This is a genomic window from Planococcus wigleyi (assembly GCF_014836985.1).
Taxonomy (GTDB): domain Bacteria; phylum Bacillota; class Bacilli; order Bacillales_A; family Planococcaceae; genus Planococcus; species Planococcus notacanthi.
In genome coordinates, this window is sequence record NZ_JACSPU010000009.1 from 1 (window position 1) to 56690 (window position 56690).

Annotated in this window: 68 protein-coding genes and 2 other annotated features (1 of these 70 running past the window's edge); all 68 genes read left to right on the forward strand. The window is 44.6% G+C overall.

What is annotated here, in order from left to right:
* Positions 1-178 precede the first annotated feature (178 nt).
* Positions 179-424: a hypothetical protein gene (locus H9630_RS17815; protein WP_191716843.1), complete on the forward strand. Its 246-nt coding sequence runs from the start codon at positions 179-181 to the stop codon at positions 422-424.
* Between the two features lie 152 nt (positions 425-576).
* Complete coding sequence (locus tag H9630_RS17820) at positions 577-1047, forward strand: CtsR family transcriptional regulator (RefSeq protein WP_191716844.1); 471 nt, start codon at positions 577-579, stop codon at positions 1045-1047.
* A gap of 12 nt (positions 1048-1059) precedes the next feature.
* Positions 1060-1593: a UvrB/UvrC motif-containing protein gene (locus tag H9630_RS17825; RefSeq protein ID WP_191716845.1), complete on the forward strand. Its 534-nt coding sequence runs from the start codon at positions 1060-1062 to the stop codon at positions 1591-1593.
* Entirely contained in the window at positions 1583-2674 is a 1092-nt protein-coding gene (locus tag H9630_RS17830) for a protein arginine kinase (RefSeq protein ID WP_191716846.1), read from the forward strand. The genes H9630_RS17825 and H9630_RS17830 overlap by 11 nt, the downstream gene beginning before the upstream one ends.
* Positions 2671-5133, forward strand: coding sequence for an ATP-dependent Clp protease ATP-binding subunit (locus H9630_RS17835; RefSeq protein WP_191716847.1), 2463 nt, complete (start codon positions 2671-2673; stop codon positions 5131-5133). The genes H9630_RS17830 and H9630_RS17835 overlap by 4 nt, the downstream gene beginning before the upstream one ends.
* 61 nt (positions 5134-5194) lie before the next feature.
* On the forward strand, positions 5195-6571 hold the full coding sequence (radA, locus tag H9630_RS17840; RefSeq protein ID WP_191716848.1) for a DNA repair protein RadA: 1377 nt from the start codon (positions 5195-5197) through the stop codon (positions 6569-6571).
* Between the two features lie 91 nt (positions 6572-6662).
* Positions 6663-7757, forward strand: a complete 1095-nt coding sequence (locus H9630_RS17845; protein WP_191716849.1) for a PIN/TRAM domain-containing protein — start codon at positions 6663-6665, stop codon at positions 7755-7757.
* A gap of 16 nt (positions 7758-7773) precedes the next feature.
* Positions 7774-8469 (forward strand): 2-C-methyl-D-erythritol 4-phosphate cytidylyltransferase, encoded by a 696-nt coding sequence (ispD, locus tag H9630_RS17850; RefSeq protein ID WP_191716850.1) that lies wholly within the window; start codon positions 7774-7776, stop codon positions 8467-8469.
* The gene (ispF, locus tag H9630_RS17855; RefSeq protein ID WP_191716851.1) at positions 8466-8966 is read left to right on the forward strand and encodes a 2-C-methyl-D-erythritol 2,4-cyclodiphosphate synthase; all 501 of its coding nucleotides are present in this window, start codon (positions 8466-8468) and stop codon (positions 8964-8966) included. The genes ispD and ispF overlap by 4 nt, the downstream gene beginning before the upstream one ends.
* Before the next feature lie 39 nt (positions 8967-9005).
* The gene (gene gltX, locus H9630_RS17860; protein WP_191716852.1) at positions 9006-10469 is read left to right on the forward strand and encodes a glutamate--tRNA ligase; all 1464 of its coding nucleotides are present in this window, start codon (positions 9006-9008) and stop codon (positions 10467-10469) included.
* Positions 10470-10512: 43 nt separating this feature from the next.
* Positions 10513-10731, forward strand: a binding site (T-box leader).
* 53 nt (positions 10732-10784) lie between these two features.
* On the forward strand, positions 10785-11447 hold the full coding sequence (gene epsC / locus H9630_RS17865) for a serine O-acetyltransferase EpsC (RefSeq protein WP_191716853.1): 663 nt from the start codon (positions 10785-10787) through the stop codon (positions 11445-11447).
* Complete coding sequence (gene cysS, locus H9630_RS17870) at positions 11444-12844, forward strand: cysteine--tRNA ligase (protein WP_191716854.1); 1401 nt, start codon at positions 11444-11446, stop codon at positions 12842-12844. The genes epsC and cysS overlap by 4 nt, the downstream gene beginning before the upstream one ends.
* Before the next feature lie 5 nt (positions 12845-12849).
* A complete protein-coding gene (locus H9630_RS17875) occupies positions 12850-13269 on the forward strand; it encodes a Mini-ribonuclease 3 (protein ID WP_191716855.1) in 420 nt (139 codons plus the stop codon).
* On the forward strand, positions 13266-14021 hold the full coding sequence (rlmB, locus tag H9630_RS17880) for a 23S rRNA (guanosine(2251)-2'-O)-methyltransferase RlmB (protein ID WP_191716856.1): 756 nt from the start codon (positions 13266-13268) through the stop codon (positions 14019-14021). The genes H9630_RS17875 and rlmB overlap by 4 nt, the downstream gene beginning before the upstream one ends.
* A 4-nt stretch (positions 14022-14025) precedes the next feature.
* Complete coding sequence (locus H9630_RS17885; protein WP_191716857.1) at positions 14026-14535, forward strand: NYN domain-containing protein; 510 nt, start codon at positions 14026-14028, stop codon at positions 14533-14535.
* 71 nt (positions 14536-14606) lie between these two features.
* The gene (gene sigH / locus H9630_RS17890) at positions 14607-15257 is read left to right on the forward strand and encodes an RNA polymerase sporulation sigma factor SigH (RefSeq protein ID WP_191716858.1); all 651 of its coding nucleotides are present in this window, start codon (positions 14607-14609) and stop codon (positions 15255-15257) included.
* A gap of 69 nt (positions 15258-15326) precedes the next feature.
* Positions 15327-15473, forward strand: a complete 147-nt coding sequence (gene rpmG / locus H9630_RS17895; protein ID WP_142830497.1) for a 50S ribosomal protein L33 — start codon at positions 15327-15329, stop codon at positions 15471-15473.
* A 59-nt stretch (positions 15474-15532) separates the two neighbouring features.
* Positions 15533-15718: a preprotein translocase subunit SecE gene (secE, locus tag H9630_RS17900; protein ID WP_191716859.1), complete on the forward strand. Its 186-nt coding sequence runs from the start codon at positions 15533-15535 to the stop codon at positions 15716-15718.
* Positions 15719-15821: 103 nt separating this feature from the next.
* Complete coding sequence (gene nusG, locus H9630_RS17905) at positions 15822-16355, forward strand: transcription termination/antitermination protein NusG (protein ID WP_142830501.1); 534 nt, start codon at positions 15822-15824, stop codon at positions 16353-16355.
* A 164-nt stretch (positions 16356-16519) separates the two neighbouring features.
* Positions 16520-16945: a 50S ribosomal protein L11 gene (gene rplK / locus H9630_RS17910; RefSeq protein ID WP_006828906.1), complete on the forward strand. Its 426-nt coding sequence runs from the start codon at positions 16520-16522 to the stop codon at positions 16943-16945.
* Between the two features lie 105 nt (positions 16946-17050).
* The gene (rplA, locus tag H9630_RS17915) at positions 17051-17749 is read left to right on the forward strand and encodes a 50S ribosomal protein L1 (RefSeq protein ID WP_191716860.1); all 699 of its coding nucleotides are present in this window, start codon (positions 17051-17053) and stop codon (positions 17747-17749) included.
* A 42-nt stretch (positions 17750-17791) separates the two neighbouring features.
* Positions 17792-17940 (forward strand) — a sequence feature (ribosomal protein L10 leader region).
* Positions 17941-17971: 31 nt separating this feature from the next.
* Positions 17972-18472, forward strand: coding sequence for a 50S ribosomal protein L10 (gene rplJ, locus H9630_RS17920; protein WP_191716861.1), 501 nt, complete (start codon positions 17972-17974; stop codon positions 18470-18472).
* Between the two features lie 57 nt (positions 18473-18529).
* Positions 18530-18889 (forward strand): 50S ribosomal protein L7/L12, encoded by a 360-nt coding sequence (rplL, locus tag H9630_RS17925; RefSeq protein WP_191716862.1) that lies wholly within the window; start codon positions 18530-18532, stop codon positions 18887-18889.
* Between the two features lie 126 nt (positions 18890-19015).
* On the forward strand, positions 19016-19618 hold the full coding sequence (locus H9630_RS17930; protein ID WP_191716863.1) for a class I SAM-dependent methyltransferase: 603 nt from the start codon (positions 19016-19018) through the stop codon (positions 19616-19618).
* Positions 19619-19832: 214 nt separating this feature from the next.
* Complete coding sequence (gene rpoB, locus H9630_RS17935; RefSeq protein ID WP_191716864.1) at positions 19833-23387, forward strand: DNA-directed RNA polymerase subunit beta; 3555 nt, start codon at positions 19833-19835, stop codon at positions 23385-23387.
* A gap of 107 nt (positions 23388-23494) precedes the next feature.
* Positions 23495-27100 carry a DNA-directed RNA polymerase subunit beta' gene (gene rpoC / locus H9630_RS17940; RefSeq protein ID WP_191716865.1) on the forward strand — a complete coding sequence of 1202 codons (3606 nt, stop codon included), beginning with the start codon at positions 23495-23497 and terminating at the stop codon, positions 27098-27100.
* A gap of 138 nt (positions 27101-27238) precedes the next feature.
* Positions 27239-27487 carry a ribosomal L7Ae/L30e/S12e/Gadd45 family protein gene (locus H9630_RS17945; protein WP_191716866.1) on the forward strand — a complete coding sequence of 83 codons (249 nt, stop codon included), beginning with the start codon at positions 27239-27241 and terminating at the stop codon, positions 27485-27487.
* 98 nt (positions 27488-27585) lie between these two features.
* Positions 27586-28005: a 30S ribosomal protein S12 gene (gene rpsL / locus H9630_RS17950; protein WP_049694534.1), complete on the forward strand. Its 420-nt coding sequence runs from the start codon at positions 27586-27588 to the stop codon at positions 28003-28005.
* Positions 28006-28049: 44 nt separating this feature from the next.
* Complete coding sequence (rpsG, locus tag H9630_RS17955; RefSeq protein WP_008432480.1) at positions 28050-28520, forward strand: 30S ribosomal protein S7; 471 nt, start codon at positions 28050-28052, stop codon at positions 28518-28520.
* Between the two features lie 50 nt (positions 28521-28570).
* Positions 28571-30649 carry an elongation factor G gene (gene fusA / locus H9630_RS17960; RefSeq protein ID WP_191716867.1) on the forward strand — a complete coding sequence of 693 codons (2079 nt, stop codon included), beginning with the start codon at positions 28571-28573 and terminating at the stop codon, positions 30647-30649.
* A 116-nt stretch (positions 30650-30765) separates the two neighbouring features.
* Entirely contained in the window at positions 30766-31953 is a 1188-nt protein-coding gene (gene tuf / locus H9630_RS17965; protein ID WP_191716868.1) for an elongation factor Tu, read from the forward strand.
* 326 nt (positions 31954-32279) lie between these two features.
* Positions 32280-33179, forward strand: a complete 900-nt coding sequence (gene ilvE, locus H9630_RS17970; protein ID WP_191716869.1) for a branched-chain-amino-acid transaminase — start codon at positions 32280-32282, stop codon at positions 33177-33179.
* A gap of 344 nt (positions 33180-33523) precedes the next feature.
* Positions 33524-35251 (forward strand): biosynthetic-type acetolactate synthase large subunit, encoded by a 1728-nt coding sequence (gene ilvB, locus H9630_RS17975; RefSeq protein ID WP_191716870.1) that lies wholly within the window; start codon positions 33524-33526, stop codon positions 35249-35251.
* A complete protein-coding gene (gene ilvN, locus H9630_RS17980; protein ID WP_191716871.1) occupies positions 35248-35760 on the forward strand; it encodes an acetolactate synthase small subunit in 513 nt (170 codons plus the stop codon). The genes ilvB and ilvN overlap by 4 nt, the downstream gene beginning before the upstream one ends.
* 27 nt (positions 35761-35787) lie before the next feature.
* On the forward strand, positions 35788-36822 hold the full coding sequence (gene ilvC, locus H9630_RS17985; RefSeq protein WP_191716872.1) for a ketol-acid reductoisomerase: 1035 nt from the start codon (positions 35788-35790) through the stop codon (positions 36820-36822).
* The gene (locus tag H9630_RS17990) at positions 36809-38350 is read left to right on the forward strand and encodes a 2-isopropylmalate synthase (RefSeq protein WP_191716873.1); all 1542 of its coding nucleotides are present in this window, start codon (positions 36809-36811) and stop codon (positions 38348-38350) included. Before ilvC ends, H9630_RS17990 begins: the two co-directional genes overlap by 14 nt.
* Before the next feature lie 31 nt (positions 38351-38381).
* The gene (leuB, locus tag H9630_RS17995) at positions 38382-39482 is read left to right on the forward strand and encodes a 3-isopropylmalate dehydrogenase (protein WP_191716874.1); all 1101 of its coding nucleotides are present in this window, start codon (positions 38382-38384) and stop codon (positions 39480-39482) included.
* Positions 39483-39500: 18 nt separating this feature from the next.
* A complete protein-coding gene (gene leuC, locus H9630_RS18000; RefSeq protein ID WP_191716875.1) occupies positions 39501-40919 on the forward strand; it encodes a 3-isopropylmalate dehydratase large subunit in 1419 nt (472 codons plus the stop codon).
* A 25-nt stretch (positions 40920-40944) separates the two neighbouring features.
* Positions 40945-41538 (forward strand): 3-isopropylmalate dehydratase small subunit, encoded by a 594-nt coding sequence (gene leuD, locus H9630_RS18005; RefSeq protein WP_191716876.1) that lies wholly within the window; start codon positions 40945-40947, stop codon positions 41536-41538.
* Positions 41539-41787: 249 nt separating this feature from the next.
* A complete protein-coding gene (locus tag H9630_RS18010; RefSeq protein ID WP_191716877.1) occupies positions 41788-43110 on the forward strand; it encodes a Na+/H+ antiporter family protein in 1323 nt (440 codons plus the stop codon).
* Positions 43111-43364: 254 nt separating this feature from the next.
* Positions 43365-43673 (forward strand): 30S ribosomal protein S10, encoded by a 309-nt coding sequence (gene rpsJ / locus H9630_RS18015; protein WP_042478628.1) that lies wholly within the window; start codon positions 43365-43367, stop codon positions 43671-43673.
* A gap of 49 nt (positions 43674-43722) precedes the next feature.
* Positions 43723-44352, forward strand: coding sequence for a 50S ribosomal protein L3 (rplC, locus tag H9630_RS18020; protein WP_191716878.1), 630 nt, complete (start codon positions 43723-43725; stop codon positions 44350-44352).
* Positions 44353-44381: 29 nt separating this feature from the next.
* Positions 44382-45005: a 50S ribosomal protein L4 gene (gene rplD, locus H9630_RS18025; protein ID WP_191716879.1), complete on the forward strand. Its 624-nt coding sequence runs from the start codon at positions 44382-44384 to the stop codon at positions 45003-45005.
* Positions 45005-45289 carry a 50S ribosomal protein L23 gene (rplW, locus tag H9630_RS18030; RefSeq protein WP_006828930.1) on the forward strand — a complete coding sequence of 95 codons (285 nt, stop codon included), beginning with the start codon at positions 45005-45007 and terminating at the stop codon, positions 45287-45289. Before rplD ends, rplW begins: the two co-directional genes overlap by 1 nt.
* A gap of 45 nt (positions 45290-45334) precedes the next feature.
* A complete protein-coding gene (gene rplB / locus H9630_RS18035) occupies positions 45335-46165 on the forward strand; it encodes a 50S ribosomal protein L2 (protein WP_191716880.1) in 831 nt (276 codons plus the stop codon).
* 60 nt (positions 46166-46225) lie between these two features.
* On the forward strand, positions 46226-46504 hold the full coding sequence (rpsS, locus tag H9630_RS18040; RefSeq protein ID WP_068871362.1) for a 30S ribosomal protein S19: 279 nt from the start codon (positions 46226-46228) through the stop codon (positions 46502-46504).
* A gap of 19 nt (positions 46505-46523) precedes the next feature.
* Entirely contained in the window at positions 46524-46865 is a 342-nt protein-coding gene (gene rplV, locus H9630_RS18045; protein WP_008432509.1) for a 50S ribosomal protein L22, read from the forward strand.
* A gap of 3 nt (positions 46866-46868) precedes the next feature.
* Positions 46869-47525 carry a 30S ribosomal protein S3 gene (rpsC, locus tag H9630_RS18050; RefSeq protein ID WP_006828934.1) on the forward strand — a complete coding sequence of 219 codons (657 nt, stop codon included), beginning with the start codon at positions 46869-46871 and terminating at the stop codon, positions 47523-47525.
* Position 47526: 1 nt separating this feature from the next.
* Entirely contained in the window at positions 47527-47961 is a 435-nt protein-coding gene (gene rplP / locus H9630_RS18055) for a 50S ribosomal protein L16 (RefSeq protein WP_038701916.1), read from the forward strand.
* The gene (gene rpmC / locus H9630_RS18060) at positions 47951-48151 is read left to right on the forward strand and encodes a 50S ribosomal protein L29 (RefSeq protein ID WP_006828936.1); all 201 of its coding nucleotides are present in this window, start codon (positions 47951-47953) and stop codon (positions 48149-48151) included. Before rplP ends, rpmC begins: the two co-directional genes overlap by 11 nt.
* Positions 48152-48175: 24 nt before the next feature.
* The gene (gene rpsQ / locus H9630_RS18065) at positions 48176-48439 is read left to right on the forward strand and encodes a 30S ribosomal protein S17 (protein ID WP_008432511.1); all 264 of its coding nucleotides are present in this window, start codon (positions 48176-48178) and stop codon (positions 48437-48439) included.
* Between the two features lie 47 nt (positions 48440-48486).
* Positions 48487-48855, forward strand: coding sequence for a 50S ribosomal protein L14 (rplN, locus tag H9630_RS18070; RefSeq protein ID WP_006828938.1), 369 nt, complete (start codon positions 48487-48489; stop codon positions 48853-48855).
* Between the two features lie 35 nt (positions 48856-48890).
* Positions 48891-49202 (forward strand): 50S ribosomal protein L24, encoded by a 312-nt coding sequence (rplX, locus tag H9630_RS18075; RefSeq protein WP_058386721.1) that lies wholly within the window; start codon positions 48891-48893, stop codon positions 49200-49202.
* A 27-nt stretch (positions 49203-49229) separates the two neighbouring features.
* Positions 49230-49769: a 50S ribosomal protein L5 gene (gene rplE / locus H9630_RS18080; RefSeq protein ID WP_191716881.1), complete on the forward strand. Its 540-nt coding sequence runs from the start codon at positions 49230-49232 to the stop codon at positions 49767-49769.
* Positions 49770-49788: 19 nt separating this feature from the next.
* Positions 49789-49974: a 30S ribosomal protein S14 gene (gene rpsN / locus H9630_RS18085; RefSeq protein WP_006828941.1), complete on the forward strand. Its 186-nt coding sequence runs from the start codon at positions 49789-49791 to the stop codon at positions 49972-49974.
* A gap of 29 nt (positions 49975-50003) precedes the next feature.
* Positions 50004-50402, forward strand: a complete 399-nt coding sequence (rpsH, locus tag H9630_RS18090) for a 30S ribosomal protein S8 (protein ID WP_006828942.1) — start codon at positions 50004-50006, stop codon at positions 50400-50402.
* 30 nt (positions 50403-50432) lie between these two features.
* Entirely contained in the window at positions 50433-50972 is a 540-nt protein-coding gene (gene rplF / locus H9630_RS18095) for a 50S ribosomal protein L6 (protein WP_191716882.1), read from the forward strand.
* 33 nt (positions 50973-51005) lie between these two features.
* Positions 51006-51368 (forward strand): 50S ribosomal protein L18, encoded by a 363-nt coding sequence (gene rplR / locus H9630_RS18100; RefSeq protein ID WP_191716883.1) that lies wholly within the window; start codon positions 51006-51008, stop codon positions 51366-51368.
* A gap of 20 nt (positions 51369-51388) precedes the next feature.
* Positions 51389-51889 carry a 30S ribosomal protein S5 gene (rpsE, locus tag H9630_RS18105; RefSeq protein ID WP_191716884.1) on the forward strand — a complete coding sequence of 167 codons (501 nt, stop codon included), beginning with the start codon at positions 51389-51391 and terminating at the stop codon, positions 51887-51889.
* Positions 51890-51903: 14 nt separating this feature from the next.
* Positions 51904-52086 (forward strand): 50S ribosomal protein L30, encoded by a 183-nt coding sequence (rpmD, locus tag H9630_RS18110; RefSeq protein ID WP_038701926.1) that lies wholly within the window; start codon positions 51904-51906, stop codon positions 52084-52086.
* A gap of 33 nt (positions 52087-52119) precedes the next feature.
* A complete protein-coding gene (rplO, locus tag H9630_RS18115) occupies positions 52120-52560 on the forward strand; it encodes a 50S ribosomal protein L15 (protein ID WP_038701928.1) in 441 nt (146 codons plus the stop codon).
* Positions 52560-53855 (forward strand): preprotein translocase subunit SecY, encoded by a 1296-nt coding sequence (gene secY / locus H9630_RS18120; RefSeq protein ID WP_191716885.1) that lies wholly within the window; start codon positions 52560-52562, stop codon positions 53853-53855. The genes rplO and secY overlap by 1 nt, the downstream gene beginning before the upstream one ends.
* Before the next feature lie 61 nt (positions 53856-53916).
* A complete protein-coding gene (locus tag H9630_RS18125; RefSeq protein ID WP_191716886.1) occupies positions 53917-54570 on the forward strand; it encodes an adenylate kinase in 654 nt (217 codons plus the stop codon).
* A gap of 399 nt (positions 54571-54969) precedes the next feature.
* Positions 54970-55188, forward strand: a complete 219-nt coding sequence (infA, locus tag H9630_RS18130; RefSeq protein WP_006828950.1) for a translation initiation factor IF-1 — start codon at positions 54970-54972, stop codon at positions 55186-55188.
* A gap of 37 nt (positions 55189-55225) precedes the next feature.
* Complete coding sequence (gene rpmJ, locus H9630_RS18135; protein WP_006828951.1) at positions 55226-55339, forward strand: 50S ribosomal protein L36; 114 nt, start codon at positions 55226-55228, stop codon at positions 55337-55339.
* 23 nt (positions 55340-55362) lie between these two features.
* Positions 55363-55728, forward strand: coding sequence for a 30S ribosomal protein S13 (gene rpsM / locus H9630_RS18140; RefSeq protein WP_006828952.1), 366 nt, complete (start codon positions 55363-55365; stop codon positions 55726-55728).
* A gap of 25 nt (positions 55729-55753) precedes the next feature.
* On the forward strand, positions 55754-56143 hold the full coding sequence (gene rpsK, locus H9630_RS18145; protein WP_006828953.1) for a 30S ribosomal protein S11: 390 nt from the start codon (positions 55754-55756) through the stop codon (positions 56141-56143).
* Positions 56144-56273: 130 nt separating this feature from the next.
* Positions 56274-56690, forward strand: the 5' end (the start) of a protein-coding gene (locus tag H9630_RS18150; RefSeq protein ID WP_191716887.1) for a DNA-directed RNA polymerase subunit alpha. The gene runs 528 nt beyond the window's last position; 417 of the gene's 945 nt are visible here — the first part of the coding sequence; it begins with the start codon at positions 56274-56276; the stop codon falls past the right edge of the window.

A 56690-nucleotide genomic window follows, 5' to 3' on the forward strand; every position in this document is an offset into this window, starting at 1 on the left:
GGTCTCCCCCTGTGAGAGTAAGACGTCGCTGGGCACATGAATGAAAGTCGTTACCGATTCCGGTAACGGCTTTTTTCTTTGGTGAAAAAAACGTTGTTCTATAAAAGTTATTTATAATAATTGAGAATAAGGATTGAAGAGGATGTGAAATGGGAAAAGCAGGAGTGAGGTGAGAATTATGAAACCCGGTATTTATAGAGTCGAAGCTATTGATAAAAGAACAGCATTGTTAAAAACAATTGAAAATGGGGAAGAACAGTATACTTTTCCAATAACAGATTTTACTCATAATGTTTCAGTTGGCGATGTAGTGGAGGTCTGGCAGGAAGGCATTAAGTGGAAGACTAAGTACATGGAAGAAAAAACAGAATCTGTATCCAGCCATGCAAAAGATTTTGTGAAGAGAATATTGGATCAGGAATAAACAGGAAGTCTTGAAGCGAAATTGCTTCGGGACTTTTTTGATTGTAAATTTTGATTCGTACTATTTGATATCCGCAAAAAGCTTGGTGTATAATTAAGTCAAATATAGTCAAAGTCAACTTTGGCATATTATGTATCGAAGAGGTGAAAGCGATGCGGAATATTTCGGATGTAATAGAAGGTTATTTGAAGCAGGTTATCGAATTAAGCGAGAGAGACCATATTGAAATTAAACGCAGTGAAGTAGCTGAAAAGTTTCAATGTGTTCCTTCTCAAATAAACTACGTCATCAATACTCGATTTACAGTTGACCGTGGATATTTGGTAGAAAGTAAGCGCGGTGGTGGCGGGTATATTCGAATTAAAAGAATCAGGCTTCATCAAAAATCAGATGTAATCGCAGATGTGATTCAGCGCTTAGAACATGGTGCCACTCAAGTAATGGCAGAAGATATTGTTTTTAGGTTGCTGGATGAAGAGGTTATTTCTAAAAGAGAAGCAAAGCTGATTCTCAGTGCTGTAGATCGCGCGACGCTGCTTTTGCCTCTTCCGACGCGTGATGAAGTCCGAGCTCGTATTCTTATAGCGATGCTCTTTACAATTAAGTATCAAACCACGATATAAAGGGGTGAAAAGATGATTTGCGATCAGTGCGGAGAACGTTCTGCATCAGTAATAGTTAAACAACAGCAACAAGGACAGATAACGGAGCTTCATTTATGCCATATCTGTGCAGCTGAAAACCATAGCATTAATATTGCTTTTGAACAGGATCCATTGGCTATTCATCAGCTATTATCAAATTGGTTCCCTAATTCGCAGGCATCTGTTAACCCTGTCAGAAAAGAAGCGGTGACCTGTCCATCCTGCGGATTTAGTTTTCCGAAGTTCCTGCAGCTTGGCAAGTTTGGTTGTGCTTCTTGTTATGATGCATTTTCCTCCCAATTGGATGAAATATTTAAAAGGTTTCATAATGGGAATACAGAACACACTGGGAAGATCCCGGCTTCTTATGGCACAACTTTAAAGATAAAAAAAGAAATAGAGGAACTGCGCAAGCAAATGCAGGTTTCTGTGAGTGAAGAGGATTTTGAGGAAGCTGCACGGCTAAGAGATGAAGTAAAAGTTTTGAGTTCCAAGCTTGAGGGAGGTGCTTCCAATGGCAGTTGAACGGTTTCTCCAACCTCGAGCAAGCAGCTGGATGGCGAATGATGGAGAGAATGTTGATATTGCAATGAGTACAAGAATCCGGTTGGCTAGAAATTTAGAGAATTTCAAGTTTCCGTATTCTTTTACTGAAGATGAGGCACTTAAAGTAGATAAAGAGATTTCATCTGTATTACTGGATAAAGGTGGCGATTTGGACTATACTTTCAGCCATATCAGTATTGAAGAACTTGCTAAACTCCAAAAGGAAGTACTGGTGGAAAAACACCTAATCAGTCCTTATCTGGCCAATAGCCAACATTCCGGTTCTGTTTTATTGTCTGATAACGAAGAGCTGAGTATTATGGTAAATGAAGAGGATCATTTGCGGATACAAAGTCTGCAGTCAGGATTCCATCTTCAGAAAGCGTATAAGATAGCGAATGAGTTAGATTCCTTATTGGAAAAGAACTTATCTTATGCCTTTCATGAAAAATACGGCTACTTAACTAGTTGCCCTACGAATGTGGGTACTGGAATGAGGGCTTCGGTCATGCTACATTTGCCGGCATTGACGATGTCCCATCAAATTCAACGGATCATTCCAGCGATTTCAAGGCTTGGCATGGTAGTTCGTGGCATTTATGGTGAAGGCAGTGAAGCATTAGGAAATGTTTATCAAATATCCAATCAATTGACGCTAGGTAAGTCTGAGTACGAAATTCTTCAGGATTTGGAGAATATGACAGAACAGATTATCCAACAGGAACGCAAAGCGCGGGAAGCAATTTTGTTGAATTCGCCGCTGGTGTTGGAAGATCGTGTCTATCGGTCACTTGGAACTCTTACCCATTCGAGACTGCTGACGACGGAAGAAGCTGCCACTTGTTTGTCAGATGTTCGATTGGGTATTGATTTAAAGATGATCCAAGATGTAGACATGTCGATTTTAAATGAATTGATGATTTTTATGCAGCCGGCCTTCCTGCAGCAATATGCAGATAAGCCGCTGCAGCCGAAAGAACGCGATTTTGCCCGGGCGAAGCTGTTCCGGGAGCGATTGAATAAAGAAGGTATAAATAGTGAAGGAGAGGATCTTGCATGATGTTTAATCGATTTACACAACGCGCACAAAAAGTTCTTCAGTTAGCTCAAGAAGAGGCCATTCGCATGAAACATGAATCAATCGGTACAGAGCATATTCTTCTCGGTTTAATTCGCGAAGGCGGCGGTATTGCTGCTAAAGCTCTGGAAGCGATTGAAGTGAATACACAATTGATTGAAGAAGGCGTTAAGGAACTTGTCGGTGTCGGCGAAAAAGATGTGGGCCCGATTGTGCATTATACGCCGAGAGCGAAAAAAGTCATTGAATTGTCAGTAGATGAGTCCCGTAAATTGGGCCATTCTTATATTGGTACAGAACACTTGCTGTTGGCGTTGATTCGCGAAGGTGAAGGCGTTGCAGCGCGTGTATTAGGTAATGCAGGCGTCAGCTTGAACAAAGCACGCCAGCAGGTGTTGCAGCTTCTGGGCAACAATGAACAGGCATCCACAGGCACAAGCCCGAATGCTTCGGCAAATACCCCGACGCTGGATGGCTTGGCACGTGATTTGACTCAGGTGGCCCGTGATGGCGGCTTGGATCCGGTCATCGGCCGCAGTGATGAAATCACACGCGTTATTGAAGTATTGAGCCGCAGAACGAAAAACAATCCTGTATTGATCGGGGAACCAGGTGTCGGTAAAACAGCGATTGCAGAAGGTTTGGCTCAACAGATCGTCAACAATGAAATTCCGGAAACTTTGCGCGACAAGCGCGTTATGGTCTTGGATATGGGTACAGTGGTTGCTGGAACCAAATACCGTGGCGAGTTTGAAGATCGCTTGAAAAAAGTAATGGATGAAATTCGCCAAGCGGGCAATGTCATTCTCTTCATTGATGAGCTTCACACGTTAATCGGAGCAGGTGGGGCAGAAGGTGCGATTGATGCATCCAATATCCTGAAACCTTCCCTATCGCGTGGAGAACTTCAATGTATCGGTGCTACAACTTTGGATGAGTACCGCAAGTACATTGAAAAAGATGCGGCTCTTGAACGCCGTTTCCAACCGATTCAAGTGGATGAGCCTACTGTTGAAGAGTCGATTCAGATTATCCGCGGATTGCGTGATCGCTATGAAGCGCATCACCGTGTGAAAATCACGGATGAAGCAATTGAAGCGGCAGCTAAAATGTCAGACCGCTACATTTCGGATCGTTTCCTTCCGGATAAAGCGATTGACCTGATTGATGAGGCAGGCTCTAAAGTAAGACTTCGCTCTTATACAACTCCACCAGATTTGAAGGAGTTGGAAGCACGTTTGGAAGCTGCACGTTCTGAGAAAAATGAAGCAGTGCAAAGCCAGGAATTTGAGAAAGCGGCTTCGCTCCGTGATGCAGAACAGAAATTGCAGAACCAATTAGATAAAACGAAGAAAGAATGGAAAGAAAAGCAAGGCAAAGAAGAGTCTGAAGTAACAGTGGAGGACATTGCGAAAGTCGTGTCCATGTGGACCGGCATTCCGGTTTCAAAACTGGCTCAAACAGAATCTGATAAATTGCTCAACCTGGAATCGATTCTTCACAACCGCATCATCGGGCAGGAAGAAGCTGTTACATCGATTTCGAAAGCGATCCGTCGTGCTCGTGCTGGATTGAAAGATCCTAAACGTCCAATCGGCTCATTTATTTTCCTTGGACCAACAGGTGTCGGTAAAACGGAATTGGCACGTGCGCTCGCTGAATCTATGTTCGGGGATGAAGATGCAATGATCCGCATTGATATGTCCGAGTATATGGAAAGACATTCGACATCACGTCTGGTCGGTTCACCTCCAGGATATGTCGGCTATGAAGAAGGCGGACAGTTGACTGAAAAAGTTCGCAGAAAACCATATTCAGTGGTCTTGCTTGATGAAATTGAAAAAGCTCACCCTGATGTCTTCAATATCTTACTGCAAGTCCTTGAAGATGGCCGTTTGACGGATTCTAAAGGCCGCAGAGTCGATTTCCGCAACACTGTCATCATCATGACGTCAAACGTTGGTGCAGAAGAGCTGAAATACAATAAATACGTCGGATTCAATTTAGAGGATTCGAAAACAGATTATAAAGACATGAAAGGCAAAATGCTTGCTGAATTGAAGAAAGCATTCCGCCCAGAGTTCTTGAACCGTATTGATGACATGATCGTCTTCCACTCTCTTGAAAAAGAGAACTTGAGAGAGATCGTGAATTTGATGACCAAGCAATTGGTGGAACGCTTGAAAGAGCAGGATATCGATTTGGAGCTGACCGATGCTGCGCTTGAAAAAGTCGCTAAAGAAGGATATGACCCGGAATACGGGGCGCGTCCACTTCGTCGTTCTCTTCAAAAACACGTGGAAGACCGCTTGTCAGAAGAGTTGTTAAAAGGTACAGCCCTCTCAGGCCAACGCATTATCTTCGATGTGGAGGACGATGACTTCATCGTTCGCACAAAAGCAACAGAAGAAGTGAAAGAAGCGGTAGTGGAAAAACAATAAGAACATTCCGCTCGCCGGAGACGCTCTCCGGCGAGCGGTTTTTCTATTTTAGGAGGTACACATGGCTAAGAAAAAGACGAAATTCATCTGTCAGTCTTGTGGCTATGAATCAGCCAGATGGATGGGGAAATGTCCGGGTTGTGCGGCATGGAATACGATGACTGAGGAAGTGGAAGTGGCTGCACCGAAAGGGACACGCGGCGCTTTTCAGCACAGTGCATCGGTTCCTCAGAAAGCGACGCCGATCAATGCCATTGAAACGCAGGATGAACCAAGAGTAGAAACAGAATTGAGTGAATTGAACCGTGTCCTCGGCGGGGGAATTGTGCCGGGCTCGCTGGTGCTGATTGGTGGAGATCCGGGTATCGGTAAATCGACTTTGCTGTTACAGGTATCGGCGATGCTTGCCAATAGCGGAAGCCGGGTATTATACATTTCCGGAGAAGAATCGATCCGCCAGACCAAGTTGCGGGCAGAACGTCTCGATGCTTCGTCTTCAGAGCTGTTCATTTATGCAGAAACGAATCTTGAATTGATTCATCATACCATTGAAGATGTAGCTCCTGATTTTGTCATTGTCGATTCGATTCAGACGGTTCACCACCCTGAAGTGACTTCTGCGCCAGGCAGCGTGACACAGGTTAGGGAAAGTACGGCCGAATTGATGCGGATTGCAAAAACGAAGAATATTGCCATTTTCCTCGTGGGCCACGTAACAAAAGAAGGCCAGATTGCAGGGCCGCGTATCTTGGAGCATATGGTGGATACTGTTCTGTATTTCGAAGGTGAACGCCATCATACGTACCGGATTTTGCGCAGCGTCAAAAACCGTTTTGGCTCGACCAATGAAATCGCTATTTTCGAGATGCTCCAGAGCGGCTTGAAAGAAGTGTTGAACCCATCTGAACTGTTCCTGCAGGAGCGGACGAGTGGTTCAGCCGGTTCGACAGTCGTCGCTTCAATGGAAGGCACACGTCCGATATTGGTTGAAATTCAGGCGTTGGTGACGCCATCGAGTTTCAACTATCCGAAACGCATGGCAACAGGCATCGATGTCAACCGTGTGTCGCTGCTGATGGCTGTGCTGGAAAAACGGGTGGGCATGCTGCTGCAGTCACAGGATGCGTACATCAAAGTGGCAGGCGGCGTGAAGCTGGATGAACCCGCTATCGATTTAGCTGTCCTCGCAAGCATTGTTTCCAGTTTCCGTGACAAGGCTCCAAATGTGTACGATTGCATCATCGGCGAAGTAGGATTGACCGGTGAAGTAAGGCGTGTGTCGCGTATTGAACAGCGCGTGCAGGAAGCAGCTAAGCTCGGCTTTAAACGGGCAATTGTTCCAGCGTCAAATTTAGGCGGTTGGGATTATCCGGAAGGGATTCGCGTAGTCGGTGTAGAAAGTGTTAATGATGCGTTAAAAGAGATTTTTCCACAGTAAGGAGGCTATATGCCTCCTTTTATTTCTAAATAAGGGTCATTAAAGCGTTTCAGATTTAAAATGTGTATAATTAAAAAAGGAGGTGGAGCGCGTGTTAAGACCTATTATTAAAATTATGTTTTTACTTATTGGTGCGACAGTCGGAATCTTATTATTGCCATCTGCATTTGAACTTATTCCCCTTCTCGACAATCCATGGATCAGTAACCCTTACGTAGCAGCAATTGTTGGTGCTCTGGTCTTTTTCCTGTTATCTTTATTATTTGTAGATTCTTTGATAAATTTCATGAAGTGGATGGAAGAGAAACTGCTTCATGCACCGACGCCGGATTTATTGTTCGGTACGGTTGGAATGATTATCGGCCTTGTGGTGGCGTTCCTGATCGGCTTTGCGCTGAGTACCGTTGATATTCCATTGGTGGCCACTGTGGCACCATTAATATTATCTGTAGTGCTTGGTTATTTAGGTTTTCAGGTAGGCTTCCAAAAACGCGAAGAAATGCTGACGATGTTGACGCCGGCGAAGTTTGCCCCGGTGAAAAAGCTGGAGCCGGAAGAACCGGTTGAGAAAGTGTCTTATAAGCTGCTTGATACCAGTGTCATCATTGATGGTCGGATTGCGGACATCTCGGCAACTGGTTTTATGGAAGGCACCTTTGTCGTTCCGCAATTTGTGTTATCTGAGCTTCAGCATATTGCCGATTCTTCGGACACGCTGAAACGGACGCGCGGCAGGAGAGGCTTGGACATTTTGAAACGGCTTCAAAGTGAACGCGTAGATGCGATTATGATTACAGAAGAAAGCTTTGACGAAGTCAGCGAAGTCGATTTAAAATTGATGCGCGCTGCAAAAAAAATGGGCGGCAAAGTGGTCACCAATGATTTTAATCTCAATAAAGTATGTGAACTTCATAATGTACCTGTCTTGAATATCAATGACTTGGCAAACGCTGTGAAACCGGTTGTGATTCCGGGGGAAGATATGCATGTAGTGGTCATCAAAGACGGCAAAGAGCAAAATCAGGGTGTAGCTTATCTGGATGATGGCACGATGATTGTGATTGAAGATGGCAAAGGGTTTATTGGCCAGGCGATCAATGTCACTGTCACCAGCGTTTTACAGACTTCTGCAGGACGGATGATTTTTGCGAAGCCGCGAGACGGCAAACAAACTGCAACAAATTGATAAAGGATGTTATCCAATGAACTATACAGTCGTCCTGCCTGCTGCCGGCAGCGGGAAACGAATGAAAGCAGATAAAAATAAATTATTGCTCGAACTTTTCGGCAAACCGATTTTTCTCTATACGCTGGAAGTGTTTGAGCGGGATCCGAATTGCGAGGCTATTTGGCTGGCGGTAAAAGAGCACGAACGGGAACTGATCGAAGAGTATGTAAAACGCTATGATATTACGAAAGTAAAAGGGTACGCTGCAGGTGGAACGGAGCGGCAGGATAGTGTTAGAGCCTGTCTTGAAGCGATTCCGCCTTGTGGCGTTGTTTTGGTTCATGATGCTGCCCGGCCTTTCATCGATCACGAAGTCATTGCACGCTTGGTAGAGGCAGCGCAGGAATCCGGAGCTGCCGTCGCTGGAGTGCCGGTCAAAGACACTATCAAAAAAGTGGAAAATGGCGTCATTTCTGAAACGGTCGACCGCAATCAATTGTGGATGATCCAGACGCCGCAGGCTTTCCGCTATTCATTGATCTTAAAAGCGGCTCAGGCAGCGCACAATGATGGATTCATGGGAACCGACGAGGCGATGCTTGTTGAACGTATGGACTACCCGGTAGCTATTATTGAAAGTACATACGAAAATATTAAAATGACGACGCCGGATGACTTGATTTATGGACGAGCTATTTTGGAGAGTCGCATACAGGAGGAACAGAAATGATTAGAATTGGACAAGGTTATGACGTGCATCAACTGGCAGAAGGACGCCCATTTATTTTAGGCGGCGTGGAGATTGAACATGATCGAGGGCTTCTTGGCCATTCAGATGCGGATGTCTTGCTGCATACCATTACAGATGCAGCGCTTGGCGCAATTGGCGGAGGGGATATCGGCAAGCATTTCCCGGATACCGATCCTGAATTTAAAGACGCCGATTCCCGAAAATTGCTGACGCATATTTGGGAATATGTAAAAGAGCAAGGCTATGAGCTGGGCAATGTCGATTGCACAGTCATCGCCCAAAAACCGAAGCTGGCTCCTTATATCGAACAAATGCGCGAATCGATTGCGAACTTATTGGAAGCGGATATTTCGCAGGTCAATGTTAAAGCGACGACTTCTGAGCATCTTGGGTTTACTGGCCGTGAAGAAGGAATTGCAGCATTAGCGGTGATCCTATTGAACAAACGTCCGGTTTCGCTTGATGTCCCAGAGTGATAGAATAACAGAAGGATAGATAATTTAGGAGGAACTTACATGACACAAGAAGTACGCGTACGTTATGCGCCAAGTCCGACAGGCCATTTGCACATCGGCGGCGCACGTACAGCATTATTCAATTACTTATTTGCACGCCATAATAACGGGAAATTCATTGTACGCATTGAAGATACCGATACAGCCCGCAATATCGAAACCGGCATTATGTCTCAGCTGGATAACTTGAAATGGCTCGGCATCGAGCACGACGAGTCGATTGATATCGGCGGAGAATACGGTCCTTATCGCCAGATGGAACGGTTGGATACGTACAAAGAGCATTCAGATCAGATGCTTGAAAAAGGCTTGGCTTATAAATGCTTCTGTACACCTGAAGAATTGGAAGCAGAACGCGATGCGCAAAAAGCATCCGGTATCGCAGCGCCTCAATACAGCGGCACTTGCCGCAACTTGACAGCTGAAGAAGTGGCTGAAAAAGAAGCGGAAGGCAAGTCGTTTACGATTCGTGCGAAAGTTCCTGCTTCAGTAACATATGAGTTCAACGATTTAGTGCGTGGTCCGATTTCATTCGAATCAAAAGATGTCGGCGATTGGGTCATGGTGAAAACCAACGGTATCCCAACATATAACTTTGCTGTGGTCATTGATGATCATTTGATGAAAATTTCCCATGTGTTCCGAGGAGAAGAGCATTTATCGAATACACCAAGACAGATGATGATCTATGATGCATTTGGTTGGGAATATCCAAGTTATGGCCACATGACCTTAATCATCAACGAGGACCGCAAAAAATTATCGAAACGCGATGAGTCGATTCTGCAGTTCATTTCGCAGTACAAAGACCTTGGCTATATTCCGGAAGCTTTGTTTAATTTCTTTGCGCTTCTTGGCTGGTCTCCAGAAGGCGAAGAAGAGATTTTCTCGAAAGAAGACTTGATCCGCATCTTCGATGTAGAGCGTCTGTCTAAATCGCCATCGATGTTCGATAAGCAGAAATTAATGTGGATGAACAACCAATACATCAAGCAATTGCCGCTTGAAGAAGTGGTGAAATTGTCTCTTCCGCATTTGCAGAAAGCAGGCAAGCTGCCGGAAGAAATGACGCCGGAGCAAGCGGAATGGGCGAACAAGCTGGTGGCTTTGTACCATGAACAGTTGAGTTATGGAGCAGAAATCACTGAGCTTTCCGAGCAGTTCTTTACAGAAGAATTGTCCTATGGGGAAGCCGAAAAAGAAATTTTGGCTGCTGAACAAGTGCCTGAAGTGATGACGGCATTCAAAGAGCAATTGGCTTCATTGGAAAACTTTGAGCCGGCTGAGATCAAAGCCGCAATCAAGGCGGTCCAAAAAACAACTGGCCATAAAGGCAAAAACCTGTTCATGCCAATCCGTGTCGTAATCACTGGACAAATGCATGGGCCTGAATTGCCGGATGCCATTTCCTTGTTAGGAAAAGACAAAGCCATCGCCCGTGTTTCACAATACGCAAGTGCCTAACGTTGACTTATTGAGCTGACGGTGTAAAATGAATTTACCATTAATAAAAACGTTGACGAGAAGAAGTACATGCAGAAAGCTCTCAAGAGAAGGTCCCCACCGGCTGAAAGGGATCTGGGCCGCTGCTGCATCGAAATGCCTCTCTGAGTGCTGAGTCGAATCAAGTAGACCAGACGTCTTGCCTGCGTTATAGGCCTTCGAGAGAAAAGGGTGCAGTTGCCCTTTTAATCAGAGTGGAACCGCGCAGCTATGCGTCTCTGTCATGTAATGTGACAGGGGCGCTTTTTATTTTGGATACGAAAGGGAGCGATAGAGATGTTTAAATTATTGAAAGATGACGTTGATGTTATTTTCGAGCAGGATCCGGCAGCCCGCAATTATTTGGAAGTCATTTTGACGTATTCCGGTTTGCACGCCATCTGGGCGCATCGGCTGGCACATTTTTTCTTCAAGAATAAACTATTTTTCATTGCCCGTGTCATTTCACAGATCAGCCGCTTTTTCACAGGAATCGAAATCCATCCAGGTGCGGTCATTGGCCGCCGCTTCTTTATTGACCACGGGATGGGCGTGGTCATTGGAGAGACTTGTGAAATCGGCGACAATGTCACCTTGTATCAGGGCGTTACGTTAGGCGGTACCGGAAAAGAACGCGGGAAACGCCATCCGACATTGGAAGACAATGTGCTGGTTGCTACTGGCGCCAAAGTACTTGGATCGATCGTTGTCGGTGCCAATTCCAAAGTTGGAGCGGGATCAGTGGTATTGAAGAACGTACCGATGAATTCGACAGTAGTCGGGATTCCGGGGAAAGTGGTGATTCAGAACGGCGTCAGAATTAAGCCGGATTTGAACCATCAGAATATGCCGGATCCCGTTATGGATAAATGCGAAAGCATGGAAATGAAGATTGCCAGATTACAGCAAGAAGTTGAAGAGTTAAAAAAAGCTAGGCAGGAAGAAGGGGAACGTTTATGACTATCCAGATTTTTAATTCATTGTCACGGCAAAAAGAAGAGTTCGTTCCTTTAGAAGAAGGAAAAGTAAAAATGTATGTCTGCGGACCGACTGTTTATAATTACATCCACATCGGCAACGCGCGTCCGGTAATTGTCTACGATACAGTGCGCCGCCATCTGGAATATCGCGGCTATGATGTGAAATATGTATCGAATTTCACTGACGTCGACGATAAATTGATCAAAGCGGCCAACGAACTCGGCCAGGAAGTACCGGAAATTGCAGAGCGCTTTATCGCCGCTTATTTTGAAGATACGAAAGCCTTGGGCTGCTCAGAAGCGGACGTCCATCCTCGTGTAACCGACCATATGGTGCAGATCATCGATTTTATTGCAGCGTTGATTGAAAAAGGTTATGCCTATGAGTCGCAGGGAGATGTCTATTACCGTACCCGGAAATTTGAAGGCTACGGCAAACTGTCCCATCAGTCAGTCGACGAACTGAAAGTCGGTGCGCGCATTGAAACCGGCGACAAAAAAGAAGATGAATTGGATTTCGTGTTGTGGAAAACAGCGAAGCCGAAAGAGATTTCATGGGACAGCCCATGGGGCAAAGGGCGTCCGGGCTGGCATATTGAATGCTCGGTCATGGCACGTGAGCATTTGGGTGATACCATCGATATCCATGCAGGCGGACAGGATCTGACTTTCCCGCATCATGAAAATGAAATTGCCCAATCGGAAGCTTTAACCGGTAAACCTTTTGCGCGTTATTGGATGCATAATGGGTATATTAATATTGATAACGAAAAAATGTCGAAGTCACTGAACAACTTTGTGCTGGTGAACGATATATTGAAGGAACTTGATCCACAAGTGTTGCGTTTCTTCATGCTGTCGGTTCATTACCGCCACCCGATCAACTACTCGCAGCAATTGGTGGAAGATGCCATTGCCGGATTGGAGCGGCTGCGTACGGCGTATGCCAATTTAAAGCATCGCTTAAGCACATCAGCTGATCTGGGTGACCATTCCGATATTTGGATCGATAAAATCGAAACCATTAAAACAGCTTTCGTTGAAACGATGGATGACGATTTCAATACGGCAAATGCCATTTCAAGTTTATTTGATTTGTCCCGTTTGTCGAATACGTATTTGCTGGAGAAGCAGACATCAACAACGGTTCTGGAAACCTTTATTGCCGTCTTTGATGAATTAGCCGGCGTGTTGGGGGTTCCATTCAGCCAAGAGGAAGAATTGCTGGATGAAGAAGTCGAGGCTTTGATGGCAGAGCGCATCGAAGCGCGCAAAAACCGCGATTTTGCCCGGGCTGATGAAATCCGTGATTTATTTAAAGAGAAAAATATCATTTTGGAAGATACGGCACAAGGTACACGCTGGAAGAGAGGGTAATAAAGTTGAATGTTTTACGAAAAAATGATGTAGACCAACTGAACGCGTTGGCTCTTGCCTACATGGGGGATGCCGTTTATGAGCAGTCCATCCGCGAACATTTATTGCGTTCGGGACGCGTTAAACCAAATATCCTGCACCGCCAGTCGACCACTTTCGTTTCTGCCAAAGCGCAGGCGATGGTCCTGAAGCGGCTGACGGAAGAAGGATTTCTGACAGAAGCGGAATTGGCAGTCATGAGACGGGGGCGCAATGCCAAGTCGGGATCGGTTCCGAAAAACACCGACGTTCAGACTTATAATTTCAGTACGGCTTTTGAAGCGGTGCTGGGCTGGCTATACTTAAAAGAAGAACAAGCGCGTGTGGACGAAATCATTTCCTATGCGATTGAGATTGTCGAAGAGCTGGGAGGCGTGTTGAAATGACGGAAGAAGAATTGGCACCAGAGATAATCGGCGGCAAGAATCCGGTTTTGGAAGCGCTGCGTGCAGACCGGGATATCAATAAAATCTGGATTGCAGAAGGCGTCCAGAAAAAAGGCATCACCGAATTGCTGCAACTGGCAAAAGACAAAGGCGTTATCGTCCAGTCCGTGCCGAAGAAGAAAATCGACGGTTTGACGGACACCAACCACCAAGGCATTGCAGCAGCAGTGGCTGCCTATAATTACGCGAGCCTGGATGATTTGTTCGAGGCAGCTGCTTCAAAAAATGAAGATCCGTTTTTCCTGATTCTAGATGAGTTGGAAGATCCGCATAATTTGGGTTCCATTATGAGAACGGCTGATGCGATCGGCGTGCATGGTTTGATTATTCCGAAGCGCCGCGCTGTCGGCTTGACGGGTGTGGTAGCAAAAGCTTCAACAGGAGCGATTGAACATGTGCCCGTTGTACGCATCAATAATTTGTCGCAGACCGTGGATGAGTTGAAAAAGCGTGGAGTTTGGATTGCTGGTACAGATGCCAAAGAATCGGTGGATTACCGGAGAATGGATGCAGCTCTTCCGTTGGCCGTCATCATCGGCAGTGAAGGAAAAGGAATGAGCCGGATTCTACGCGAAAAATGCGATTTCCTTTACCAATTGCCTATGGTCGGCCATGTAACTTCATTGAATGCTTCAGTAGCAGCAAGCTTATTGATGTACGAAGTTTACAGAAAGCGCAATCCACTGGTTTAATGCCATGAATATTCTGCTGGTTGATGGGTACAATATCATTGGAGACTGGGTGGAACTGCAAGAACTGAAGAAAGACAAATTGGCCAATGCCAGAGACCGGCTCATAGAGCGCATGGCTGAATACCGGAGTTACAAAGGATGGCGTGTCATCATCATTTTTGATGCCCACCTGGTTCCAGGCATTGAAGCCAAGAATCTGCACCACGATGTTGAAGTCATTTTCACAAAAGAAAGCGAAACGGCAGATGAACGGATCGAGAAACTGGCGACCAGTTTAAACAACCGCCGCGACCAGATTTATGTAGCCACGTCGGATCTGACCGAGCAATGGGTCATTTTCGGCAAAGGCGCCTTGCGAATTTCAGCCCGTGAGTTGGAAATCGAAATGATTGAAATTCAGGAGAACATCACTAAAAAAGTAAAAGAAATCCAGGAGCAGCGCGGGATTTCCAAAATACCGCTGTCCGGCGAAGTAGCGGAAATTTTCGAAAAATGGCGAAGAGGCTTGAAATGAACGGTTGACGCTCATTTTTTTCTTCCTGTATACTGAAGATATCGAGGCTCACGCAATCGGAGGGATCACCCGTGGAGATTAATGATCAAGTTCAGCCCCAACGATTCACCGACATGACAGATGAGGAACTTGTCAGTTCAGTCCACAGTGGAAACACGGAAGCATTGGATTTTTTGATTACAAAGTTCCGGCCTTTTGTTCGAATGAAAGCCCGCTCGTATTTTTTGATCGGTGCCGATAAGGAAGACATCATCCAGGAAGGCATGATCGGCCTGTATAAGGCTATCCGTGATTTCCGAAGTGATAAATTATCTTCGTTCCGTGCGTTTGCAGAACTTTGCATCATCCGGCAAATCATCACGGCCATTAAAACGGCCACACGCCAGAAGCACATCCCGTTGAATTCTTATGTATCTTTGGATAAGCCGATTTATGATGAAGAATCTGACCGTACCTTGATGGACGTACTGACTGGAAACGGTGTGGACGACCCGGAAGATTTGATCATCCATAACGAGGAATTTCAGTATATGGAAGAGAAGATGGGAGAAGTACTGAGTGAACTTGAGCGTGAAGTGCTGGCCCTTTATCTGGATGGCCAATCCTACCAGGAAATTTCGGAAAAGCTTGAGCGCCACGTAAAATCAATTGACAACGCGCTGCAGCGGGTCAAGCGAAAACTCGAACGCCACTTGCAGATCAACGAGATGCCGAGCTCTTGACGCGCGGTTGACAGGTCTGTTTGAAGGTGATAACCTTGAAAAAGCTGTAAACTTGAATAAGGTGATAACATGGCTAAAAAAATTGTTTTAAGCTGCTCGAAATGTGCATCCCGCAATTACACGGTTCCTGCGAAAGCGGAATCCAGCACACGTTTGGAACTCAAAAAATTCTGTGCTCATTGCAATGGGCATACCGTGCATAAACAAACGATATGAATTTTAACTGAATGCCGGACGATATAGAGTGATTTTGAAATTCGGAGGTTTTTTAAACAATGGGTAACATTGGCGGTTTCTTTAAAAATGTCGTTTCGGAAATGCGGAAAGTTAGCTGGCCGAAGCGAAAAGAACTAACTCGTTATACGATCGTTGTTCTTTCTACTTGTATTTTCATGGCCCTCTTCTTTGCAGTAATTGATGCAGGCATCTCGGAAATATTCCGTTGGTTCTTAGCACTTTAAGTCATCCGACAAGAATAACGCATAAAAAATAGCCCGTCATTCTATGAGAACGGGTTTTTTCATTTGGTAAAAAAGGAGGGATGGACGTTCAGTCCGCTCGATTATGGAGAAAAATTGGTATGTAGTCCATACGTATTCCGGGTACGAAAACAAAGTTAAAGCTAACCTGGAAAAACGTGTAGAAACAATGGGTATGGAAGATCTGATTTTCCGCGTCATCATTCCGGAAGAACAGGAAACAGATTTTAAAGACGGCAAGAAACGCACAGTCATGCGCAAAACATTCCCTGGGTATGTCCTTGTGGAATTGATCATGACAGATGAATCTTGGTATGTCGTCAGAAATACCCCAGGAGTTACAGGGTTTATCGGGTCATCAGGCGGGGGAGCAAAACCAACGCCATTATTAGACGAAGAAGTTGATTTCATTCTGAAACAAATGGGAATGACTGAACGCAAAGTGGATATTGACTTTGCAGTTGCCGATACAGTTGAAGTAATGGAAGGGCCATTCGCCAACTTCCAAGGGAAAGTGGAAGAAATCGATGATACAAAAGGCAAAGTTAAAGTGTCGATTGATATCTTCGGCCGCGAAACCAAAATGGAACTGGATTTCGAGCAAGTTCAAAAAGTATAAAAGCCCCTTGCTATTCTCAAGTATTAATGGTATTATTTCAGAGGTCAGACTGTCCTAGGATAATCTGTACAATTTAGCTAATTCTATCAACATCGTTGACAGACAGATATTGAGTGGGAGGGGAAACCCTATTACCACATCACGGACTTAAGGAGGTGTGTTTCGTGGCTAAAAAAGTTGTTAAAGTTGTAAAATTGCAGATTCCTGCAGCAAAAGCTAATCCAGCGCCACCAGTTGGTCCAGCATTGGGTCAAGCAGGTGTTAACATCATGGGCTTCTGTAAAGAGTTCAACGCGCGTACGGCAGACCAAGCAGGACTGATCATTCCAGTTGAGATTTCAGTATTTGAAGATCGTTCATTTACATTCATTACGAAAACTCCACCCGCAGCTGTTCTATTAAAAGTAGCAGCCGGTATTGAATCAGGTTCAGGCGAACCGAACCGCAATAAAGTAGCGACTGTGAAACGCGACAAAGTTCGCGAAATCGCAGAAACTAAAATGCCAGATCTAAATGCTGCTTCAGTAGAAGCTGCAATGTTGATGGTTGAAGGTACTGCTCGCAGTATGGGCATTACAATCGAAGACTAATTCTAGCAGTTGTTTTTGGATGGGTTGCGCAGTTCATCATGAACCGCGCAGCCTTTAATCGTGGGAGGTTCATTCCGTTATACCACAACAAGGAGGACGTTTAAAATGGCTAAAACAGGCAAAAAGCTGCAAGAAGCAGCAAAATTGATCGACCGTTCAAAACAATACGAAGCTAAAGAAGCAATCGAACTTGCGAAAAAAGCAAGCACAGTGAACTTTGACGCTACAGTAGAAGTGGCTTTCCGTCTTGGAATCGACACGCGTAAGAACGACCAGCAAATCCGTGGGGCAGTAGTACTTCCAAACGGAACTGGTAAAACTCAAAGCGTATTGGTTTTCGCTAAAGGCGAAAAACTTAAAGAAGCTGAAGCAGCTGGCGCAGATTTCGTAGGCGATGCTGAATATATCCAAAAAATCCAACAAGGATGGTTTGACTTCGACGTGATCGTTGCAACTCCTGACATGATGGGTGAAGTTGGTAAACTTGGACGCGTTTTAGGACCAAAAGGCTTAATGCCAAACCCGAAAACAGGCACAGTTACATTTGATGTAACCAAAGCTGTTCAGGAAATCAAAGCTGGTAAAGTGGAATACCGTGCAGACAAAACAGGTATCATCCACGCGCCAATCGGGAAAGTTTCTTTTGATGACAGCAAACTTGCTGAAAACTTGGAAGCGATCTATGACGTAGTCCTAAAAGCGAAGCCATCTTCTGCTAAAGGTACTTACATCAAATCATTGAATGTTACTACTACAATGGGACCTGCTGTTAAAGTTGACCCAACTAAAGTAGTCGCTAAATAAGATATTGACATTACATTTCCGCTCTGCTATACTAGCGGAGTTGTGAAATACCCATTTGTACCGCAGACAGTAGGGGCGCCAGTCGCTTAATTTATCCCTGCCGAGGACATGATGAATTCAGATAACATCTTTTGGATGCTGATTTTATGCCTCTGTGTCTGTAATGGACCAGAGGCTTTTCTTATGGACGGTATAAATGAAAAATCTATAGGAGGTGCCAAAATGAGCAAAGCAGTTGAAACGAAAAAAGTTGTCGTGCAAACAATCGCTGATAAATTCGGCGCTGCAGCTTCGGTTGTAGTTGTTGATTACCGTGGATTGAACGTTGCACAATTAACAGAACTTCGTAAACAGCTTCGTGAAGAAGGCATTGAGTTTAAAGTTTACAAAAACTCAATGACTCGTCGTGCAACAGAAATGCACGGTCTTGAAGCGATCAACGAACACTTTACAGGACCAAACGCAATTGCATTTTCTAACGAAGATGTAGTAGCGCCAGCAAGAATCATCAACAACTTCGCTAAAGCGAACGAAGCGCTTGAAATTAAAGCAGGTATCATCGAAGGTGCGGTAGCATCTGCTGAAGATGTGAAAGCATTGGCAGAACTTCCATCACGCGAAGGCTTGCTATCTATGCTACTCAGCGTACTACAAGCTCCAGTCCGCAACTTTGCAGCTACTACCAAAGCAGTTGCAGATCAAAAAGAAGAACAAGGCGCTTAATAAAGTTAGCCGGCTAAGCACGAAAAAAATATTACCTATCAATAGGAGGAAACTATAATGACACAAGAACAAATCTTAGACGCAATCAAAGAAATGACAGTTCTTCAATTAAACGACCTAGTAAAAGCAATCGAAGAAGAGTTCGGCGTAACTGCTGCTGCTCCAGTTGCTGCTGCAGCTGCTGGCGGTGCTGCTGCTGAAGAACAAACTGAATTCGACGTAATCCTAGCTTCTGCTGGCGATTCAAAAATCAAAGTAATCAAAGCAGTACGCGAAGTAACTGGTCTTGGTCTTAAAGAAGCGAAAGCTCTTGTAGACGAAGCTCCTAAAGCAATCAAAGAAGGCGTTTCTAAAGAAGATGCTGAAGAAATCAAAGGCAAACTTGAAGAAGTTGGCGCATCAGTAGAAGTTAAGTAATTTTATAAAATATGAAAAAAAGGAGGGGAAGTTCGTCAGGTTATACCGACGGGCTTTTCTTCTTTTTCAATTTATTTGCATCGCGGGCATTTGTCCGTAATATGGTGAATGTAAGGAGGGCTTTAAATGTCCCAACATTATTATTCCAAAAATCCTCAAACAAAAAGCAATCCTCGAGAATGGACAGACGTATTGCGCGGCGAGAAATTCCGGTTCCAGACTGACGCAGGCGTTTTCAGCAAAAGTGAAGTTGATTTTGGTTCGCGTTTATTGATTGAAACATTCCAGGGATCTGAAATAGATGGACCGGTGCTGGATGTGGGCTGTGGTTACGGGCCAATCGGAATGGCGGTCGCCAAAGCATTCCCTCAAAAACAAGTTCATATGGTGGACGTGAATACGCGGGCTATTGAACTGGCAAAAACAAATGTTGAAAAAAATGATATTTCCAATGCCGAGATTTACGAAAGTGATGGGTTGAGTGCTGTGGGGGTTTCCGGGTTTTCTGCTATTCTTACAAACCCGCCAATTCGGGCAGGGAAAGACACCATTTTCCGGTTTTATGAAGAAGCTGCTGAAAAGTTAGCGGATGGTGGATCGTTGTGGGTAGTTATCCAGAAAAAGCAGGGTGCGCCTTCTACGCAGGTGAAACTGGAAGAGCTTTTCGGAGAAGTAAAAGTGGCCGATAAGAAGAAAGGTTACTTTATTTTCGAAGCGAGAAAAGTTTGACTTGACAAAACGCCTGTGTTATTATAATGAAATGCAAAATTTATTATTTTGAGGTCGTTTGCCCTTTTTCGGGCATGGCATGGCGACAGAGCTAGTCACGTGTAAACCGAAAATGAGCTAATTTAGTCTCGTTTTCTTTTTGTCTTTTCGATATCATACACTATTTTGTGGAAATCGCAAAGACCTATAATCGTTTTATTGAGGGGTGAATAAGTTGGTAGGTCAACTAGTTCAGTACGGTCAACATCGTCAACGCAGAAGTTTTTCGAGAATCAGTGAAGTGCTGGATCTTCCGAACTTGATCGAAATTCAATCGTCATCTTACGAATGGTTCCTTGAAGAAGGACTTCGCGAAATGTTCCGGGATATCTCGCCGATTGAAGATTTCACAGGGAATCTATCACTCGAGTTTGTTGATTACAGTCTCGCGGAACCGAAGTATCCAGTCGATGAATCGAAAGAACGTGACGTTACTTACGCAGCGCCGCTGCGTGTCAAAGTGCGTCTACACAACAAAGAAACAGATGAAGTGAAAGAACAGGATGTCTTTATGGGGGATTTCCCATTAATGACAGAAACGGGTACTTTCGTCATCAACGGCGCAGAGCGCGTCATCGTTTCCCAATTGGTTCGTTCGCCAAGTGTTTATTTCCACGACAAGACAGACAAAAATGGTAAAAAAGGCTTTGGAGCAACTGTTATTCCGAACCGTGGAGCATGGTTGGAATATGAAACAGATGCGAAAGATGTCGTGTATGTCAGAATTGACCGCACACGTAAATTGCCGGTAACGGTTCTTTTGAGGGCTCTTGGCTTCGGATCTGACCAGGAAATCATTGATTTACTTGGCGATAACGAATTCCTTCAAAATACGCTTGAAAAAGATAACACAGAGAGCACAGAAAAAGCGCTTCTTGAAATTTACGAACGCTTGCGCCCTGGTGAGCCACCGACGGTTGAAAGTGCGAAGAGCTTATTGTATTCACGCTTTTTCGACCCAAAACGCTATGACTTAGCAAATGTCGGCCGTTATAAAATGAACAAAAAACTTCATATTAAAAACCGTCTTTTCAACCAAACCATTGCTGAAACATTGGTGGACCCTGAAACTGGCGAAATTTTAGTTGAAGCTGGCACATTGATTGACCGTCGTGTACTTGATCGTTTGATCCCGAACTTGGAAAATGGAGTTGGTTTCCATACTGTTTCCCAAGTAGGCGGAGTTCTGGAAGGCGAAGTTACCTTGCAGTCGGTCAAAATCTACGCGCCAAACAGTGAAGACCAGAAAGAAATCACTGTCATCAGTAATGCTTATATAGAAGATAAGATCAAACATGTAACGCCGGCTGATATTATTTCTTCTATCAGTTACTTCTTTAACCTACTTTACGGTGTCGGAAACACGGATGATATCGATCATCTTGGTAACCGCCGTCTTCGTTCAGTAGGGGAATTGCTTCAGAACCAATTCCGTATTGGATTGTCCCGTATGGAGCGCGTTGTGCGCGAACGGATGTCCATTAACGATACACAGGCAATCGTTCCTCAGCAATTGATCAATATCCGTCCGGTTATTGCATCAATTAAAGAGTTCTTCGGCAGCTCGCAGCTTTCACAGTTTATGGATCAAACCAATCCATTGGCTGAATTGACACACAAACGCCGTCTGTCGGCGCTTGGGCCCGGTGGTTTAACGCGTGAACGTGCTGGATTTGAAGTGCGTGACGTTCACTATTCGCATTATGGCCGCATGTGTCCAATTGAAACACCTGAGGGTCCGAACATTGGATTAATCAATACCCTGTCAACATTCGCGAAAGTGAATAAGTTCGGTTTCATCGAAACCCCTTATCGCCGTGTAGACCCTGAGACAGGGCTTGTTACCTCACAAATTGATTACCTGACTGCGGACGAAGAAGATAACTATGTAGTGGCTCAGGCCAACTCGAAGCTGAATGACGATGGTTCATTTGCCGACGATGGTGTTGTGGCACGTTTCCGCGGTGAAAACACCGTTTATAAACGCGGCAGCATCGATTACATGGATGTTTCTCCAAAACAGGTCGTTTCTGTAGCGACAGCTTGTATCCCGTTCCTTGAAAACGATGACTCCAACCGAGCATTGATGGGAGCGAACATGCAGCGTCAGGCAGTTCCGTTATTGAATCCGGAAGCTCCTTTTGTTGGAACCGGTATGGAACACCTGGCAGCTCGTGATTCTGGTGCAGCTGTCGTTGCAAAACATGATGGCATTGTAGAATACGTGGAAGCTAAGGAAATTTCAGTCCGCCGCATCGAAGTTGTGGATGGCAATGAAGTCCGAGGCGACCTGGATACCTACAAATTGCAGAAATTCGTCCGTTCTAACCAAGGGACAAGTTATAACCAACGCCCGATCGTCAAAGTCGGAGACCGTATTTCCAAACGCGACATTCTTGCTGACGGACCTTCAATGGAACGTGGGGAGATGGCATTAGGAAGAAACGTACTGGTTGCCTTCATGACATGGGATGGCTTTAACTACGAAGATGCGATCATCATGAGTGAGCGCTTAGTGAAAGACGATGTTTATACATCTGTCCATATCGAAGAGTACGAATCCGATTCACGTGATACGAAATTGGGGCCGGAAGAAATTACGCGTGATATCCCGAACGTTGGGGAAGACGCATTGCGTAACCTGGATGACCGAGGAATTATCCGTGTCGGAGCTGAAGTGAAAGATGGAGATATTCTAGTTGGTAAAGTAACACCTAAGGGCGTTACGGAATTGACTGCTGAAGAACGTCTTCTTCATGCGATCTTCGGTGAAAAAGCACGTGAAGTGCGCGATACTTCATTGCGGGTGCCTCACGGTGCTGGCGGTATTGTACTGGATGTTAAAATCTTCAACCGTGAAGATGGAGACGAATTGCCACCGGGTGTAAACCAGTTGGTTCGTGCATATATCGTTCAAAAACGTAAAATCTCCGTCGGCGATAAAATGGCTGGACGCCACGGAAACAAAGGTGTTATTTCAAGAATTCTTCCTGAAGAAGATATGCCATTCATGCCAGACGGCACACCGGTCGACATCATGTTGAACCCACTTGGTGTACCATCGCGTATGAATATCGGTCAGGTACTTGAACTGCATCTTGGAATGGCTTCCCGTTCACTTGGAATTCATATGGCTTCATCTGTATTTGATGGAGCGAATGAAGAAGATGTACTGGAAACAATGGAAGAATCAGGTATGCCGCGCGATGGCAAAACAATTCTCTATGATGGCCGTTCTGGTGAAGCATTCGATAACCGTGTGTCTGTAGGGATCATGTATATGATCAAACTTGCCCACATGGTCGATGATAAATTGCACGCCCGTTCAACTGGACCTTACTCATTGGTTACACAACAGCCATTGGGTGGTAAAGCACAATTCGGCGGACAGCGTTTTGGTGAAATGGAAGTATGGGCACTTGAAGCATATGGTGCTGCACATACATTGCAGGAAATCTTAACCGTGAAGTCGGATGACGTCGTAGGCCGCGTGAAAACGTATGAAGCGATCGTCAAAGGTGAAAGTGTACCGGAACCAAGTGTGCCGGAATCATTCAAAGTTTTGATTAAAGAGCTTCAAAGTTTAGGTATGGATGTCAAGATGCTGACGATTGATGATGAAGAAATCGAATTGCGCGACCTGGATGAAGAAGAAGATCTTCAGCCTGCGGATTCATTGAACATCCTTCCGATTGCAGATACAGAAGCACCGGTTGGAACGATTGATTAATGCCCATTGGAATCGAACGGCTTTAAACGGCCGTTCTCCATTTATTCGTTTAGCCATTACCGAGGAAGAGCCGTACAGAAACTCGAGACAAAAGGGAGGTAGGCTCCTTGATAGATGTTAATAATTTTGAGTATATGAAAATCGGATTAGCGTCACCCGATAAAATTCGCTCATGGTCTTATGGAGAAGTCAAAAAGCCAGAAACAATCAATTACCGTACACTGAAACCTGAAAAAGATGGTTTGTTCTGTGAACGTATTTTCGGTCCTACAAAAGACTGGGAATGCCATTGTGGTAAATACAAGCGTGTCCGTTATAAAGGCGTTGTCTGCGATCGCTGCGGCGTTGAAGTAACACGTTCAAAAGTTCGCCGCGAACGCATGGGACATATTGAATTAGCAGCTCCTGTTTCGCATATCTGGTATTTCAAAGGAATTCCAAGCCGCATGGGACTTATCTTGGATATGTCTCCACGTTCACTTGAAGAAGTCATTTACTTTGCTTCTTATGTGGTAATCGATCCTGCGGATACACCGCTTGAAAAGAAACAGCTTCTTTCTGAAAAAGAATACCGCGCTTACCGTGATAAGTTTGGCAAGAAATTCCAAGCTGCCATGGGAGCGGAAGCAATCAAACGTCTATTGCAGGAAATTGACCTTGAACGCGAAACGGATTCTTTGAAAGAAGAGTTGAAAACGGCTCAAGGCCAGCGCCGCACCCGTGCGATCAAACGTCTTGAAGTGGTTGAATCATTCCGTAACTCAGGCAACAACCCTGACTGGATGATTCTAGACGTACTTCCTGTTATTCCACCTGAACTTCGTCCGATGGTTCAATTAGACGGCGGCCGCTTTGCGACTTCCGATTTAAACGACCTTTATCGCCGCGTAATCAACCGGAATAACCGTCTGAAACGTCTTTTGGACCTTGGTGCACCAAGCATCATCGTTCAAAACGAAAAACGTATGTTGCAAGAAGCTGTTGATGCGTTGATCGACAACGGCCGCCGCGGCCGTCCGGTCACAGGACCTGGTAACCGTCCATTGAAATCTCTTTCTCATATGCTGAAAGGGAAACAAGGGCGTTTCCGCCAAAACCTTCTTGGTAAACGAGTTGATTACTCAGGCCGTTCCGTTATCGTAGTTGGACCTAACCTGAAGATGTATCAATGTGGTTTGCCGAAAGGAATGGCAATCGAGTTGTTCAAGCCTTTCGTTATGAAAGAATTGGTTGAACGCGGATTGGCCCATAACATCAAGAGTGCGAAACGCAAAATCGAACGTCTTCACTCTGAAGTTTGGGATGTATTGGAAGATGTCATCAAGGAGCATCCGGTTCTATTGAACCGCGCACCGACTCTTCACAGACTGGGTATTCAGGCATTTGAACCGACATTGGTTGAAGGTAAAGCGATCCGTCTGCATCCGCTTGTATGTACTGCATACAACGCCGATTTCGATGGTGACCAAATGGCTGTCCACGTACCTCTATCATCCGAAGCTCAGGCAGAAGCACGTCTGTTGATGCTTGCAGCTCAGAACATCTTGAACCCGAAAGACGGAAAACCTGTTGTAACACCATCTCAGGATATGGTTCTAGGAAACTATTACTTAACTCTGGAGCGTAAAGGTGCTACAGGCGAAGGCGCTACTTTCTCAGGACCTGAAGAAGTGATGATCGCTTACCAAACAGGCCATGTCCACTTGCATACACGTATTGCAATTCAGGCTGGATCCGTCAACAACCCGACATTCACAGAAGAACAGAACAAAATGCTTTTATTGACTACTGTTGGTAAAATCATTTTCAACGAAATTCTGCCGAAGTCATTCCCGTACATCAACGAACCGACTGATTACAATCTGCAGGTGGAAACACCAGCGAAATACTTTGTCCCTACAACGACAGATATTCGCAAGCATATTGAAGAAGCGGAACTTGTAACTCCATTCAAGAAGAAAATTCTTGGGGAAATCATCGCGGAAGTCTTCAAACGTTTCCACATTACGGAAACTTCGAAGATGCTTGACCGTATGAAGAGCCTTGGATTCAAATATTCGACACAAGCCGGCATCACTGTTGGTGTAGCGGATATCGTAGTTCTTCCTGACAAAGGAGAAATCTTGGTTGATGCACAAGAAAACGTCGATAAAGTAATGAAACAATTCCGTCGCGGATTGATTACAGAAGAAGAGCGATATGCACGTGTCATTTCTTATTGGAGCAACGCAAAAGATATCATCCAGAACAAACTGATGGCATCTCTTGATAACTTGAATCCAATCTTTATGATGAGTGATTCCGGAGCTCGTGGTAACGCATCTAACTTTACGCAGCTTGCGGGTATGCGTGGATTGATGGCCAACCCGGCTGGACGCATTATTGAACTTCCGATTAAATCTTCCTTCCGTGAAGGATTAACAGTACTTGAATATTTCATCTCTACTCACGGTGCTCGTAAAGGTCTTGCCGATACAGCACTGAAAACAGCCGATTCTGGTTACTTGACTCGTCGTTTGGTAGACGTTGCACAAGATGCAATTGTCCGCGAAAATGATTGTGGCACGGACAGAGGCTTGCTGGTAGGGGCGTTGATGGAAGGCACAGAAGTGATTGAAGAGCTTGATGAGCGTATCGTTGGCCGCCATGCTAAGAAAACAATCCGCCATCCGGAAACAAAAGAAGTTATTGTAGCGAAAGATGAATTGATTACACAAGACCTGACTCGCCTTATTATCGAAGCAGGCATTAAAGAAGTAACAATTCGCTCTGCGTTTACATGTAATACAAAACACGGCGTTTGTAAGAAGTGTTACGGCACTAACTTGGCAACTGGAGACGAAGTTGAAGTGGGCGAAGCAGTAGGTATTATTGCAGCTCAATCAATCGGTGAGCCAGGAACTCAGTTGACGATGCGTACATTCCATACAGGCGGGGTAGCAGGAGACGATATTACACAAGGTCTTCCGCGTATCCAGGAAATCTTCGAATCGCGTAATCCGAAAGGCCAGGCAGTTATTTCTGAAATTACAGGTACCGTTACTGAAATTGACGAAATTCGCGAAGGCCAGAAAGAAGTAACGATTCAAGGGGATGTTGAAACCCGTAAATATCTAGCTCCTTATAATGCACGCATTAAAGTTCAAGTGGATGATGCTATTGTTCGAGGCGAAGTATTGACTGACGGTTCAATTGATCCGAAGCAATTGCTTCAAGTAAAAGACGTTCAGGCTGTTCAAGTGTATCTATTGAAGGAAGTTCAAAAAGTATACCGTATGCAAGGGGTAGAAATCGGCGATAAGCACGTAGAAGTTATGGTTCGTCAAATGTTCCGTAAAGTCCGCGTTATTGAAGCCGGTGACACTGAATTGCTGCCAGGTTCACTATTGGATATTCACCAATTCACTGAAGCCAACGTCAAAGCGGTTCTAGAAGGCAATCTGCCAGCGACAAGCCGTCCTGTTATCCTGGGGATCACAAAAGCTTCCCTTGAAACAGAATCCTTCCTATCTGCCGCATCCTTCCAGGAAACGACTCGTGTCCTAACAGATGCAGCGATAAAAGGAAAACGTGATGAACTTCTCGGATTGAAAGAGAACGTCATTATCGGTAAACTTGTTCCGGCTGGAACAGGAATGCAGCGTTACCGCCAGATTAAGATTGCTCAAAGCGAAAAAGCGGAGAAGCAGGAAATTGTCGGCACAGAGTCATAAAAATGAAATAATGGATTCCGGGGAGTTCCTGAATAATCTCCCCGGGATTTTTTAAGAATCCTGTTGACAGCATTGTCATAGAATGATAATATGTTGAGGGTTGATGGTTAACGGTCTGACGCTTTGGAGGATATGAAAATGTCTAATGAAAAAGTAAAACAGGCAAGTCAAATAATCATCGGTACAAAGCAGACAGTAAAAGCATTAAAGAGCGGTATTGTCCAAGAAGTAATAGTGGCAAGAGACGCGGACGATCGAATGACCGAACAGATTATCCTACTAGCCTTAGAAAAAGGTATTCGGATCGAATTTGCAGATTCACGATTGAAGCTTGGCAAAGCATATGGCATTAATGTCGGTGCAGCTGCTGTGGCTATTACTGGATAACAGTTTTTGTGTAAAACACAAAGACTTTGTTTTTTACCCAAAAATGAACCACCTGGATATGTGGTATTAGAACACCTTTTGAGAGGAGGAAAAAATCGATGCCTACAATTAACCAATTAGTTAACAAGCCTCGTAAACCAAAGAGCACGAAATCAGATTCACCAGCGTTAAACAAAGGGTACAACAGCTTTAAAAAGTCTCAGACTAACGTGACATCACCACAGAAACGTGGAGTATGTACTCGTGTTGGTACGATGACACCGAAAAAACCAAACTCCGCATTGCGTAAATATGCGCGTGTACGTTTGACTAACCAAATCGAGGTTAATGCTTACATCCCTGGAGAAGGCCACAACCTTCAAGAGCACAGTGTAGTTCTTCTTCGCGGCGGACGCGTAAAAGATTTACCGGGTGTGCGTTACCATATCGTACGTGGAGCACTTGATACAGCTGGAGTAAACGGCCGTATGCAAAGCCGTTCTAAATACGGAACTAAACGTCCTAAAGTAAAAAAATAATAAGTTAATTTAACGAAGAGAATTCGTTGAAAGGAGGAACATACATGCCTCGTAAAGGTCCTGTAGCTAAACGTGACGTGTTGCCAGATCCAATTTACAATTCGAAATTGGTGACACGCTTAATTAATAAAATGATGGTTGACGGAAAAAGAGGTACTTCACAAAAGATCCTATACGGAGCGTTTGAGTTAGTTAAAGAACGCAGCGGTAAAGATCCGATTGAAGTATACGAACAAGCATTGACTAACGTTATGCCAGTTCTTGAAGTACGCGCTCGCCGTGTTGGTGGAGCTAACTACCAAGTACCGGTTGAAGTTCGTCCTGAACGCCGTACAACTCTAGGTCTTCGCTACCTTGTAAACTATTCACGTCTTCGTGGAGAGAAAACAATGGAAGAGCGTTTGGCTAATGAAATTCTAGACGCTGCTAACAACACTGGTGCAGCTGTTAAGAAACGTGAAGATATTCATAAAATGGCGGAAGCAAACAAAGCATTTGCTCACTATCGCTGGTAATTTCTTTCGAGATGTTTACATCTTAAACCGAAACGGAAGGTGAAAAAAACATGACTAGAGAGTTCCCATTAGACAAGACACGTAATATCGGGATCATGGCACACATCGATGCCGGTAAAACGACTACTACGGAACGTATTTTATACTACACTGGTAAAATCCACAAAATTGGAGAAACGCACGAAGGTGCTTCTCAAATGGACTGGATGGAGCAAGAGCAGGAACGTGGAATTACAATCACGTCTGCTGCAACAACTGCTTCATGGAAAAACCACCGTGTAAACATCATCGATACTCCAGGACACGTAGATTTCACTGTTGAAGTTGAACGTTCATTGCGCGTACTTGATGGCGCTGTTACAGTTCTTGATGCTCAATCAGGTGTTGAGCCTCAAACTGAAACAGTTTGGCGTCAAGCTACAACATACGGAGTTCCTCGTATCGTATTTATCAACAAAATGGATAAAATCGGTGCTGATTTCCTTTACTCTGTAGGCACATTGCATGAACGTCTACAAGCTAATGCTCACCCGATCCAATTGCCAATCGGCGCAGAAGATGACTTTTCAGCAATCATCGATTTAGTTGAAATGAACACTCGCTTCTACGCAAACGATTTGGGAACTGAAATCACAGAAGGTGAAATTCCTGAAGAGTACAAAGAACTTGCTGAAGAATGGCACACTAAATTAGTGGAAGCTGTTGCTGAGCTTGACGAAGACTTGATGGAAAAATACCTTGGCGGGGAAGAAATCACTAAAGAAGAACTTAAAGCGGCTATCCGTAAAGGAACATTAGACGTTGAGTTTTACCCAGTGGTTTGCGGAACTGCTTTCAAAAATAAAGGGGTTCAATTAATGCTTGATGCAGTAATTGATTACCTACCATCACCATTGGATGTACCTCCAATGACTGGTGTTCTTCCTGATTCAGACGAAGAGGTATTGCGTAAACCTAGCGAAGACGAACCATTCTCTGCGTTGGCGTTTAAAGTAATGACAGATCCATACGTTGGGAAATTGACTTTCTTCCGTGTGTATTCTGGATCTCTTAAATCTGGTTCATATGTTCAGAACTCTTCTAAAGGCAAGCGTGAGCGCGTAGGACGTATCCTTCAGATGCACGCAAACTCCCGTGAAGAAATTTCTGAAGTATACTGCGGAGATATCGCTGCTGCTATCGGCCTTAAAGATACATCAACAGGTGATACTTTAAGTGACGAGAAACAACAAGTAATTCTTGAGCGCATGGTCTTCCCAGAACCTGTTATTTCTCTTTCTGTGGAACCTAAGTCTAAAGCCGATCAAGATAAAATGGGTCAAGCCCTTGCGAAATTGCAAGAAGAAGATCCAACTTTCCGTGCGCACACTGACCAGGAAACTGGCCAAACAATCATCGCGGGTATGGGTGAACTTCACCTTGATATCCTTGTTGACCGTATGCGCCGTGAGTTCAACGTAGAAGCTAACGTGGGTGCGCCTCAGGTATCTTACCGTGAGACATTCCGTCAGTCTGCTAAAGTTGAAGGTAAATTCGTACGCCAATCTGGTGGACGTGGACAATTCGGACACGTTTGGATTGAATTCTCTCCAAACGAAGAAGGAGCAGGTTTTGAATTTGAAAATGGTATCGTTGGTGGTGTTGTTCCACGTGAATACATCCCAGCAGTTGAAGCGGGTCTTCGTGACTCACTAGACAACGGTGTTATCGCCGGATATCCATTGATCGACATCAAAGCTCGTTTGTTCGACGGATCTTACCATGATGTTGACTCGAATGAGATGGCATTTAAAGTTGCTGCTTCTATGGCACTTAAAAATGCAATTTCGAAAGTTAATCCGGTTCTTCTTGAGCCAATTATGCGTGTTGAGGTTGTTATTCCTGAGGAATACCTTGGGGATATCATGGGTGACATCACGTCACGCCGCGGCCGTGTAGAAGGTATGGACGCTCGCGGAAACGCGCAAGTAGTTCGTGCTATGGTACCTCTTGCAGAAATGTTCGGTTATGCAACTTCATTGCGTTCAAACACGCAAGGCCGTGGTGTGTTCTCAATGCACTTCGATCACTATGAAGAAGTACCGAAATCAATTTCTGAAGAAATCATCAAAAAAAATAAAGGTCAATAATTGAATTTTGATCTTTAATCAAGTATAAATAATTTGTATGCCTGGAATAATAGGGCCCTATTATTCCGGCGCTTCAAATGAAAACATTCACTTACATTTTGAGGAGGATTTTTCTAATGGGAAAAGCTAAATTTGATCGCTCTAAAACACACGCGAATATTGGTACAATTGGTCACGTTGACCATGGTAAAACAACTTTGACTGCAGCAATCGCTACAGTACTTGCAAAACAATCAGGCGGGGAAGCTCGTTCTTACGCTCAAATCGATAACGCACCTGAAGAAAAAGAGCGCGGTATCACTATCAACACTTCACACGTTGAATATGAAACTGCAACTCGCCACTACGCACACGTTGATTGCCCTGGACACGCCGATTACGTTAAAAACATGATCACTGGTGCTGCTCAAATGGACGGCGGGATCCTAGTAGTATCTGCTGCTGACGGCCCAATGCCACAAACTCGTGAGCACATCCTTCTTTCACGTCAAGTTGGTGTTCCTTACCTAGTTGTATTCATGAACAAATGCGATATGGTAGATGACGAAGAACTTCTTGAACTAGTTGAAATGGAAGTTCGCGACCTTCTTTCTGAATATGACTTCCCTGGCGATGACATTCCTGTTATCAAAGGTTCTGCTCTTAAAGCTCTTGAAGGAGAAGCAGAATGGGAAGAAAAAATCGTTGAATTGATGAACGCGGTTGATGAGTACATTCCTACTCCACCACGTGACACTGACAAACCATTCATGATGCCTGTTGAGGATGTATTCTCAATCACTGGCCGTGGTACGGTTGCTACTGGACGCGTTGAACGCGGACAAATCAAAATCGGTGATAACGTTGATATCATTGGTCTTACTGAAGAACCAAAATCTACAACTGTAACTGGTGTAGAAATGTTCCGTAAATTGCTTGACTATGCTGAAGCTGGCGACAACATTGGTGCACTTCTTCGCGGGGTTTCTCGTGACGACGTACAACGTGGACAAGTATTGGCTAAACCAGGCACAATTACTCCACACACTGAATTCACAGCTGAAGTTTACGTTCTTTCAAAAGAAGAGGGTGGACGTCACACTCCATTCTTCACAAACTACCGTCCGCAGTTCTACTTCCGTACAACTGACGTAACTGGCGTTTGTAACCTTCCTGAAGGTGTAGAAATGGTTATGCCTGGAGACAACATCGAAATGATCGTTTCTCTAATCTCTCCAATCGCACTTGAAGAAGGAACTAAGTTCTCTATCCGTGAGGGTGGACGTACTGTAGGCGCTGGCGTTGTTGCTAAAATCACTAAGTAATAACTGCTGAGTGTTGATTTAAGACCCTGTCTCATTATTATGAGACAGGGTCTTTTTTTTGCGTTTTCCCAACTGGCTTGGGGGAAATTCACTGAAAATACAAGCTGTTCATAAAATATTCAAACTTTTTAAAAAATCTTTAAAAGCCAGCGTTAGCAACAATGAAAACGGATACATAGTTTATGAATATTCAAAATTCATAAAAAAATAACCAGTAGTTGATTGACACGCTTTGAAATAGGCGATATGATAGCAACAATTTACTAGACGCAAACAGAATTCGATATATTGCATATTATAAAACTTTCGAGAAAGAAGTGGACATCATGAGCGAACAAGTAATTTATCTAAACGGCGAATTTGTTAAAAAGGAAGACGCTAAAATTTCAGTCTACGATCACGGGTTTTTATACGGTGATGGAGTGTTTGAAGGAATCCGTTCTTACAACGGAAATGTCTTTCGGCTGGAAGAACATTTAGAGCGGCTTTACGATTCAGCAAAATCGGTAATGCTCGAGATTCCCCACACTTTTGAAGAAATGACGCAAATTGTTGTTAACACATTACGAGAAAATAAATTCAAAGATGCTTATATCCGCCTCATCGTTTCAAGAGGCGTAGGAAACTTAGGATTGGATCCTTACAGTTGTTCGCATCCCAGTGTAATTGTAATCGCCGAACCTTTGTCTCTGTTCCCTAAATCAATGTACGAAACAGGAATCGAGATTGTATCGGTTGCGACACGCAGAAGCCGTTCGGATGTATTGAGTCCGAAAGTGAAATCTTTGAACTACATGAACAATATCCTGGTTAAGCTGGAAGCTCATCTGGCAGGTGTCTCAGAAGCATTGATGTTGAATGATCAAGGGTATGTAGCTGAAGGCTCAGCAGATAACATCTTCATTGTCCGTAAAAACAAATTATTGACTCCTCCTGGTTATGTAGGAGCACTCGAAGGAATTACACGCAATGCAATCATGGATGTAGCTGCAGAAAAAGGCTACGACATCCAAGAAGGTGTTTTCACAAGACACGATGTGTATGTAGCGGATGAGGTGTTCCTGACAGGAACAGCTGCAGAAGTGATCGCGGTAGTGAAAGTGGATGGCCGAGTAATTGGCGAAGGGAAGCCCGGACCGGTTACAAACGACTTGCTTGAATCATTCAGAGAACTAGTTCAGAACGATGGAGTAAAAGTCTATAGCGATCATTTAAACGCAGTATAAAAAAATAGAAGTTCAACTCAATGACGAGGTTAAAGTAGATGGATACTGTATTCACAGAGAGCCGGTACAGGTGGAAGCCGGTAATACAACCATTTGCGACATCCCCTCTGAGTGGATTGCTGAAAAGCTTCGGCTGTTTAGGTAGTCCCGGTGGTTTGCAAGTTAGAAATCATCGTTATCAGCGGATAAGCAATGCTTATCCATGAGGCTGCGGTTGCGCAGTGAAATAGGGTGGTACCATGAAGCTTTTTCATCCCTATGCGAAGAACATGTTTCTTTGTGTAGGGATGAAAAAGCTTTTTTGTTTTCATGCCACCGGAGACTTAGAAAAGGAGGCGGAAGGATTGGGAGTAAACGTACAAGTTAGAGAAGAAGTTAAACAGAAGCTGACAGGCAATGGTGCAGATGTACTGATTCAATCTTTAAAAGGTCAGGGTGTTGAAATGATTTTCGGCTATCCAGGAGGCGCGGTACTGCCAATTTACGATGCCTTGCACAAAAATCCAATACGCCATGTATTGGCTAGACATGAACAAGGTGCCATACACGCCGCAGAAGGCTACGCAAGAGTATCTGGAAAAGCCGGAGTTGTTCTTGCCACATCAGGACCAGGCGCAACAAACTTAGTGACAGGCATAGCGGATGCCATGTTGGACTCCTTGCCGCTGGTCATTTTCACAGGCCAGGTCGCAACTTCAGTAATAGGGACTGATGCTTTCCAGGAAGCAGACATTATCGGCATCACACAACCGATTACAAAGCATAATTACCAAGTGAAAAAAGTATCGGATCTTCCAAGAATCATTAAAGAAGCTTTCTATATTGCTTCTACTGGACGTCCAGGACCGGTCTTGGTCGATATACCGAAAAATATAGCAACTGAGTTGTTCTTATCCAATAAAGAAGAAGAGGCAGTATATCTTCCAGGGTATCAACCAACGACGAACCCGAACTACCTGCAAATCCAAAAAGCGGCTCAATTATTGTCACAGGCGAAAAGACCGTTGATTTTAGCTGGAGCCGGTATCTTGGCGGCAAAGGCAACAGAAGAGTTGAAAGTCTTCTCTGAGCGCCATCAAATTCCGGTTACCAACACATTGTTGGGCTTAGGCAGCATTGCTGGCGAACATGAACTATTCCTCGGAATGGCCGGCATGCACGGCACTTATACAGCGAATACAGCAATATGTGATTGTGATGTCTTGTTGAATATTGGTGCACGATTCGATGACCGGTTGACCGGAAATCTTGCAAGCTTTGCGCCAAATGCACAAGTAATCCATATTGATATCGACCCGGCAGAAATCGGAAAAAATGTTCCGACAGCCGTCCCGATTGTTGCGGATGCCAAAGAGGCGCTGCTTCAATTGCTTAATCAATCATTTAGAAGCCCCGACACTGCAGAATGGCTTGAAATGCTATCCGGGAACCAAGTGGAATACCCGCTTCAATACCATGCAAGAGATCGGAAAGGAATCATGCCTCAACAAGCCGTAGAGTTGATCCATCGACTGACCGGAGGCAATGCAGTTGTCACAACAGATGTGGGGCAGCATCAAATGTGGGCGGCTCAATACTACCGCTTCAATAACCCTCACAACTGGGTGACATCAGGCGGCCTCGGCACAATGGGCTTTGGTTTCCCTGCAGCCATCGGTGCCCAGTTGGCGAAACCGGATGAGCAAGTTATATCTATAGTAGGGGATGCCGGATTCCAAATGACTTTGCAGGAACTGTCCCTACTTCAAGAGCTGCGGCTGCCGGTGAAGGTTGTTATCCTGAACAACCAAAGCTTGGGAATGGTTAGACAATGGCAGGAAACATTTTATGAAGGACGTTATTCACAATCTTTGATTCCCGTTCAACCGGATTTTGTGAAGTTGGCGGCGGCTTATGACATCAAAGGCTATAAAGTCGAAACGATGGAAGAAGCGGAAGCGGTTTTTGCAGAAGCATTTAATTCAAACGAGCCCGTGTTGATCGATTGCCGGGTGGTGCAGATGGAATGTGTTTATCCGATGGTTGCACCAGGCAAAGGCTTGAATGAAATGATCGGAGTGAAAGGCGAATGAAACGAGTCATTACAACAACGGTGATCAACCAAAGCGGGGTGTTGAACCGCGTTACAGGATTATTGATGAAACGGCAGTTCAACATCGAAAGCATTTCGGTCGGTCACACAGAGCAGCCTGGCATGTCGAAAATGACTTTTGTGGTCAATGTAGAAGATAAAGGCAAGCTGGAGCAATTGCTGAAACAGCTGCAGAAACAAATTGATGTCATTAAAGTAAATGACATTACCGATAAGGCGATGGTGATGAGAGAACTGGCACTGGTGAAAGTGGTAGTGCCGCCAGCAGTCAGAAACGAAGTATTGAGCATCGTCGAACCGTTCCGGGCGACAGTCGTCGACATGAGCAAAAATGTAACAACATTCCAAGTAACAGGCGACCCGGAAAAAATTGAAGCATTTATTGATCTGATGAGACCGTATGGTGTGAAAGAACTGACACGAACCGGAGTATCCGCGTTTGTAAGAGAAACACAAAAAGCGCAAACACCGCAATTGAACATCCTATAAAACCCAAACCCGAGGAGGAAATTAAAAATGGCTAAAATGTATTATAACCAAGACGTAAACGAACAGGTACTTAAAGGAAAGACAATCGCGGTGATCGGCTATGGTTCTCAGGGCCATGCACATGCTCAAAACTTGAAAGAATCCGGATTTGATGTAGTAGTTGGAGTGCGCCAGGGTAAATCATTCGATCAAGCTAAAAACGACGGCATGAAAGTGGCTACAGTAAAAGAAGCAGCAGAAGCGGCAGACGTGATCATGATCTTAGTGCCTGATGAAAAACAGACGCAAATCTACAACGCAGAAATCAAACCGGCATTAACAGCTGGGAAATCCCTTGTTTTTGCACACGGCTTCAACGTTCACTTTAACCAAATCGTGCCGCCTGCAGATGTGGATGTATTCTTGGTAGCTCCAAAAGGACCTGGACATCTTGTTCGCCGTACGTATGAAGCAGGTGCTGGAGTTCCTGGATTGATCGCGATCCATCAGGACGTTTCAGGACAAGCTCAGGAAATTGCCCTTGCTTATGCAAAAGGAATCGGAGCTACACGTGCAGGCGTCTTGGAAACGACATTCAAAGAAGAAACGGAAACGGATCTATTTGGAGAACAAGCTGTTCTTTGCGGCGGTGTCACTTCACTTGTAAAAGCTGGATTTGAAACATTGGTTGAAGCGGGCTACCAACCGGAACTTGCCTACTTCGAATGTATGCACGAATTGAAACTCATCGTTGACCTTATGTACGAAGGTGGCTTGTCAGGAATGCGCTACTCAATTTCCGATACAGCGCAGTGGGGAGATTTTGTTTCAGGACCACGCATTGTGGATGCAGATACGAAAGCTCGCATGAAAGATGTGCTTACGGATATCCAAACAGGGAAATTCGCAAAAGGCTGGTTGCTTGAAAACCAATTGAATCGTCCAGAATTTACAGCAATCGAAAAAGCGGAAGAATCTCACCAAATCGAACAAGTGGGCCGCGAATTGCGTGCAATGATGCCTTTCGTTAATGAAGGCAAAAAAGCTAAACAAAAAGAGGTGGTCGCCAATGTCACAAATTGATATTTTCGATACGACATTACGAGACGGGGAACAGTCGGCCGGGATCAACTTGAATACAGCAGAGAAAATCGAAATCGCCCGCCAGCTTGAACGTCTGGGAGTGACGATTATCGAATCAGGATTTCCTGCTTCATCTCCAGGAGATTTTGACGCTGTGCAGCGAATCGCAGGTACAGTGAAGAATTCCATCGTAACGGGCCTTGCCCGCTCGATGCAAAGTGATATTGATCGGACGTGGGAAGCGCTAAAAGGAGCGGAACAGCCGCATATTCATATCTTTTTGGCTACTTCACCTATCCATATGGAAACGAAATTATTCAAAACACCGGAGCAAGTCGTTGAACTTGCTGTAGAGTCGGTAAAATACGCGCGTAAGTTCTTCCCGTTGGTCCAATGGTCAGCGGAAGATGCTTCCCGCTCAGACCCTGAATTTTTGGCTCATATTATCCGCAAAGTGATTGAAGCGGGAGCGACGACGATTAACCTTCCAGATACAGTCGGTTATGCAACGCCTCAAGAATACGGGGCAATGTTCAAGTACATGACCGATCATGTGGCGGGAATCGAAAAAGTGAAGCTGTCAGCCCATTGCCACAATGACTTGGGGATGGCTACTGCCAATACCTTGGCCGCTATCGAAAATGGCGCTACTCAAATCGAGGGAACCATTAATGGCATCGGTGAACGTGCCGGCAACGTAGCGCTTGAAGAGATTGCAGTTGCTTTGCATATCCGCAAGCAGATCTTCAATGTTGAAACAGGGATCAACCTACATGAAATCAAACGCACAAGCCAATTGGTCAGCCAATTGACAGGCAGCTTGATTCAACCGAATAAAGCGGTTGTCGGCAAAAATGCATTTGCCCATGAATCAGGTATCCACCAGGATGGCATGCTGAAGAATCCGTTGACGTATGAAATCATTACGCCGGAACTGATCGGTGATGCAGCGACTGAATTGGTGCTTGGCAAACATTCAGGGCGCCATGCCTTTAAAGACCGGGCCGTTAAAATGGGCTTTGATTTAACAGACGAAAAGCTGAACAATGCATTTGCTGAATTCAAGAAGTTGGCTGATCGCAAGAAAGAAATTTTGGAAGATGATTTATATGTATTGCTGACTGATCAGCAAATTCATGATACGGAAACACCGGTTTACAAATTGGAAAGTGTTCAGGTTCAATATGGCACAGCCAATATCCCGACGGCGACCGCTTCTGCCTATCACCCGAATGGTGAATTGATCAGCGAAGCAGCTACTGGCGCCGGATCAGTTGAAGCGATTTTCAATACGCTCGAACGAATTGTAGAAGGCAAAGTCCATATCTTGGACTACCGTGTCACTTCCATCGGCAAAGGGCGCGACGCCTTAGGTGAAGCAGTCATCAATATGAGCTATGACGGAGAGACCGTAACGGGCCGGGATGTCGCACAGGATGTACTGGAAGCAACAGCAAAAGCATACTTGAATGCAGTCAACCGTCAAATTGTCCAGGTAGGCAAGAAAGTCAGGATGTCGGCAGTGTAAAAAGAACAGATCGAAAGAGGAGGAATTTAAAATGAAAAAAACAATAGCGGTATTGCCAGGAGACGGAATCGGACCAGAAGTAACAGATGCGGCGGTAAAAGTGCTGCAATCCATTGCAATGCGTTATGGACATACTTTTCATTTAAAGCACGCGGCAATCGGAGGTACAGCAGTTGATCAATTCGACAACCCGCTGCCTCAGCAAACCATTGATGTTTGTGAAGAAAGTGACGCGATTCTCCTCGGTGCAGTCGGAGGAACGAAATGGGACAGCAATCCTGCTCACCTTCGTCCTGAAAAAGGGCTTTTGAACATCCGTAAGCACTTCGATTTGTTCGCCAATATCCGTCCGGTTAAAGCAGTGCCGGCTTTGCTTGCTTCTTCGCCATTAAAAGAAGAGGTGGCAAAAGAAGTGGATATGGTCATTGTCCGTGAATTGACGAGCGGTTTGTATTTTGGAGAACCGAAACGCCGTTCAGAAAAATCAGCGGTGGACACATTGGTTTATACGAGAGAAGAAATCGAACGCATCGTCAACCAGGCGTTTGAAATTGCCCGCACACGCAGAGGCAAAGTGACTTCAGTCGATAAAGCCAACGTACTGGAAACCAGCAAACTATGGCGCGAAGTTGTGGAAGAACGCAGAAAAGCCTATCCCGATATCGAAGTGGAACATATGCTGGTTGATTCAGCAGCGATGAAATTGATTACCGATCCACGTACTTTCGATGTCGTAGTGACTGAGAATATGTTCGGTGATATCTTGAGCGACGAAGCTTCGGTCATCACAGGTTCACTTGGCATGCTGCCGTCTGCGAGCATCCGTTCAGACGGTTTTGGCCTTTACGAACCCGTACACGGTTCAGCACCGGATATCGCAGGACAAAACAAAGCGAATCCGGCAGCGGCCATCTTGTCTGCAGCAATGATGCTGAAGCATTCATTCGGCCTTCATACAGAAGCGGCTGCTATCGAAAAAGCGGTCATGGATGTCTTGGAAGACGGATATTGCACAGGTGATTTGGCAGGCGACGGGAAACGCACCGTTTCGACCGATCGCTTCGTCACCAAAGTAGTGGAAGAACTGGAAAGAGAATTTGTATCAGAACACATCATGTACTCTTATGTGTAAGTGGAAGGAGCGGTTCGCATGGCAAAAACAATCATAGAGAAAATTTGGGAACAGCATATCGTCTTCGAAGAGCAAGGAAAGCCGGACCTGCTATATATCGATCTTCATTTATTGCATGAGGTGACATCTCCGCAAGCGTTTGAAGGGCTTCGGTTGAACGGACGCAAAGTCCGCCGGCCGGATCTTTGCTTCGCAACGATGGACCATAATGTTCCGACCCGTAACCGGGAAACGATCACCGATCCCATTTCACGGAAACAGATCAAAACCTTGCAGGACAATTGTGATGAGTTCGGCGTTCCGCTTGCGGGCATCAACCATCCGGATCAGGGAATTGTCCATGTGATCGGACCGGAGCTGGGCTTGACGCAGCCAGGAAAGACCATTGTCTGCGGCGACAGCCATACTTCGACACACGGAGCCTTTGGCGCTCTGGCATTCGGTATCGGCACCAGCGAAGTGGAGCATGTACTTTCTACTCAGACGCTATGGCAATCAAAACCAAAAACCATGGAAGTGCGGATCGATGGCAAGCTCGGGTTTGGTGTTTCTTCAAAAGACGTCATTCTGGCCATCATTTCTAAATTCGGCATCGATATGGGAACCGGCCATATTATGGAGTACACAGGAGAGGCTATTCGGGGCCTATCCATGGAAGAGCGGATGACCATCTGCAATATGTCGATTGAAGCTGGGGCACGCGCCGGGTTGATCAGTCCGGATGAGACAACAGTAGAGTACTTGAGAGGGCGCAGACATGTGCCTGAAGGCGAAGCGTTTGAAAAAGAAGCTGCCCGTTGGCTGGCTCTTGCAACAGACGAAGGCGCACAGTACGATACGTCTGTCACAATCCATGCAGATGAGATTTCTCCATTCGTTACATGGGGAACCAACCCTTCGATGGGTTCAGGCATTGCCGAACGAGTTCCATCCGCTGCAGATTACGATAAGCAGTCGGATAAAGATGCGTTAAAGCAAGCTTTGGCTTATATGCACCTGGAAGAAGGGACGCCCCTTTCTTCAATCGATATTCAGCATGTTTTCATCGGCTCCTGCACGAACGCCCGTCTTGGTGATTTGCGCGCTGCCAGTGAAATCATTAAAGGCAAGAAAGTGCATCCATCCGTAACGGCAATTGTCGTACCTGGGTCTGAAACGGTCAAACGTGCAGCAGAACAGGAAGGCTTGGATCGAGTATTTCTTGAAGCTGGCTTTGAATGGCGTGAAACGGGATGCAGTATGTGCCTGGCGATGAATGAAGATTCGGTTCCTGCGGGTGAACGTTGTGCGTCTACATCCAACCGGAATTTTGAAGGACGCCAAGGAGCGGGATCGATGACGCATCTGGTGAGCCCTGTGATGGCGGCAGCGGCTGCCATTGAAGGCCACTTGACAGATGTCCGCAATTACATGGAAGAGCCCGTACCATCAGCATGACAGGCATAAATGAGGAGGCCCATCGATGAAACCGATCAATAAAATCTCAAGCGTCTTGACGCCGCTTGAACGCAAAAACGTAGATACTGACCAAATCATTTCGAAAGAGTTTCTAAAGCGTATTGAACGAACAGGATTCGGCAAATATCTCTTTTATCATTGGCGCTTCCATGCCGATGGTACACCCATAGAAGAGTTTGTGCTGAATGACCCACGATTCAACGACTCCGAAATTCTGGTCGCACAAGAAAATTTCGGCTGCGGTTCTTCTCGTGAACATGCTCCCTGGGCGATTTTGGATTACGGATTCCGCGTAGTCATCGCTCCCAGCTATGCAGACATCTTCTATAATAACTGCGTGAAAAACGGCATCCTTCCGATCCGTTTGAAAGATCAGGAAGTGAACGATCTGATTGATAAAGGGCAGCGCCAGGAATTCAAGTTGGAAATCAATTTGGAAGACCAGACTGTCACTGGCCAGGATGGTACGCGTTATGAATTTGATATCGATCCATACTGGAAGGAAATGCTGCTGAAGGGCTGGGATGAAATCGCGTTGACTTTCCAATACGACTCCTATATTGCAGCTTATGAAGAAAAGCAGCGGCAGGCTAACTAAAGAACAAGCATCCAGACGGCTGCTGTTCGAATAACTTGTCTCATCAATAAACCCTTTGCCTAATGAACGCCTCTCCATTGTTAGTTATGCCTAATGATGGAGGGGCAGTTCATCTAACCGTAAAGGGTTTTTATTTTTGGACTTTTTTGTATTTCAATAATCCGGCTATAGGATATTGACAAGCTATTCGGGTTTTGGTAATTTAAAGTGTGTACTTTAACGCTTTAGCAAACTAAAGGAGAGTTACTTATGAATGCAGTTGTCATCGCTGTCTTAGTCATGCTCGTATTGAGCTTGTTGCGTGTGAACGTCGTCTTTGCTTTATTGATTGGGGCGCTTGCAGGCGGATTGAGCGGCGGATTATCATTTATGGATACATTAACATCATTTACAGATGGATTGGGAGCAGGGGCGACTATAGCACTTAGCTATGCGATGCTTGGTGGATTCGCCGTAGCAATTTCACGGACCGGCATACCGGAGCTGCTGGTGTCCGGCGTCTTGAAATTGGTCAATAAAGACGGTGAAGCGACACGGGCGAATTTAGCGAAAGCTCTTATCATTCTGGCGCTGCTGGCAATGGCCATCTTTTCGCAAAACCTGATTCCGATTCACATCGCTTTTATTCCGTTACTGGTTCCGCCGATTTTGCACATCTTGAATGAGTTGCGGATCGACCGCCGCTTGATCGCGGCTGTCTTGACGTTCGGTCTGACAGCTCCTTATATTTTATTGCCTTATGGCTTTGGGCTGATTTTTCATGAGATTGTTTTTACGCAGATGGAACTTGCAGGTTTGGCGATTGATATGGCCGATATTCCAAAAGCCATGGCCATTCCAGTCGCAGGTCTATTGGTCGGATTAATCATTGCAGTGTTCATCTCTTACCGCAAACCACGTGATTATCATAAAGCATCTACTTCTATAGAAGAAACTCTGAAAAAGACAGCTTCCACAAAAGATGTCATCGTGACGATCGCAGCATTAGTTGCGGCTTTGATTGCTCAGATCCAGACGGATTCGATGATCATCGGTGCACTTGCCGGAATTCTTGTGCTGTATGTCTTCGGTGCCATGAAATGGCGTGAAGCGGACGATGTGCTTACAGAAGGCATGCGCATGATGGCTTTTATCGGTTTTGTTATGATTAGTGCAAATGGATTTGCCTCGGTCATTCAGGCAACAGGAGCCGTTGCCCCATTGGTTGCCAGCGTATCTGAACTGTTTGCCGGCAACAAGGGTGTTGCGGCGCTGGCAATGCTGATCGTTGGCCTGTTCGTGACGATGGGCATCGGCTCATCGTTTGCAACGATCCCGATTATTGCTGCCATCTTTGTACCTTTGAGCCTGGAGTTCGAATTCTCCACAATGGCGATCATTGCACTGATTGGTACAGCAGGGGCGCTAGGAGATGCTGGGTCACCAGCTTCTGACTCAACTTTGGGCCCGACAGCCGGATTGAACGTCGACGGACAGCACAACCATATCTGGGATACATGCGTGCCGACCTTCCTCCACTACAATATACCGCTGGTGATTTTCGGTTGGATTGCTGTCATGGTGCTGGGTTAAGCTCGAAATGTTCGGACTATTATCGTCATGCTTGAAGTTCTAAAATATCCTGTTATAATAAAAAAAGCGAATAAGAAAGAATTTCGTGGAAACACTTGCGGAATTCTTTTTTCTTTTGTATAATGGTTAATGTTGGTCTTTGACTGCGATGAAGCGAGAGGTTACCGATACACCCGGCCGCTTTGCCATGGCGAGTGATTGGAAAATTTTCGTGGAGAATGTCTATCAAAAATAGGCGAAAAGGAGGGAAAATAATGGCAAAACAAAAAATTCGTATCCGTTTAAAAGCATATGATCATAGAATTCTAGATCAGTCTGCTGAGAAAATTGTAGAAACCGCTAAACGTTCAGGTGCAAGCGTATCGGGTCCGATACCGTTGCCGACTGAAAGATCGGTCTACACAATCTTGCGTGCTGTCCATAAGTACAAAGATTCTCGTGAGCAATTTGAAATGCGCACACACAAACGTCTAATCGATATCGTTAACCCGACACCACAAACTGTCGATGCGTTGATGAAACTTGATTTACCGTCAGGCGTTGACATTGAAATTAAACTTTAATCGGTAAACGAAAATAGAAAACATAAATAATCACAGGAGGTGTGACAACATGACCAAAGGAATCTTAGGTAGAAAAATCGGTATGACGCAAGTTTTTGCTGAGAACGGTGATTTAATCCCTGTAACTGTTATTGAAGCTGCTCCAAACGTAGTACTTCAAAAGAAAACAGTTGAGGTTGACGGCTACGAAGCAATCCAATTAGGTTTTGAAGACAAGCGCGAAAAGCTTTCCAACAAACCTTCTAAAGGACACGTAGCAAAAGCGAACACTGCTCCTAAGCGCTTCATTCGCGAACTTCGCAATGTAAACTTAGCTGATTACGAGATTGGTCAAGAAGTCAAAGTAGATGTATTCGCAGAAGGCGATGTAGTAGATGTCACAGGAACAACAAAAGGTAAAGGTTTCCAAGGTGTTATTAAACGCCACGGACAATCTCGCGGACCAATGACACACGGTTCACGTTACCACCGTCGTCCTGGTTCAATGGGTCCGGTTGCTCCTAACCGCGTATTCAAACAGAAGAAATTACCTGGTCAAATGGGTGGCACGACAATTACGATTCAAAACCTTTCAATCGTGAAAGTTGATCTTGAACGTAACCTGCTTCTTGTTAAAGGTAATGTTCCTGGTTCTCGCAAAGCATTGATCCGTGTTAAATCGGCAATTAAAGCGAAATAATAATTTTTTAGAGAAAGGAGGAAACAAGAATGCCTAAAGTAGCTTTATTAAATCAAACAGGTTCACAAGTTGGCGACATCGAATTGAACGACTATGTATTCGGTATCGAACCAAATGAATCAGTGTTATTTGACGCAGTAGTGTCTCAACGCGCTTCACTTCGTCAAGGTAACCATAAAGTAAAAAATCGTTCTGAAGTAGCTGGTGGTGGTAAAAAACCATGGCGTCAAAAAGGAACTGGCCGTGCTCGTCAAGGGTCGATCCGTTCACCACAATGGCGCGGAGGCGGTATCGTATTCGGTCCAACTCCACGTAGCTATAGCTACAAACTTCCTAAGAAAGTCCGTCGTTTGGCTCTACGCTCTGCGCTTTCATCTACAGTAGCTGGAGAAAACCTGATGGTACTTGAAGGGTTGACATTTGATGCACCAAAAACAAAAGCATTCAACCAGTTGATCCAAGATCTTTCAATTGGCAAAAAAGCTTTGTTCGTAACTGCTGACCTTGATGAGAACGTTGCAAAATCTGCACGTAACCTTAAAGGAATGACAGTGGTAGCAGCAGATGGCATTAACGTTTTAGACTTGCTTGGACATGACAAGATTGTTATGACAAAAGCAGCGATTGAAAAAATTGAGGAGGTGCTTAGTTAATGGAAGCACGTGATGTAATAAAGCGTCCGGTCATTACTGAGCAATCATCTGAAGTAATGGCAGAGAAAAAGTACACTTTTGAAGTGGACACTCGCGCAAACAAAACACAAGTTAAACAAGCCGTGCAGGAGATCTTTGGCGTGAAAGTTGAGAAAGTCAACATCATGAACTACAAAGGCAAATTCAAGCGTATGGGCAAACACGCAGGATACACAAACAAACGCCGTAAAGCGATTGTTAAATTGACTGCTGAATCTAAAGATATCGAGTTGTTCGAAATTTAATTTCGATAAGTTCTTAAAGAACTACTAAAGAAGGAGGGAAACAACGTGGGCATAAGAAAATATAAACCTACCACTAACGGTCGTCGTAACATGACAACTTCAGATTTCGCTGAAATCACTACGAACAAACCTGAAAAATCGCTTTTACGACCTGTAAAGCGTAAAGGCGGCCGTAACAACCAAGGTAAAATTACTGTACGCCACCACGGTGGTGGACATAAACGCCAATACCGTGTGATTGATTTCAAACGTAACAAAGATGGCATTCCAGGACGCGTTGCTACAATCGAGTACGATCCAAACCGTTCTGCAAACATCGCTTTGATTCATTACGCTGATGGTGAGAAACGTTACATCCTAGCTCCTAAAGGAGTCGAAGTTGGAACTCAAATCATGTCAGGTGTTGAAGCAGACATCAAGGCAGGTAACGCTTTGCCGTTGTCAAACATCCCAATGGGTTCTACAATCCATAACATCGAATTGAAGCCAGGCGGCGGCGGACAACTAGTTCGTTCTGCAGGAACTTCAGCTCAAGTATTGGGTAAAGAAGGTAAATACGTAACAGTTCGTTTGCAATCAGGCGAAGTTCGCATGATCCTTGCTACTTGCCGCGCTACTATCGGTGCAGTAGGAAATGAGCAGCACGAATTGATCAACATTGGTAAAGCAGGACGTAACCGCTGGAAAGGCAACCGCCCAACAGTCCGCGGATCTGTAATGAACCCTAACGATCACCCACACGGTGGTGGTGAAGGACGTTCGCCAATCGGACGTAAATCACCTATGTCTCCATGGGGCAAACCTACTCTTGGATACAAGACACGTAAGAAAACGAACAAATCCGATAAATTCATCGTGCGTCGTCGTAAAAAATAATTTGATTCCGCTACGGTTCGCCGAAAGAACCGTGGTGCAATCACGAAGGGAGGATCCCACATGGGCCGCAGCTTGAAAAAAGGACCTTTTGTTGATGATCATCTTATGAAAAAAGTTGAAGCACAAAAGGACTCTGAGAAAAAACAAGTGATCAAAACTTGGTCTCGCCGTTCTACAATTTTCCCGACATTCATCGGACAAACAATCGCAGTATACGATGGTCATAAACACATTCCAGTATATGTGACTGAAGACATGGTGGGCCATAAACTAGGCGAATTCGCTCCAACACGCAAATACGCTAGTCATGGTGCAGACGATAAGAAAACAAGACGTTAATTGAGAGGAGGATTTCCCTATGCAAGCAAAAGCTGTCGCTAGAACAGTACGTATTGCTCCTCGTAAAGTCCGTTTAGTTGTAGATTTAATTCGAGGCAAGCAAATTGGCGAAGCTGTTGCGATTTTGAACCACACTCCGAAAGCAGCATCTGTTGTTGTTGAGAAGTTATTGAAATCTGCAGCTGCTAACGCTGAACACAACTACGAAATGGATCTGAATGACTTGGTCATCAGTGAAGTATTCGTTGACGAAGGACCAACACTTAAACGTTTCCGTCCACGTGCAATGGGACGCGCAAGCGCAATTAATAAACGCACAAGCCACATTACACTAGTGGTATCTGACCAGAAGGAGGGATAATTCGTGGGACAAAAAATACATCCAATTGGGATGCGTATCGGAATCATTCGTGATTGGGAGTCTAAATGGTACGCTGAGAAAGATTATGCGACACTTCTTCACGAAGATATTAAAATCCGTGAATATGTTGAAGCACGTTTGAAAGAAGCTTCAGTTTCTAAAATTGAAATTGAACGCGCTGCAAACCGTGTCAACGTAACTATTCACACTGCGAAACCAGGTATGGTAATCGGTAAAGGTGGATCTGAAGTAGAAGTACTTCGCAAACAGCTTAACTCTATGACTGGCAAGCGTGTACACATCAACATCATTGAAATTAAAAGAGCTGACCTTGATGCAAGATTGGTTGCTGAAAGTGTTGCACGTCAACTGGAAAACCGTGTGTCTTTCCGCCGTGCACAAAAACAAGCGATCCAACGCACTATGCGTTCTGGCGCTAAAGGAATCAAAACTCAAGTATCTGGACGTCTAGGCGGCGCTGACATTGCGCGTGCTGAACACTACAGTGAAGGTACTGTTCCGCTCCATACGCTCCGCGCTGATATTGATTATGCGCATGCTGAAGCAGACACAACTTATGGTAAGCTCGGCGTAAAAGTATGGATCTACCGCGGTGAAGTCCTTCCAACTAAGAAGAAATCTGAGGAAGGAGGCAAATAATATGTTAATGCCTAAACGCGTTAAATATCGTAGAGAGCACCGAGGCAAGATGCGCGGCGAAGCTAAAGGCGGTAAAGAAATCGCATTCGGCGAATTTGGTCTCCAAGCATTAGAATCATCTTGGATCACTAACCGTCAAATCGAAGCTGCACGTATTTCCATGACTCGTTACATGAAACGTGGCGGTAAAGTCTGGATCAAAATTTTCCCGCATAAACCATATACGAAAAAGCCTCTAGAGGTTCGTATGGGATCTGGTAAAGGTTCACCTGAAGGCTGGGTAGCCGTTGTCAAAACTGGTAAAATCATGTTCGAACTTGGTGGAGTATCTGAAGAAGTGGCACGCGAAGCATTGCGCCTTGCATCTCACAAACTTCCAATCAAAACGAAGTTCGTAAAACGCGAAGAAATTGGTGGTGAATCGAATGAAAGCTAATGAAATCCGTGACCTAACCACTGCTGAGATTGAACAAAAAGTGAAATCACTGAAAGAAGAGCTTTTCAACCTTCGCTTCCAATTGGCTACTGGTCAATTAGAAAACACTGCTCGCATCCGCGAAGTACGTAAAGCGATTGCCCGTATGAAAACTGTGATTCACGAAAGAGTACTCAGTGGCAATAACTGATAAATCGAGAGGAGGTTTGCAAGTATGACTGAGCGTAACCAACGCAAAGTATACACAGGCCGTGTTGTGTCTGACAAAATGGACAAAACCGTTACAGTAATGGTTGAAACTCAAAAGAAGCACGCATTCTATGGCAAACGTGTAAAATACTCTAAGAAATATAAAGCTCATGATGAGCTAAACGAAGCGAAAATGGGCGACGTAGTTCGCATCATGGAAACTCGTCCGTTATCAGCTACAAAACGTTTCCGCGTATTGGAAATTGTAGAAAAAGCGGTTATCATCTAATTTAAATAATTTCGGAACCTAAGAAATTCCGGAGGGAGGTTACCTAAGTGATCCAACAGGAAAGTCGTTTAAAAGTTGCAGACAACTCGGGTGCTCGTGAAGTACTAACGATTAAAGTACTTGGTGGTTCTGGTCGCAAGACTGCAAACATCGGAGACGTAATCGTTTGTACCGTGAAAAAAGCAACACCAGGTGGCGTTGTTAAGAAAGGTGAAGTCGTTAAGGCTGTCATCGTTCGCACGAAAAGCGGAGCTCGCCGTAAAGACGGTACTTATATCAAATTTGATGAAAATGCATGTGTCATTATCCGTGACGACAAAGGTCCACGCGGAACTCGTATTTTCGGACCTGTTGCCCGCGAACTTCGCGATAACAGCTTCATGAAAATCGTATCACTTGCTCCTGAAGTTCTTTAATAAATCAATGTGCCATACCAAGGAGGTGCGACAGAATGCATGTTAAAAAAGGCGATACAGTTAAGGTAATCTCAGGCAAAGACAAAGGCAAAACAGGCGTTGTTTTGACTGCTTTACCTAAGAAAGACCGTGTGCTTGTTGAAGGTGTCAACATCATCAAAAAGCATACAAAACCGAACCAGGCAAATCCGCAAGGTGGAATTGTCAGCCAAGAAGCAGCAATTCATGTTTCTAACGTTATGTTACTTGACCCTAAATCCGGCGAGCCGACTCGTGTAGGATACAAGGTTGAAGATGGTAAAAAAGTTCGTGTTGCAAAAAAATCCGGCGAAAAATTAGATAAATAAAATTCCTGAATGAAGGGAGGTACACACATGAACCGCCTAAAAGAAAAATATGTGAATGAAATCACTCCTGCTCTAGTGAGCAAGTTTGAATATAAATCTGTAATGCAGGCACCCCAAGTAAACAAAATTGTTATCAACATGGGTGTAGGCGAAGCTGTTCAAAACACTAAGTCACTTGACTCTGCTGTTGAAGAATTACAAACAATCACTGGTCAAAAACCAGTTATTACTAAAGCTAAAAAATCTATCGCTGGCTTCCGTCTTCGTGAAGGTATGCCAATCGGATGTAAAGTTACACTACGCGGAGAGCGTATGTACGACTTCCTGGATAAATTGATTGCTATCTCACTTCCACGTGTACGTGACTTCCGTGGCGTATCGAACAAATCGTTCGACGGACGCGGTAACTACACACTTGGCGTAAAAGAACAATTGATCTTCCCTGAAATCGACTACGATAAAGTTAACAAAGTACGCGGTATGGATATCGTAATTGTAACAACTGCGAACTCTGATGAAGAAGCTCGTGAGTTATTAACACAATTCGGAATGCCGTTCCAAAAGTAAACATGAGGGAGGCGTAAACGTGGCTAAAAAATCTATGATCGCAAAACAAAAACGCACGCCAAAGTTTAAAGTACAAGAGTACACACGCTGTGAACGTTGCGGACGTCCGCATTCAGTATTACGCAAATTTAAACTTTGCCGTATTTGTTTCCGTGAACTTGCATATGTGGGACAAATTCCTGGCGTCAAAAAAGCCAGCTGGTAATCCCCTAATTTGGGAAGGAGGTAAAAGTAATGACAATGACAGATCCGATTGCAGATATGCTGACACGCATTCGTAACGCAAACATGGTTCGTCACGAGAAATTAGAGCTTCCGGCTTCTAATGTGAAAAAAGACATCGCTGAAATCCTTAAGCGTGAAGGTTTCGTTCGTGACGTAGAATATGTTGAAGATGATAAACAAGGCATGATCCGGATTTTCCTTAAATACGGAGCTAACAACGAACGCGTTATTACTGGATTGAAACGCATTTCAAAACCAGGACTACGTGTTTACGCTAAAACTAACGAGGTGCCACGTGTACTAAACGGTCTTGGAATCGCTTTAGTCTCAACATCACAAGGTTTGGTAACTGATAAAGAAGCCCGCGCGAAACAAATCGGCGGAGAAATCATAGCATACGTTTGGTAATAAGCAACAAACGAATGGAGGTGCAACAGAATGTCACGTGTAGGTAAAAAACCAATCGAGGTTCCTGCTAACGTTACCGTAACTCTTGGAGACAAGAATGCCGTAACTGTTAAAGGCCCTAAAGGCGAGTTGACTCGCGTATTCAACAAAGATATTACAATCACACAAGAAGATAACGTCCTAACATTGTCACGTCCTTCAGATTCTAAAGATCACCGCACAAACCACGGTACATCCCGTGCTTTGCTTGCAAACATGGTTACTGGGGTTTCAGAAGGATTCCAACGCACACTTGAATTAGTAGGTGTTGGTTACCGTGCTCAATTACAAGGCTCAAAATTGGTTCTTAACGTAGGTTACTCTCATCCGGTTGAATTCACTCCGGAAGACGGCGTAACAGTTGAAGTTCCAGCAAACACAAAAGTCATCGTCAAAGGCATCGATAAAGAACGTGTTGGAGCTCTTGCTTCGAACATCCGCCAAGTACGTCCGCCAGAGCCATATAAAGGCAAAGGTATCCGTTACGAAGGTGAAGTTGTTCGCCGCAAAGAAGGTAAAACAGGTAAATAATGCTGCTTAGGCAGGCTGAAAGGAGTGACCTCAGTGATTACGAAACTCGATAAAAACGCATCTCGTAAAAAACGTCATGCACGCGTACGTTCTAAAATTACAGGCACAGCACAACGCCCACGTTTAAACGTATTCCGTTCGAATAAATACATCTACGCTCAATTGATCGACGATATGAATGGCGTTACACTTGCAAGTGCATCATCTATGGAGAAGGATTTCTCAGTAGAATCTACTGGCAACGTGGAAGCGGCAGCTAAAGTCGGCGAAACAATTGCAAAACGCGCTACTGAAAACGGCTTAAAATCGGTTGTTTTCGACCGCGGTGGTTATTTATATCATGGACGTGTAAAAGCATTAGCAGAAGCTGCCCGTGAAAATGGTTTAGAATTCTAAAAAAAGGAGGGACACATTTCATGAGTCGTATTGATCCAAACAAACTTGAACTTGAAGAACGCGTAGTTACAATCAATCGCGTAGCTAAAGTTGTAAAAGGTGGACGTCGTTTCCGTTTCTCCGCATTAGTTGTTGTAGGCGACAAAAATGGTAATGTTGGTTTTGGTACTGGTAAAGCTCAAGAAGTTCCAGATGCAATCCGCAAAGCTATCGAAGATGCGAAGAAAAACCTTATTGAAGTACCAATGGTTAAGGGTACAACTCCACACTTAGTAATCGGTCGTTTTGGCGCAGGCCAAATTCTTATCAAACCTGCTTCTCCAGGTACCGGTGTAATTGCTGGCGGACCTGTTCGTGCGGTACTTGAATTAGCTGGAGTACAGGATATCTTGTCTAAATCTCTAGGTTCAAGCACACCAATCAACATGGTACGTGCAACTATTAACGGTTTAACTCAATTGAAGAGTGCTGATGAAGTTGCAAAACTTCGCGGCAAATCAGTTGCAGAACTGTTAGGATAAGGAGGGAAAATCACATGGCAACTAAATTGGAAATTACCCTCACAAAAAGCGTGATCGGTTCTAAACCGGCACAACGCAAAACTGTTCAGTCTTTGGGATTGCGCAAAATGCACCAAACTGTTGAGCACCAAGACAATGCAGCCGTTCGCGGTATGCTTGATAAAGTCGCTCACTTAGTAACTATCAAAGAAGTTTAATTACGGATTTCTATAGAAGGAGGTGCCAACCAAATGAAACTTCATGAATTAAAACCAGCAGAAGGTTCACGCAGCTCGAGAAAGCGTATCGGACGCGGTATCGGTTCAGGTACTGGTAAAACAGCAGGTAAAGGTCATAAAGGTCAAAACGCTCGTTCAGGCGGCGGTGTTCGTCCTGGATTTGAAGGTGGACAAAACCCTTTGTTCCGTCGTTTGCCAAAACGTGGATTTACCAACATCAACCGTAAAGACTATGCAGTTGTAAACATCGAAGTGCTTAACCGTTTCGACGAAGGCACAGAAGTAACACCAGCATTGTTGATTGAAACAGGTGTTGTGAGCAATGAACGTTCTGGAATCAAAATTCTGGGCAACGGTAGCTTAGAAAAGAAATTGACAGTAAAAGCTCACAAATTCTCTGGATCAGCTAAAGAAGCGATTGAAGCTGCCGGCGGACAAACCGAGGTGGTTTAATGTTTCAGACAATCTCTAATTTTATGCGCGTGACTGATATTCGAAATAAAATATTCTTTACATTATTGATGCTCATCATTTTCCGTATTGGAACTTTTGTTCCAGTACCGAATGTTGACGCTTCGGTTTTGCAAGCTACTGACCAGATGGGTCTGGTTGGATTCTTAAATACTTTCGGTGGAGGTGCCCTAGCTAACTTTTCGATTTTAGCGATGGGAATTATGCCATACATTACAGCGTCAATCATTGTGCAATTATTGCAGATGGATGTTGTACCGAAATTTGCAGAGTGGGCGAAACAAGGAGAAGTCGGAAGACGGAAACTTGCTCAATTCACTCGCTACTTCACAATTGTTCTTGCCTTTATTCAAGCAATCGGTATGTCTTATGGGTTTAACCAAATGTACGGCGGTTCTTTAATCCAGAACGACACGATTTCAACTTATGTTGTCATCGCTATTGTCTTGACTGCTGGTACGGCGTTCCTATTGTGGCTTGGTGAGCAGATTACGGCAAAAGGTGTGGGGAACGGTATTTCGATTATCATCTTCGCAGGGATTGTCGCTGCAGTACCAGGCGCTATTAACCAATTGTATGCACAGCAGATCCAAGGAGCTGGAGATCAGCTTCCGATCAATATTGCCATCATGGCATTGCTTGCATTAGCTGTTGTTGCCATTACGGTTTTGGTCATTTACGTTCAACAAGCGTTGCGTAAAATACCGATTCAGTATGCGAAGCGAGTTGCTGGCCGTGGCCAGACGACAAGCGGGCAGCAAACGCATTTACCTTTGAAAGTGAACGCGGCCGGAGTTATCCCGGTAATCTTTGCAGTAGCGTTTATCATTACGCCACAAACCATTGCTTCTTTCTTTGGTGCTAACGCGTTTACGGAAGCGGTTCAGAGTACGTTCGATTATACGCGCCCTGTCGGCATGATCATTTATGTCGCTTTGATCGTAGCATTTACGTATTTCTACGCATTTATTCAGGTTAATCCTGAGAACGTGTCAGACAACTTGAAAAAGCAAGGCGCATATATTCCGGGAATCCGTCCGGGTAAAAATACGCAGGATTATTTAACAAGTGTGTTATACCGACTGACATTCGTCGGTGCCATCTTCCTGGCAGTCATCGCTATTCTACCGATTTTCTTCATTAACATTGCGAATTTACCGCAATCGGCGCAAATCGGCGGAACAAGCCTTCTGATTGTTGTAGGGGTAGCACTGGAGACGATGAAACAATTGGAATCTCAACTTGTGAAACGTCATTACAAAGGCTTTATGAAATAATCAATGGATCTAGAGGGACGTGAAAGCGTCTCTTGTCCAATTGTCTGAGGGGGACAAACGTATGAATATCGTATTAATGGGTCTACCGGGTGCCGGAAAAGGTACTCAAGCAGACGAAATTGTTAAGAAGTACGACATCCCTCATATTTCTACAGGTGACATGTTTCGAGCTGCTATAAAAGGCGGAACGGAACTGGGCTTGAAAGCAAAATCATTCATGGATCAAGGTGCTCTAGTGCCTGATGAAGTGACTATCGGCATTGTCCGAGAACGACTTAGCGAAAAGGACTGCGAGGATGGCTTCTTATTGGATGGCTTTCCGCGTACTGTTCCTCAAGCTGAAGCGTTGGAATCTCTTTTGGCCGATCTTGATAAGCGAATCGAGCATGTCGTAAATATTCAAGTCGAACAAGATGAATTAATTGCACGTTTGACAGGCCGATGGATCTGTAAAGTTTGTGGAACTGCTTACCATACTGTGTTCAACCCGCCGGCAACTGCTGGTGTGTGCGACAAAGATGGTGGAGAACTCTACCAGCGTGAAGATGATAAGCCTGAAACCGTCACTAAACGTTTAGAAGTAAATATGCAACAAACGCAGCCGCTTCTTGATTTCTATGAAAGCAAAAACGTGCTGCAGAATATAGATGGACAGCAGGACATCCAAAAAGTATTTGCTGACATTGATGCTCTTCTAAAGGGCGACCGAGGCTAATCCCCGGCGCCGGGCGCAGTTAGTTGCCTCCATGTGGCTTTAAGGAGCACCGGAGATATGAATTTTCGAGAGCTGCAAAAGCAAACAAGGCTCAGAGTATGAACGTTGATGCAAGGTGCGCATTCGTGCAATCGTGCATTGAAACTAGTATAATGGGTTTCGTGGAAGCATCTGTGTAACGGGTTTGGAACTCATCCAAAGCAGTCCGGGCAGTCGAGGATACATGAGACAGACTGGCTTTGCCGGATTACCCCCGGCCCGCTAATCTGCGGGACTCGGAGAATGTCTTTCGAATGTCACTCATGCATTTCTTGTGAATGAATGTACTACTACTATTCAATCAGCAAATACTGTTTGAAGATGAGAACCTGATTTGTATACAGAAGGGAGACTGGGTCGATGGCGAAAGACGATGTAATTGAAATCGAAGGAACTGTCGTTGAGACTTTGCCTAACGCGATGTTTAAAGTGGAATTGGAAAACGGCCATACGATTCTTGCGCACGTATCAGGCAAGATTCGCATGCATTTCATCCGCATTCTGCCAGGAGATAAAGTGACAGTGGAACTTTCTCCTTACGATTTAACACGCGGTCGTATCACATACCGTTTTAAATAATCTTTTGCACTCCGGACTACTAAGGAGGTTGGGTTAGATGAAAGTGAGACCATCTGTAAAACCGATCTGTGAAAAATGTAAAGTTATTCGCAGAAACGGTAAAGTAATGGTAATCTGTGAAAATCCGAAACACAAACAAAGACAAGGCTAATTTGAAGGAGGTGCATCGCACACATGGCACGTATTGCTGGTGTTGACATTCCGCGCGACAAACGCGTTGTTATTTCATTAACATACATTTTCGGTGTTGGTAAAACAACTGCACAGAAAGTTCTTTCTGCTGCTGGTATCTCTGAAGAGACACGCGTTCGTGATCTTACAGAAGACGAGTTGAACAATATCCGTGAACAATTAGATCAATACAAAATCGAAGGTGACCTTCGCCGTGAAGTTTCAATGAACATCAAACGTTTGATGGAAATTGCTAGCTTCCGAGGAATCCGTCATCGTCGTGGACTACCGGTCCGCGGTCAAAATACGAAGAACAATGCGCGTACGCGTAAAGGTCCTCGTAAAACTGTAGCTAACAAGAAAAAATAATCAGTAAAGGAGGTTTCTTCTTAACATGGCACGTAAACAACAAACTCGTAAGCGTCGTGTGAAAAAGAATATCGAATCTGGTATTGCTCACATCCGCTCAACATTCAATAACACAATCGTTACTATCACTGACATGCAGGGTAACGCTGTTTCATGGTCAAGTGCAGGGGCTCTAGGATTTAGAGGTTCACGTAAATCTACTCCTTTCGCTGCTCAAATGGCTGCTGAAACTGCTGCTAAAACATCAATCGAACACGGTCTTAAAACTCTAGAAGTTACAGTTAAAGGTCCTGGTTCAGGTCGTGAAGCTGCAATCCGTGCACTTCAAGCTGCCGGACTAGAAGTTACAGCTATCAAAGATGTAACTCCAGTACCTCACAACGGTTGCCGCCCACCAAAACGCCGTCGCGTATAATCGTTAATCTGAATAGGATTTTTGAACATCACGACTTACTGGATGGGTTCTGAATCGTAGCGAAAGTCTGTGACTATCGAATTCTTTGATGAAACGAAAAAAACCGACGTTTTGAAGGAGGGTAAAATGAATGCTCGAAATAGAAAAACCAAAGATTGAAACGGTTGAGATCGACAGCAGTTCCAAGTTCGGAAAATTTGTTGTTGAACCTCTTGAGCGTGGATATGGAACCACTTTAGGAAACTCCTTACGTCGAATCTTACTTTCATCTTTACCTGGCGCAGCTGTTACTTCAATTCAAATTGATGGCGTTCTGCATGAATTCTCCACTGTTGAAGGTGTAGAAGAAGATGTGGCTACTATCATCTTGAATATTAAGAAGCTGGCTTTGAAGATTTACTCTGACGAAGAAAAAGTCATTGAAATCGACGTAAAAGGTGATGGAACGGTTACGGCTGCAGATATTACACACGACAGTGACGTAGAAATTCTGAATCCGGATCTATATATTGCAACAATCGCTAAAAATGGCCACTTGCGCATGCGT

What these genes read in the sequence shown, in the direction of transcription:
- H9630_RS17815 (WP_191716843.1), top strand. Translation starts at nt 179, where the DNA reads ATGAAACCCGGTATTTATAGAGTCGAAGCTATTGATAAAAGAACAGCA.
- H9630_RS17820 (WP_191716844.1), top strand. Translation starts at nt 577, where the DNA reads ATGCGGAATATTTCGGATGTAATAGAAGGTTATTTGAAGCAGGTTATC.
- H9630_RS17825 (WP_191716845.1), top strand. Translation starts at nt 1,060, where the DNA reads ATGATTTGCGATCAGTGCGGAGAACGTTCTGCATCAGTAATAGTTAAA.
- H9630_RS17830 (WP_191716846.1), top strand. Translation starts at nt 1,583, where the DNA reads ATGGCAGTTGAACGGTTTCTCCAACCTCGAGCAAGCAGCTGGATGGCG.
- H9630_RS17835 (WP_191716847.1), top strand. Translation starts at nt 2,671, where the DNA reads ATGATGTTTAATCGATTTACACAACGCGCACAAAAAGTTCTTCAGTTA.
- radA (WP_191716848.1), top strand. Translation starts at nt 5,195, where the DNA reads ATGGCTAAGAAAAAGACGAAATTCATCTGTCAGTCTTGTGGCTATGAA.
- ispD (WP_191716850.1), top strand. Translation starts at nt 7,774, where the DNA reads ATGAACTATACAGTCGTCCTGCCTGCTGCCGGCAGCGGGAAACGAATG.
- ispF (WP_191716851.1), top strand. Translation starts at nt 8,466, where the DNA reads ATGATTAGAATTGGACAAGGTTATGACGTGCATCAACTGGCAGAAGGA.
- gltX (WP_191716852.1), top strand. Translation starts at nt 9,006, where the DNA reads ATGACACAAGAAGTACGCGTACGTTATGCGCCAAGTCCGACAGGCCAT.
- epsC (WP_191716853.1), top strand. Translation starts at nt 10,785, where the DNA reads ATGTTTAAATTATTGAAAGATGACGTTGATGTTATTTTCGAGCAGGAT.
- cysS (WP_191716854.1), top strand. Translation starts at nt 11,444, where the DNA reads ATGACTATCCAGATTTTTAATTCATTGTCACGGCAAAAAGAAGAGTTC.
- rlmB (WP_191716856.1), top strand. Translation starts at nt 13,266, where the DNA reads ATGACGGAAGAAGAATTGGCACCAGAGATAATCGGCGGCAAGAATCCG.
- H9630_RS17885 (WP_191716857.1), top strand. Translation starts at nt 14,026, where the DNA reads ATGAATATTCTGCTGGTTGATGGGTACAATATCATTGGAGACTGGGTG.
- rpmG (WP_142830497.1), top strand. Translation starts at nt 15,327, where the DNA reads ATGGCTAAAAAAATTGTTTTAAGCTGCTCGAAATGTGCATCCCGCAAT.
- secE (WP_191716859.1), top strand. Translation starts at nt 15,533, where the DNA reads ATGGGTAACATTGGCGGTTTCTTTAAAAATGTCGTTTCGGAAATGCGG.
- nusG (WP_142830501.1), top strand. Translation starts at nt 15,822, where the DNA reads ATGGAGAAAAATTGGTATGTAGTCCATACGTATTCCGGGTACGAAAAC.
- rplA (WP_191716860.1), top strand. Translation starts at nt 17,051, where the DNA reads ATGGCTAAAACAGGCAAAAAGCTGCAAGAAGCAGCAAAATTGATCGAC.
- rplJ (WP_191716861.1), top strand. Translation starts at nt 17,972, where the DNA reads ATGAGCAAAGCAGTTGAAACGAAAAAAGTTGTCGTGCAAACAATCGCT.
- rplL (WP_191716862.1), top strand. Translation starts at nt 18,530, where the DNA reads ATGACACAAGAACAAATCTTAGACGCAATCAAAGAAATGACAGTTCTT.
- H9630_RS17930 (WP_191716863.1), top strand. Translation starts at nt 19,016, where the DNA reads ATGTCCCAACATTATTATTCCAAAAATCCTCAAACAAAAAGCAATCCT.
- H9630_RS17945 (WP_191716866.1), top strand. Translation starts at nt 27,239, where the DNA reads ATGTCTAATGAAAAAGTAAAACAGGCAAGTCAAATAATCATCGGTACA.
- rpsL (WP_049694534.1), top strand. Translation starts at nt 27,586, where the DNA reads ATGCCTACAATTAACCAATTAGTTAACAAGCCTCGTAAACCAAAGAGC.
- rpsG (WP_008432480.1), top strand. Translation starts at nt 28,050, where the DNA reads ATGCCTCGTAAAGGTCCTGTAGCTAAACGTGACGTGTTGCCAGATCCA.
- fusA (WP_191716867.1), top strand. Translation starts at nt 28,571, where the DNA reads ATGACTAGAGAGTTCCCATTAGACAAGACACGTAATATCGGGATCATG.
- tuf (WP_191716868.1), top strand. Translation starts at nt 30,766, where the DNA reads ATGGGAAAAGCTAAATTTGATCGCTCTAAAACACACGCGAATATTGGT.
- ilvE (WP_191716869.1), top strand. Translation starts at nt 32,280, where the DNA reads ATGAGCGAACAAGTAATTTATCTAAACGGCGAATTTGTTAAAAAGGAA.
- ilvN (WP_191716871.1), top strand. Translation starts at nt 35,248, where the DNA reads ATGAAACGAGTCATTACAACAACGGTGATCAACCAAAGCGGGGTGTTG.
- ilvC (WP_191716872.1), top strand. Translation starts at nt 35,788, where the DNA reads ATGGCTAAAATGTATTATAACCAAGACGTAAACGAACAGGTACTTAAA.
- H9630_RS17990 (WP_191716873.1), top strand. Translation starts at nt 36,809, where the DNA reads ATGTCACAAATTGATATTTTCGATACGACATTACGAGACGGGGAACAG.
- leuB (WP_191716874.1), top strand. Translation starts at nt 38,382, where the DNA reads ATGAAAAAAACAATAGCGGTATTGCCAGGAGACGGAATCGGACCAGAA.
- leuC (WP_191716875.1), top strand. Translation starts at nt 39,501, where the DNA reads ATGGCAAAAACAATCATAGAGAAAATTTGGGAACAGCATATCGTCTTC.
- leuD (WP_191716876.1), top strand. Translation starts at nt 40,945, where the DNA reads ATGAAACCGATCAATAAAATCTCAAGCGTCTTGACGCCGCTTGAACGC.
- H9630_RS18010 (WP_191716877.1), top strand. Translation starts at nt 41,788, where the DNA reads ATGAATGCAGTTGTCATCGCTGTCTTAGTCATGCTCGTATTGAGCTTG.
- rpsJ (WP_042478628.1), top strand. Translation starts at nt 43,365, where the DNA reads ATGGCAAAACAAAAAATTCGTATCCGTTTAAAAGCATATGATCATAGA.
- rplC (WP_191716878.1), top strand. Translation starts at nt 43,723, where the DNA reads ATGACCAAAGGAATCTTAGGTAGAAAAATCGGTATGACGCAAGTTTTT.
- rplD (WP_191716879.1), top strand. Translation starts at nt 44,382, where the DNA reads ATGCCTAAAGTAGCTTTATTAAATCAAACAGGTTCACAAGTTGGCGAC.
- rplW (WP_006828930.1), top strand. Translation starts at nt 45,005, where the DNA reads ATGGAAGCACGTGATGTAATAAAGCGTCCGGTCATTACTGAGCAATCA.
- rpsS (WP_068871362.1), top strand. Translation starts at nt 46,226, where the DNA reads ATGGGCCGCAGCTTGAAAAAAGGACCTTTTGTTGATGATCATCTTATG.
- rplV (WP_008432509.1), top strand. Translation starts at nt 46,524, where the DNA reads ATGCAAGCAAAAGCTGTCGCTAGAACAGTACGTATTGCTCCTCGTAAA.
- rplP (WP_038701916.1), top strand. Translation starts at nt 47,527, where the DNA reads ATGTTAATGCCTAAACGCGTTAAATATCGTAGAGAGCACCGAGGCAAG.
- rpmC (WP_006828936.1), top strand. Translation starts at nt 47,951, where the DNA reads ATGAAAGCTAATGAAATCCGTGACCTAACCACTGCTGAGATTGAACAA.
- rpsQ (WP_008432511.1), top strand. Translation starts at nt 48,176, where the DNA reads ATGACTGAGCGTAACCAACGCAAAGTATACACAGGCCGTGTTGTGTCT.
- rplX (WP_058386721.1), top strand. Translation starts at nt 48,891, where the DNA reads ATGCATGTTAAAAAAGGCGATACAGTTAAGGTAATCTCAGGCAAAGAC.
- rplE (WP_191716881.1), top strand. Translation starts at nt 49,230, where the DNA reads ATGAACCGCCTAAAAGAAAAATATGTGAATGAAATCACTCCTGCTCTA.
- rpsH (WP_006828942.1), top strand. Translation starts at nt 50,004, where the DNA reads ATGACAATGACAGATCCGATTGCAGATATGCTGACACGCATTCGTAAC.
- rplF (WP_191716882.1), top strand. Translation starts at nt 50,433, where the DNA reads ATGTCACGTGTAGGTAAAAAACCAATCGAGGTTCCTGCTAACGTTACC.
- rpsE (WP_191716884.1), top strand. Translation starts at nt 51,389, where the DNA reads ATGAGTCGTATTGATCCAAACAAACTTGAACTTGAAGAACGCGTAGTT.
- rpmD (WP_038701926.1), top strand. Translation starts at nt 51,904, where the DNA reads ATGGCAACTAAATTGGAAATTACCCTCACAAAAAGCGTGATCGGTTCT.
- rplO (WP_038701928.1), top strand. Translation starts at nt 52,120, where the DNA reads ATGAAACTTCATGAATTAAAACCAGCAGAAGGTTCACGCAGCTCGAGA.
- secY (WP_191716885.1), top strand. Translation starts at nt 52,560, where the DNA reads ATGTTTCAGACAATCTCTAATTTTATGCGCGTGACTGATATTCGAAAT.
- H9630_RS18125 (WP_191716886.1), top strand. Translation starts at nt 53,917, where the DNA reads ATGAATATCGTATTAATGGGTCTACCGGGTGCCGGAAAAGGTACTCAA.
- infA (WP_006828950.1), top strand. Translation starts at nt 54,970, where the DNA reads ATGGCGAAAGACGATGTAATTGAAATCGAAGGAACTGTCGTTGAGACT.
- rpmJ (WP_006828951.1), top strand. Translation starts at nt 55,226, where the DNA reads ATGAAAGTGAGACCATCTGTAAAACCGATCTGTGAAAAATGTAAAGTT.
- rpsM (WP_006828952.1), top strand. Translation starts at nt 55,363, where the DNA reads ATGGCACGTATTGCTGGTGTTGACATTCCGCGCGACAAACGCGTTGTT.
- rpsK (WP_006828953.1), top strand. Translation starts at nt 55,754, where the DNA reads ATGGCACGTAAACAACAAACTCGTAAGCGTCGTGTGAAAAAGAATATC.